The sequence below is a fragment of the Rhizobium sp. AN68 genome, from assembly GCF_030758035.1.
GTDB lineage: Bacteria > Pseudomonadota > Alphaproteobacteria > Rhizobiales > Rhizobiaceae > Agrobacterium > Agrobacterium tumefaciens.
The window spans coordinates 1,150,001-1,206,382 of sequence record NZ_JARWMI010000002.1; the positions used below are offsets into that span (position 1 = coordinate 1,150,001).

The 56,382-nt window shown below is 58.5% G+C and carries 52 protein-coding genes, 1 tRNA gene, 2 rRNA genes and 1 pseudogene (1 of these 56 running past the window's edge); 22 read left to right on the forward strand and 34 right to left on the reverse strand.

Annotated elements, in window-relative coordinates:
- The first annotated feature begins 150 nt into the window (after positions 1–150).
- From RBH71_RS08685 to RBH71_RS08730, 10 genes are all read left to right on the forward strand, one after another.
- Positions 151–2,957: ribosomal RNA gene (locus RBH71_RS08685) — 23S ribosomal RNA — on the forward strand.
- A gap of 220 nt (positions 2,958–3,177) precedes the next feature.
- A 5S ribosomal RNA gene (gene rrf, locus RBH71_RS08690) occupies positions 3,178–3,292 on the forward strand.
- Positions 3,293–3,518: 226 nt separating this feature from the next.
- A tRNA-Met gene (locus RBH71_RS08695) sits at positions 3,519–3,595 on the forward strand.
- A 310-nt stretch (positions 3,596–3,905) separates the two neighbouring features.
- Positions 3,906–4,340 (forward strand): acetyl-CoA carboxylase biotin carboxyl carrier protein, encoded by a 435-nt coding sequence (locus RBH71_RS08700; RefSeq protein ID WP_003518009.1) that lies wholly within the window; start codon positions 3,906–3,908, stop codon positions 4,338–4,340.
- Positions 4,340–5,728, forward strand: a complete 1,389-nt coding sequence (gene accC / locus RBH71_RS08705) for an acetyl-CoA carboxylase biotin carboxylase subunit (protein ID WP_003518010.1) — start codon at positions 4,340–4,342, stop codon at positions 5,726–5,728. The genes RBH71_RS08700 and accC overlap by 1 nt, the downstream gene beginning before the upstream one ends.
- Entirely contained in the window at positions 5,725–6,153 is a 429-nt protein-coding gene (locus tag RBH71_RS08710; RefSeq protein WP_003518011.1) for a hypothetical protein, read from the forward strand. The genes accC and RBH71_RS08710 overlap by 4 nt, the downstream gene beginning before the upstream one ends.
- Positions 6,150–6,857 (forward strand): 5-oxoprolinase subunit PxpB, encoded by a 708-nt coding sequence (gene pxpB, locus RBH71_RS08715; protein WP_003518012.1) that lies wholly within the window; start codon positions 6,150–6,152, stop codon positions 6,855–6,857. Before RBH71_RS08710 ends, pxpB begins: the two co-directional genes overlap by 4 nt.
- Positions 6,854–7,849 carry a biotin-dependent carboxyltransferase family protein gene (locus RBH71_RS08720; RefSeq protein WP_003518013.1) on the forward strand — a complete coding sequence of 332 codons (996 nt, stop codon included), beginning with the start codon at positions 6,854–6,856 and terminating at the stop codon, positions 7,847–7,849. Before pxpB ends, RBH71_RS08720 begins: the two co-directional genes overlap by 4 nt.
- Before the next feature lie 30 nt (positions 7,850–7,879).
- Complete coding sequence (locus RBH71_RS08725) at positions 7,880–8,647, forward strand: 5-oxoprolinase subunit PxpA (protein ID WP_003518014.1); 768 nt, start codon at positions 7,880–7,882, stop codon at positions 8,645–8,647.
- 49 nt (positions 8,648–8,696) lie between these two features.
- Entirely contained in the window at positions 8,697–9,902 is a 1,206-nt protein-coding gene (locus RBH71_RS08730; protein WP_003518015.1) for a pyridoxal phosphate-dependent aminotransferase, read from the forward strand.
- Between the two features lie 45 nt (positions 9,903–9,947).
- On the opposite strand, the gene nac is transcribed toward RBH71_RS08730, so the two are convergent.
- Positions 9,948–10,853, reverse strand: coding sequence for a nitrogen assimilation transcriptional regulator NAC (nac, locus tag RBH71_RS08735; RefSeq protein ID WP_003518016.1), 906 nt, complete (start codon positions 10,851–10,853; stop codon positions 9,948–9,950).
- Positions 10,854–11,063: 210 nt separating this feature from the next.
- On the opposite strand from nac, the gene RBH71_RS08740 reads away from it, so the two are divergent.
- From RBH71_RS08740 to RBH71_RS08765, 6 genes are all read left to right on the forward strand, one after another.
- Positions 11,064–11,843, forward strand: a complete 780-nt coding sequence (locus tag RBH71_RS08740) for an SDR family oxidoreductase (protein ID WP_003518017.1) — start codon at positions 11,064–11,066, stop codon at positions 11,841–11,843.
- Positions 11,840–12,547 (forward strand): amino acid ABC transporter permease, encoded by a 708-nt coding sequence (locus tag RBH71_RS08745; protein ID WP_003518018.1) that lies wholly within the window; start codon positions 11,840–11,842, stop codon positions 12,545–12,547. The genes RBH71_RS08740 and RBH71_RS08745 overlap by 4 nt, the downstream gene beginning before the upstream one ends.
- Positions 12,544–13,302, forward strand: coding sequence for an amino acid ABC transporter permease (locus tag RBH71_RS08750; RefSeq protein ID WP_003518019.1), 759 nt, complete (start codon positions 12,544–12,546; stop codon positions 13,300–13,302). The genes RBH71_RS08745 and RBH71_RS08750 overlap by 4 nt, the downstream gene beginning before the upstream one ends.
- On the forward strand, positions 13,299–14,060 hold the full coding sequence (locus tag RBH71_RS08755) for an amino acid ABC transporter ATP-binding protein (RefSeq protein WP_003518020.1): 762 nt from the start codon (positions 13,299–13,301) through the stop codon (positions 14,058–14,060). The genes RBH71_RS08750 and RBH71_RS08755 overlap by 4 nt, the downstream gene beginning before the upstream one ends.
- A gap of 30 nt (positions 14,061–14,090) precedes the next feature.
- Positions 14,091–14,927 carry an ABC transporter substrate-binding protein gene (locus RBH71_RS08760; RefSeq protein ID WP_323687252.1) on the forward strand — a complete coding sequence of 279 codons (837 nt, stop codon included), beginning with the start codon at positions 14,091–14,093 and terminating at the stop codon, positions 14,925–14,927.
- 101 nt (positions 14,928–15,028) lie between these two features.
- Complete coding sequence (locus RBH71_RS08765; protein ID WP_003518022.1) at positions 15,029–15,703, forward strand: 4-carboxy-4-hydroxy-2-oxoadipate aldolase/oxaloacetate decarboxylase; 675 nt, start codon at positions 15,029–15,031, stop codon at positions 15,701–15,703.
- A gap of 210 nt (positions 15,704–15,913) precedes the next feature.
- On the opposite strand, the gene speB is transcribed toward RBH71_RS08765, so the two are convergent.
- From speB to RBH71_RS08790, 5 genes are read right to left on the reverse strand one after another with little or no spacing between them, the layout of a single operon-like run.
- Positions 15,914–16,867, reverse strand: coding sequence for an agmatinase (gene speB, locus RBH71_RS08770; protein WP_003518025.1), 954 nt, complete (start codon positions 16,865–16,867; stop codon positions 15,914–15,916).
- A 19-nt stretch (positions 16,868–16,886) separates the two neighbouring features.
- Positions 16,887–17,669 (reverse strand): amino acid ABC transporter ATP-binding protein, encoded by a 783-nt coding sequence (locus RBH71_RS08775; RefSeq protein ID WP_003518027.1) that lies wholly within the window; start codon positions 17,667–17,669, stop codon positions 16,887–16,889.
- Between the two features lies 1 nt (position 17,670).
- Positions 17,671–18,321: an amino acid ABC transporter permease gene (locus RBH71_RS08780; protein WP_003518030.1), complete on the reverse strand. Its 651-nt coding sequence runs from the start codon at positions 18,319–18,321 to the stop codon at positions 17,671–17,673.
- Positions 18,318–18,968 carry an amino acid ABC transporter permease gene (locus RBH71_RS08785; RefSeq protein ID WP_003518032.1) on the reverse strand — a complete coding sequence of 217 codons (651 nt, stop codon included), beginning with the start codon at positions 18,966–18,968 and terminating at the stop codon, positions 18,318–18,320. Before RBH71_RS08785 ends, RBH71_RS08780 begins: the two co-directional genes overlap by 4 nt.
- A gap of 19 nt (positions 18,969–18,987) precedes the next feature.
- Entirely contained in the window at positions 18,988–19,830 is an 843-nt protein-coding gene (locus tag RBH71_RS08790) for a transporter substrate-binding domain-containing protein (protein WP_003518033.1), read from the reverse strand.
- Between the two features lie 112 nt (positions 19,831–19,942).
- Between RBH71_RS08790 and RBH71_RS08795 the strand changes: the two genes are divergently transcribed.
- The 3 genes from RBH71_RS08795 to arsK all read left to right on the forward strand — a co-directional run bounded on the left by RBH71_RS08795 (position 19,943) and on the right by arsK (position 22,575).
- Positions 19,943–20,866 (forward strand): LysR family transcriptional regulator, encoded by a 924-nt coding sequence (locus tag RBH71_RS08795; protein ID WP_003518035.1) that lies wholly within the window; start codon positions 19,943–19,945, stop codon positions 20,864–20,866.
- Between the two features lie 139 nt (positions 20,867–21,005).
- Positions 21,006–21,377 carry an ArsR/SmtB family transcription factor gene (locus RBH71_RS08800; protein WP_003518036.1) on the forward strand — a complete coding sequence of 124 codons (372 nt, stop codon included), beginning with the start codon at positions 21,006–21,008 and terminating at the stop codon, positions 21,375–21,377.
- Positions 21,355–22,575 carry an arsenite efflux MFS transporter ArsK gene (gene arsK, locus RBH71_RS08805; RefSeq protein ID WP_085945686.1) on the forward strand — a complete coding sequence of 407 codons (1,221 nt, stop codon included), beginning with the start codon at positions 21,355–21,357 and terminating at the stop codon, positions 22,573–22,575. Before RBH71_RS08800 ends, arsK begins: the two co-directional genes overlap by 23 nt.
- 4 nt (positions 22,576–22,579) lie before the next feature.
- On the opposite strand, the gene arsH is transcribed toward arsK, so the two are convergent.
- The 14 genes from arsH to RBH71_RS08875 form a co-directional block, all read right to left on the reverse strand.
- Positions 22,580–23,308, reverse strand: coding sequence for an arsenical resistance protein ArsH (gene arsH, locus RBH71_RS08810; RefSeq protein ID WP_003518038.1), 729 nt, complete (start codon positions 23,306–23,308; stop codon positions 22,580–22,582).
- On the reverse strand, positions 23,283–23,708 hold the full coding sequence (arsC, locus tag RBH71_RS08815; RefSeq protein WP_003518039.1) for an arsenate reductase (glutaredoxin): 426 nt from the start codon (positions 23,706–23,708) through the stop codon (positions 23,283–23,285). Before arsC ends, arsH begins: the two co-directional genes overlap by 26 nt.
- Positions 23,709–23,710: 2 nt before the next feature.
- Positions 23,711–24,769 carry an ACR3 family arsenite efflux transporter gene (gene arsB, locus RBH71_RS08820; protein ID WP_003518040.1) on the reverse strand — a complete coding sequence of 353 codons (1,059 nt, stop codon included), beginning with the start codon at positions 24,767–24,769 and terminating at the stop codon, positions 23,711–23,713.
- Positions 24,769–25,125 (reverse strand): ArsR/SmtB family transcription factor, encoded by a 357-nt coding sequence (locus RBH71_RS08825; RefSeq protein ID WP_003518041.1) that lies wholly within the window; start codon positions 25,123–25,125, stop codon positions 24,769–24,771. The genes arsB and RBH71_RS08825 overlap by 1 nt, the downstream gene beginning before the upstream one ends.
- A gap of 261 nt (positions 25,126–25,386) precedes the next feature.
- Positions 25,387–26,106 carry a ribonuclease activity regulator RraA gene (locus RBH71_RS08830; protein ID WP_003518042.1) on the reverse strand — a complete coding sequence of 240 codons (720 nt, stop codon included), beginning with the start codon at positions 26,104–26,106 and terminating at the stop codon, positions 25,387–25,389.
- Between the two features lie 34 nt (positions 26,107–26,140).
- Positions 26,141–26,938 (reverse strand): NAD-dependent epimerase/dehydratase family protein, encoded by a 798-nt coding sequence (locus RBH71_RS08835; RefSeq protein WP_003518043.1) that lies wholly within the window; start codon positions 26,936–26,938, stop codon positions 26,141–26,143.
- A gap of 16 nt (positions 26,939–26,954) precedes the next feature.
- Complete coding sequence (gene araD, locus RBH71_RS08840) at positions 26,955–28,679, reverse strand: L-arabinonate dehydratase (protein WP_003518044.1); 1,725 nt, start codon at positions 28,677–28,679, stop codon at positions 26,955–26,957.
- Positions 28,680–28,718: 39 nt separating this feature from the next.
- Positions 28,719–29,798 (reverse strand): ABC transporter ATP-binding protein, encoded by a 1,080-nt coding sequence (locus tag RBH71_RS08845; protein WP_003518045.1) that lies wholly within the window; start codon positions 29,796–29,798, stop codon positions 28,719–28,721.
- Positions 29,799–29,821: 23 nt separating this feature from the next.
- Positions 29,822–30,865, reverse strand: a complete 1,044-nt coding sequence (locus tag RBH71_RS08850; RefSeq protein ID WP_003518047.1) for a carbohydrate ABC transporter permease — start codon at positions 30,863–30,865, stop codon at positions 29,822–29,824.
- Positions 30,858–31,826, reverse strand: a complete 969-nt coding sequence (locus RBH71_RS08855) for a carbohydrate ABC transporter permease (protein WP_003518048.1) — start codon at positions 31,824–31,826, stop codon at positions 30,858–30,860. The genes RBH71_RS08850 and RBH71_RS08855 overlap by 8 nt, the downstream gene beginning before the upstream one ends.
- Before the next feature lie 57 nt (positions 31,827–31,883).
- Positions 31,884–33,152 (reverse strand): ABC transporter substrate-binding protein, encoded by a 1,269-nt coding sequence (locus tag RBH71_RS08860; RefSeq protein ID WP_003518050.1) that lies wholly within the window; start codon positions 33,150–33,152, stop codon positions 31,884–31,886.
- Between the two features lie 22 nt (positions 33,153–33,174).
- On the reverse strand, positions 33,175–34,248 hold the full coding sequence (locus tag RBH71_RS08865; RefSeq protein WP_003518051.1) for a Gfo/Idh/MocA family protein: 1,074 nt from the start codon (positions 34,246–34,248) through the stop codon (positions 33,175–33,177).
- Positions 34,245–35,261, reverse strand: coding sequence for a Gfo/Idh/MocA family protein (locus RBH71_RS08870; protein WP_003518052.1), 1,017 nt, complete (start codon positions 35,259–35,261; stop codon positions 34,245–34,247). Before RBH71_RS08870 ends, RBH71_RS08865 begins: the two co-directional genes overlap by 4 nt.
- Positions 35,254–36,306 (reverse strand): Gfo/Idh/MocA family protein, encoded by a 1,053-nt coding sequence (locus RBH71_RS08875; protein ID WP_003518054.1) that lies wholly within the window; start codon positions 36,304–36,306, stop codon positions 35,254–35,256. Before RBH71_RS08875 ends, RBH71_RS08870 begins: the two co-directional genes overlap by 8 nt.
- A 106-nt stretch (positions 36,307–36,412) precedes the next feature.
- On the opposite strand from RBH71_RS08875, the gene RBH71_RS08880 reads away from it, so the two are divergent.
- Entirely contained in the window at positions 36,413–37,126 is a 714-nt protein-coding gene (locus RBH71_RS08880; RefSeq protein ID WP_003518055.1) for a GntR family transcriptional regulator, read from the forward strand.
- Positions 37,127–37,161: 35 nt separating this feature from the next.
- Positions 37,162–38,085, forward strand: a complete 924-nt coding sequence (locus tag RBH71_RS08885) for an SMP-30/gluconolactonase/LRE family protein (RefSeq protein ID WP_003518056.1) — start codon at positions 37,162–37,164, stop codon at positions 38,083–38,085.
- Between the two features lie 144 nt (positions 38,086–38,229).
- Here the strand turns inward: RBH71_RS08885 and RBH71_RS08890 are convergent, their stop codons facing one another.
- The 5 genes and pseudogenes from RBH71_RS08890 to RBH71_RS08910 all read right to left on the reverse strand — a co-directional run bounded on the left by RBH71_RS08890 (position 38,230) and on the right by RBH71_RS08910 (position 42,011).
- Positions 38,230–38,826, reverse strand: a complete 597-nt coding sequence (locus tag RBH71_RS08890) for an NUDIX domain-containing protein (RefSeq protein ID WP_035252620.1) — start codon at positions 38,824–38,826, stop codon at positions 38,230–38,232.
- Positions 38,827–38,853: 27 nt separating this feature from the next.
- Positions 38,854–39,699: a PhzF family phenazine biosynthesis protein gene (locus RBH71_RS08895; RefSeq protein WP_003518059.1), complete on the reverse strand. Its 846-nt coding sequence runs from the start codon at positions 39,697–39,699 to the stop codon at positions 38,854–38,856.
- A 43-nt stretch (positions 39,700–39,742) separates the two neighbouring features.
- Positions 39,743–40,525: a pyrroline-5-carboxylate reductase gene (locus tag RBH71_RS08900; protein ID WP_003518060.1), complete on the reverse strand. Its 783-nt coding sequence runs from the start codon at positions 40,523–40,525 to the stop codon at positions 39,743–39,745.
- Positions 40,526–40,669: 144 nt separating this feature from the next.
- Positions 40,670–41,152, reverse strand: a pseudogene (locus RBH71_RS08905) (FAD-dependent oxidoreductase); the annotation flags it as partial.
- 1 nt (position 41,153) lies between these two features.
- Positions 41,154–42,011 (reverse strand): LysR family transcriptional regulator, encoded by an 858-nt coding sequence (locus RBH71_RS08910; RefSeq protein ID WP_003518061.1) that lies wholly within the window; start codon positions 42,009–42,011, stop codon positions 41,154–41,156.
- Between the two features lie 142 nt (positions 42,012–42,153).
- On the opposite strand from RBH71_RS08910, the gene RBH71_RS08915 reads away from it, so the two are divergent.
- On the forward strand, positions 42,154–43,674 hold the full coding sequence (locus tag RBH71_RS08915; RefSeq protein WP_003518062.1) for an MFS transporter: 1,521 nt from the start codon (positions 42,154–42,156) through the stop codon (positions 43,672–43,674).
- Positions 43,675–43,699: 25 nt separating this feature from the next.
- Here RBH71_RS08915 and RBH71_RS08920 read toward each other — a convergent pair whose 3' ends face one another.
- From RBH71_RS08920 to RBH71_RS08960, 9 genes are all read right to left on the reverse strand, one after another.
- Positions 43,700–44,881, reverse strand: coding sequence for an acyl-CoA dehydrogenase family protein (locus tag RBH71_RS08920; RefSeq protein ID WP_003518063.1), 1,182 nt, complete (start codon positions 44,879–44,881; stop codon positions 43,700–43,702).
- 112 nt (positions 44,882–44,993) lie between these two features.
- Positions 44,994–46,097 carry an LLM class flavin-dependent oxidoreductase gene (locus RBH71_RS08925; protein ID WP_003518064.1) on the reverse strand — a complete coding sequence of 368 codons (1,104 nt, stop codon included), beginning with the start codon at positions 46,095–46,097 and terminating at the stop codon, positions 44,994–44,996.
- 192 nt (positions 46,098–46,289) lie between these two features.
- Positions 46,290–47,369 carry an LLM class flavin-dependent oxidoreductase gene (locus RBH71_RS08930; RefSeq protein ID WP_003518065.1) on the reverse strand — a complete coding sequence of 360 codons (1,080 nt, stop codon included), beginning with the start codon at positions 47,367–47,369 and terminating at the stop codon, positions 46,290–46,292.
- On the reverse strand, positions 47,366–49,105 hold the full coding sequence (locus tag RBH71_RS08935) for a dipeptide ABC transporter ATP-binding protein (RefSeq protein WP_003518066.1): 1,740 nt from the start codon (positions 49,103–49,105) through the stop codon (positions 47,366–47,368). Before RBH71_RS08935 ends, RBH71_RS08930 begins: the two co-directional genes overlap by 4 nt.
- Positions 49,084–49,932, reverse strand: a complete 849-nt coding sequence (locus tag RBH71_RS08940; protein WP_003518068.1) for an ABC transporter permease — start codon at positions 49,930–49,932, stop codon at positions 49,084–49,086. The genes RBH71_RS08935 and RBH71_RS08940 overlap by 22 nt, the downstream gene beginning before the upstream one ends.
- Entirely contained in the window at positions 49,929–50,936 is a 1,008-nt protein-coding gene (locus RBH71_RS08945; protein WP_003518071.1) for an ABC transporter permease, read from the reverse strand. Before RBH71_RS08945 ends, RBH71_RS08940 begins: the two co-directional genes overlap by 4 nt.
- A 37-nt stretch (positions 50,937–50,973) precedes the next feature.
- A complete protein-coding gene (locus RBH71_RS08950) occupies positions 50,974–52,623 on the reverse strand; it encodes an ABC transporter substrate-binding protein (RefSeq protein ID WP_323687253.1) in 1,650 nt (549 codons plus the stop codon).
- A 461-nt stretch (positions 52,624–53,084) separates the two neighbouring features.
- Positions 53,085–55,379, reverse strand: a complete 2,295-nt coding sequence (locus tag RBH71_RS08955; protein ID WP_003518075.1) for a molybdopterin guanine dinucleotide-containing S/N-oxide reductase — start codon at positions 55,377–55,379, stop codon at positions 53,085–53,087.
- Positions 55,380–55,397: 18 nt separating this feature from the next.
- Positions 55,398–56,382, reverse strand: partial view of an FAD-binding oxidoreductase gene (locus tag RBH71_RS08960; RefSeq protein WP_004431566.1) — the 3' portion only. The gene runs 422 nt beyond the window's last position; the window shows 985 of its 1,407 coding nt (coding positions 423–1,407); its start codon lies beyond the right edge, outside the window; it ends in the stop codon at positions 55,398–55,400.

Below are 56,382 nucleotides of genomic sequence, written 5' to 3' on the forward strand. Positions count from 1 at the left end.
CTTAATGATACGACCTCGAAGTGCACCGGCGTGCCTTCAAAGAGGATTGTATCGAACACGTCGATGTCATCAGGAGATGATCTGGTTGTAAAAGGTAACCGGATTGCCGTTCCTTTGGAACGGCTATGGATGAGCATAGACAATGAGAACGAAGAAGTGAATTAAGGGCATTTGGTGGATGCCTTGGCATGCACAGGCGAAGAAGGACGTGATACGCTGCGAAAAGCCGTGGGGAGCTGCGAATAAGCTTTGATCCATGGATCTCCGAATGGGGCAACCCACCTTAAATGCTTGGAAAATCCAGTCTGTTTTATGAACGGCCTGGGTTTCCAAGCATTGTGATAAGGTATCTTACTTTCGAATACATAGGGGTAAGAAGCGAACGCAGGGAACTGAAACATCTAAGTACCTGCAGGAAAGGACATCAACCGAGACTCCGTAAGTAGTGGCGAGCGAACGCGGACCAGGCCAGTGGCAATGATGAATAAAGCGGAACGATTTGGAAAAGTCGGCCATAGAGGGTGATAGCCCCTTACGCGTAGAACAGTCATTGTCCTTGAGTAGGGCGGGGCACGTGAAATCCTGTCTGAACATGGGGAGACCACTCTCCAAGCCTAAGTACTCGTGCATGACCGATAGCGAACAAGTACCGTGAGGGAAAGGTGAAAAGCACCCCGACGAGGGGAGTGAAATAGAACCTGAAACCGGATGCCTACAAACAGTCGGAGCCCGCAAGGGTGACGGCGTACCTTTTGTATAATGGGTCAACGACTTAGTGTAACTAGCAAGCTTAAGCCGGTAGGTGTAGGCGCAGCGAAAGCGAGTCTGAATAGGGCGATTGAGTTAGTTGCATTAGACCCGAAACCGAGTGATCTAGCCATGAGCAGGCTGAAGGTTGGGTAACACCAACTGGAGGGCCGAACCCGTATCTGTTGCAATAGATTGGGATGACTTGTGGCTAGGGGTGAAAGGTCAATCAAACTCGGAAATAGCTGGTTCTCCGCGAAATCTATTTAGGTAGAGCGTCGACCGAATACCCTCGGGGGTAGAGCACTGGATGGGCTATGGGGACTCACCGTCTTACTGATCCTAACCAAACTCCGAATACCGAGGAGTACTAGTCGGCAGACACACGGCGGGTGCTAACGTCCGTCGTGAAAAGGGCAACAACCCTGACCTCCAGCTAAGGTCCCCAAGTCATGGCTAAGTGGGAAAGGATGTGAGGATCCCAAAACAACCAGGATGTTGGCTTAGAAGCAGCCATCATTTAAAGAAAGCGTAACAGCTCACTGGTCTAAATAAGGGTCTTTGCGCCGAAAATGTAACGGGGCTAAAGCCATGCACCGAAGCTGAGGATGTGACAGTTGTAGTGACTGTTGCGTGGTAGCGGAGCGTTCCGTAAGTCTGTGAAGGCGGACCCGTGAGGGCTGCTGGAGATATCGGAAGTGCGAATGTTGACATGAGTAACGATAAAGGGAGTGAGAGACTCCCTCGCCGAAAGACCAAGGGTTCCTGCTTAAAGTTAATCTGAGCAGGGTTAGCCGGCCCCTAAGACGAGGCGGACACGCGTAGTCGATGGGAACCACGTTAATATTCGTGGGCCTGGTGGTAGTGACGGATCTCGTGTGTTGTACATTCTTACTGGATTGAATGTGCGGCGAAGAGGTTCCAGGAAATAGCTCCACCGTATAGACCGTACCCGAAACCGACACAGGTGGTCAGGTAGAGTATACCAAGGCGCTTGAGAGAACTATGTTGAAGGAACTCGGCAAATTGCACGCGTAACTTCGGAAGAAGCGTGACCCCATTTTACGCAAGTATGATGGGGTGGCACAGACCAGGGGGTAGCGACTGTTTATCAAAAACACAGGGCTCTGCGAAGTAGCAATACGACGTATAGGGTCTGACGCCTGCCCGGTGCTGGAAGGTTAAAGGGAGGGGTGCAAGCTCTGAACTGAAGCCCCAGTAAACGGCGGCCGTAACTATAACGGTCCTAAGGTAGCGAAATTCCTTGTCGGGTAAGTTCCGACCTGCACGAATGGCGTAACGACTTCCCCGCTGTCTCCAACATAGACTCAGTGAAATTGAATTCCCCGTGAAGATGCGGGGTTCCTGCGGTCAGACGGAAAGACCCCGTGCACCTTTACTATAGCTTTACACTGGCATTCGCCAAGGCATGTGTAGGATAGGTGGTAGGCTTTGAAGCAGGGACGCCAGTTCTTGTGGAGCCATCCTTGAAATACCACCCTTATCTTCGTGGATGTCTAACCGCGGTCCGTTATCCGGATCCGGGACAGTGTATGGTGGGTAGTTTGACTGGGGCGGTCGCCTCCGAAAGAGTAACGGAGGCGCGCGATGGTGGGCTCAGACCGGTCGGAAATCGGTCGTCGAGTGCAATGGCATAAGCCCGCCTGACTGCGAGACTGACAAGTCGAGCAGAGACGAAAGTCGGTCATAGTGATCCGGTGGTCCCGTGTGGAAGGGCCATCGCTCAACGGATAAAAGGTACGCCGGGGATAACAGGCTGATGACCCCCAAGAGTCCATATCGACGGGGTTGTTTGGCACCTCGATGTCGACTCATCGCATCCTGGGGCTGGAGCAGGTCCCAAGGGTATGGCTGTTCGCCATTTAAAGCGGTACGTGAGTTGGGTTCAGAACGTCGTGAGACAGTTCGGTCCCTATCTGCCGTGGGTGTAGGAATATTGACAGGATCTGTCCCTAGTACGAGAGGACCGGGATGGACGTATCTCTGGTGGATCTGTTGTCCTGCCAAGGGCATAGCAGAGTAGCTATATACGGAATGGATAACCGCTGAAGGCATCTAAGCGGGAAACCAACCTGAAAACGAGTGTTCCCTATCAGAGCCGTGGAAGACGACCACGTTGATAGGACGGGTGTGGAAGCATGGCAACATGTGAAGCTTACCGTTACTAATAGCTCGATCGACTTCTTCGTTCCCATTGTTCATGCTCATCAAAGATGAGCATCATCTGTTCTGTCCTGACGCGCATAGCGCTCCGGACGGGCCGCGCCACAGGGCGCGACGACCTCTGGTCTGTATGGCAAACATACGGGAAGGTCGCAGAAAGACGTGTTAAATTAAATGAAGCGCAAGCTTCCCAGCTTCTCGAAACAACACTCATGTGAAAACATGAACTGTGTTGCGTTTTGCCGACCTGGTGGTTATCGCGGGGCGGCTGCACCCGTTCCCATTCCGAACACGGCCGTGAAACGCCCCAGCGCCAATGGTACTCCGTCTCAAGACGCGGGAGAGTAGGTCGCTGCCAGGTCTGCAAAACGCAACAAATATCTTCTCAAGCAAACTCTTCGGCCCAGCCGATACAAAGGGCCGCTCAAAGCGGCCTTTTTGCATTGCGTAACATGAAAACATAAGGAAAACGCCTCGTGCGTCCCTTAAAGGAGACAAATCGCCTTCGGCAATTTGCTCCGGCAATATACATCACAGCCTCCCTGTGATGCAGTCGCGATAAATCCCATAGGGATTTACGCTGGTAACGCGGGGTGGAGCAGCCCGGTAGCTCGTCAGGCTCATAACCTGAAGGCCGCAGGTTCAAATCCTGCCCCCGCAACCAATATCTTCAAGACTATCAACAACAAAGCCCTCCCATCCCGGAGGGCACCTTGCGTTTAGGGCCTTGGATACCGCAAATCACTTGCTGGCGGTATAGCCACGTGGGGCTCTGATAGCGTGCAGCGGTCGATCCATTACGCACACTCGAGCTTCGCGAACTCAACGGGCTCATGGCCCCTGTTCATTGAACACCTCCATCAAAAGTTCTTCTGACCCCATCAAACAGCCTATCGTGCTAGGTCTAAGGCAGCCGAAAGTGACCCCGATCGTGCGGGATTACAGGGTGGCTTTTGACAATGCCGAGTACGCTTATGGACCTGCCGAAGATAAAGACGCTGATTGATTTTGTCGGACGAACGAACGTCACCGAACTCATGGTGACAGAGAAAAGCGTAACTGTGCGGATATTCAAAACCGCACCTCGAACAGAGACTGGCAGCAATGTCTCGGTCAAAGCCGAGGATGACGCCCTGATCGATCAGTCGGAGTCGATCCTTCCTGCCGCCACATCGGCCACTTCCGTTCATGCCCCGATTTTTGGGGTTTTGCATCGCGCTTCCGCGCCGGGACAACCTTCATTTGTCGAGGCTGGAGATGTGGTCGAGGAGGGGCAGGCCCTCTTCATCATCGAAGCCATGAAAGTCTTCAATAAAATTGTTGCGCCACGCGCTGGCCGGATCACCTATCTGACGGAGGTTGATGGTGGCGAGGTTGAGGCCAATGATTTGCTGGCGGAGATCGCGTAGTGGCGGAAGGTCTCAACACCACATCGGATATACCGGGTTTCGACACGGTCCTGATTGCCAACCGGGGTGAAATTGCTGCACGCATTCAGCGCGCCTGCCGCGAATTGGGCTTGAAGACCGTAGCCATCTGCTCTGAGGCGGACAGGCAGGCTCCATATGGCCAAACGGCTGACACCTTCCTTTGTGTTGGCCCGGCGAATGCTGCCAAGAGCTATCTCAATCAGAATGCTATCTTAATCGCTGCCCGTCTGACGGGTGCGGGTGCGATCCATCCCGGTTATGGATTTCTGTCCGAAAATGCCGCCTTTTCTCAGGCTGTCGAAGATGCCGGTCTCGTATTCATCGGTCCGGACGCAAGGTCGATCTCCACTATGGGCGACAAGATCGCTGCCAAACGGGCAATGATTGCGGCCGGTGTGCCATGTGTACCGGGACCGGATACAGCGCTTCCCGAGGATGCTGCAACGGTTGAGCGTATCGCGAATGAGATCGGCTATCCAATCATCATCAAGGCTGCGGGCGGTGGTGGCGGGCGTGGCATGCGAGTAGTGCAGGAAGCTGCCTTGCTTCATGAAGCCATTACCTTGACGAGGGAGGAGGCGAGGCAGGCTTTTGGCTCTGCTGTCCTCTACATGGAGAAGTTTCTCCAGCATCCCCGTCATATCGAGATACAGGTCTTGTGCGACACGCACGGCAATGCCGTCTGGCTTGGTCACCGCGACTGTTCGATGCAACGTCGTCATCAAAAAGTGGTCGAAGAAGCGCCAGCGCCTGGAATTTCGGTCGATGTGATCCAGCCGGTTGGTATGGCTTGCGTCGAGGCTTGCCGACAGATTGGCTATCGCGGGGTGGGAACTTTCGAATTCCTGTTTGAAGACGGCAAGTTCTATTTCATCGAGATGAATACGCGCTTGCAGGTCGAACATCCCGTCACGGAAATGACGAGCGGCATCGACATCGTTCAGGCCCAGATCAAGGCGGCGCAGGGTAAGCCTCTGGACTTGCGGCAGGCAGATGTTATCTGCGACGGGCATTCTTTCGAATGCCGGATCAATGCCGAAGATCCTGATAAGTTTCTCCCCTCGGCGGGCGTCGTGACCGATCTTGTGCTGCCGGAAGGAGAGGGGATTCGCGTCGATACCCATATCCATGTCGGCTACCGGGTGTCACCCTATTATGATTCCTTGATCGCCAAGTTGATCGTACATGCGCCGACCCGTGCTGAAGCCATGGTTAGGATGCGCCAAGCGCTTGCGGGTACACGGGTGGAGGGTATTTCGACCAATCTTCCGCTCCTGCGCGCCCTCTTTAAGGACGAGGCTTTTGCGCAGGGCGAAACAGACATTCACTATCTTGAACAATGGCTAAAAGAACGGAGCGCGGCATGAGCAGGCCCGACTTTAGCGACCCCGTCTTACTCACAGCTTTGACCGATATGCTGACGGATGCAGGCGTGGACGGCGTGGAAATCACGACGCCTGAGGGCCAGGTACGCATTATTGTTTCTGCCTCGGCAAGATCTGCAATTTCCGTCGCTGGCACTGTTTGCTCACCAAAGGCCGCTGTTTCGAAAGTGGTGGTAAAAGCGCCGATTGCCGGTCTCTTCTGCGCTTCTAAGCCTGCTCTGCCTGCAAAAACGCAAAATCTTCCGCGTTTGGTTGCTGCAGATGACGTGATTGGATTTATCCGGATCGACCACATTCTCATCCCTGTTGTCGCGGGTCGTAACGGTTCGCTCGTCAATCAGCTTGCCGTGCAGGATGCTCTGGTTGGTTTTGGTGATCCGCTGTTCGAAATCGAGCTTCAATCATGATTGCGACATCGAACACTCTAGCACCTCGTCACGAAATCCAGCCCGTCATCAAAGGCCAGGCGCGCGTTTCGTTCATAGGCTCCCGGTCATTCTTGCTCGAAGCATCCGGCGAATTTGATCTGCCAGCACAACGCTGGATCTGGGCGCTTTCGCAAACGGTAAAAGTCTGGGCAGGTGTTGCGGAAGTCATTCCCGGCATGACGAACCTTTTGGCGATTTTTAAGGAAACGCCTGAAGATCCAGAGTTCATCGTGTCTCAGTTGCTCGATGCCTGGGATAAAGCAGCCAGTCTGGATATTGTCGGGAAGACAGTTGAAATACCGGTACATTATGGGGGCGAATACGCTGCCGACCTTCCAGCCCTCTGTGATTTTTCAGGGCTGAGCGACCGCGAAGTCGTGCGGATTCACCATGAGGCGACCTACCGCGTCTTCGCGCTTGGGAGCGCGCCGGGCTTTGGCTATCTGCATGGTCTTGATGCTCGCATCTATATGCCCCGAAAAACCGTGCCATCGATCAAGATGGAAAAGGGTTGCGTGACGATCGGTGGAATGCAGACGGGTGTGGCGATGTTGACCGGACCGAATGGGTGGAATTCCATCGGTTACGCCGATTTACAGATGTTCGATCCGGCCTCTTCTTCGCCAGCTCTTTTGGCACCCGGAGATACGGTTCGCTTCATACCTACAGGGATCGAGCTATGATCGAGATTATCGAAACCGGCCCCTTCAACACCGTGCAAGACCTCGGTCGCCCCGGTTACCGTGACATCGGGGTTTCTGCTGGCGGTGCCATGGATCCTCTGTCGCTTAAGATCGGCAATATTCTGACCGGTAATGCCGCAGATGCTGCCGTTATCGAGGTCCAGACTTTTCCATTCAAATTGCGTTTTACGAAAACAGCAACATTTGCCGTTACCGGGACGGATGGGCGCCCGTTGCTTGACGGGAAAGAGCTGCTTTCCTGGTGCGCTCATATCGGCAAGGAAGGTCAGATACTGGAACTGAGGCAGCCGCCGAAACTCGCCCGCGCCTATGTCGCGGTTACGGGCGGGGTGGACGTTCCGGTTTTGATGGGATCTCGAAGCACGGCACTGCGCGGCAGTTTCGGCGGTCACGATGGGCGACCGCTTGCAAAAGGTGACAGGCTGGAAATAGGGGCTTCCGCCGATCTTTTACCACTGCCATCAAACGGGCTTGGTGTAGTTGAGCCTTCCGTGGCTTTAAGCGATATTTTCCCGCCTGTGGTGGACGGCGTTTTGCCGATACGAGCTATTCCGGCCGGTGAACAAAAGCTGTTTGCCAATGATGGCGAGGAATTCTGGAGCCAGATCTGGCGCATATCCTCCCGCAGCGACCGGACCGGTTACCGGCTGTCGGGTGATCCTATCAAACCGACCGAAACCATCGAAATGCGTTCCCACGGTGTGATGCCGGGCGTTGTACAGGTGCCGCCAGGTGGCGAGCCGATCATCCAGATGAGCGATGCAAATACGGCGGGCGGTTATCCAAAGATTGCCGGCGTGATCGAAGCCGACCTGTGGCGGTTAGGACAGGCACGCGCGGGTGGGAAGATCAAATTCGTGAGGTCCAATCACGAGGAAGCGCGTGTGGCCGAGCGGGCAGTTGCGAAATATGTCGATGATGTTCGCCAGACCTCACAAATGGTCAAGCGAGCGCTGAATGCGATGGGTTGACGGACAACCAGGGAGCAAAGCGAGGAAACGATGAAGATCGATCTGAACTCCGACATGGGCGAAGGCTTCGGTCCTTACCGGCTCTGTGACGACGAAGCGATGATGAAGATCGTATCGTCGGCTAATATTGCCTGTGGTTTTCATGGCGGCGAGCCAGATACCATGGCGCGAATGGTTCGCCTTGCCAAAGAAAATGGCGTTGGCATTGGCGCGCATCCGGGATTGCCTGATAGGGTGGGCTTCGGCCGACGCGAAATGCCCTTTCAGCCGGATGAGTTGAGACAGCAGATGCTCTATCAGCTCGGGGCCTTGATCGCGATTGCCAAAAGCGAAGGCGTCGAAGTCGGGCACTTCAGTTTTCATGCGGCCATGGGCAATATGGTCAATCGCGACCCGGCGCTTGCCGATATGATGATGAATGCCATTTCCGCCGTTGATCCGAAGCTTGTGGTGTTCGTAACGCCGGACAGCGAAATCGAGAGAGCGGCAAAACGCGCTGGATTGAAGACCCTGGCATTGTTTTTGGCCGATCGCGCCTATGACGCCAAGGGAAGCCTTGTCGCGCGGGGTCTTCCCGGCGCGCTGGTCAAGGATGAACCATCGGTGCGCGCCCGTGTCCGCCGGTTCCTGACCGATGGCACGGTCAAAGCCATCGATGGCACGATCATCACAATGCCGGCTCGCTCCATCCTCGTCCACAGCGATACGCCCGGTTCACTGGAGCTGGCGCGTATCGTGCGTAGTGAAATCAGCGCCTCCGGCGCAACGCTCGCGCCTGCCGCAGAACTCGCGTCTTAATGGGCCACTGGTTGGCCCGTTCTCTAAATCTTACTGAAAGATCATGCAGATGCCCTCTACATCAGACCGCCTGAAAAACGTTTCCATCTCCGCTTCCGCCGCCATGACCCAACGCGCCAGAGAGCTGGCCGCGCAGGGTGTCAAGGTGGTAAGCCTCTCCTCAGGTGAACCGGACTTCCCGACGCCTGCTCACGCAATTGAGGCCGCGCACGAAGCAGCCCTTGGCGGGCAGACGAAATATCCACCGATGGATGGCATGCCTGCGCTGAAAGCCGCGATTGCCAGAAAGTTCAAGCGGGACAATAATCTGACATACGATGCCAGCCAGATCATCGTTTCCGCAGGCGGCAAACAGGTAATCTTCAACGCCATGCTTGCAACCTGCAATCCGGGCGACGAGGTCGTTATTCCCACCCCGTCATGGGTCAGCTATGCGGATATCGTCAAATTCGCAGGGGGTGTTCCCGTCGCTGTGCCGTGCGTCGAACAAACCGGTTTCAAACTGCGTGCCGAAGATTTGGAAGCTGCGATTACGCCACGTACGAAGTGGCTCATTCTCAATTTTCCCAACAACCCCACCGGCGCCGCCTGCTCCCGTGCGGAGATGAAAGCAATCGCAGAGGTTATGCTGCGTCATCCCCATGTCTGGATCCTGACGGACGATATTTACGAGCATCTTGTCTATGATGGCTTCGAATTCGGCACAATTGCCGATGTTGAGCCGCGGCTTTATGACCGCGTTCTGACAATGAATGGCGTGTCGAAAGCTTACGCCATGACGGGATGGCGTCTGGGCTATTGCGCCAGCGGCTCGAAGGAACTTATCGCCGCAATAAGCAATGTAAACGGTCAGAACGGCGGCGGCATTGCCACTGTTTCGCAGGCGGCAGCGATTGCAGCGCTGGACGGTCCCCAGGATCTTCTTAAAGAACGCGCCGCTATCTATCGCGACCGTCGCGATTTTGTTCTGAGCAAACTCGGCGAGATTGACGGTTTGCGCTGCCATAAGCCGGAAGGCGCCTTTTACCTCTATCCCAATATGTCTGGGCTTATCGGCAAGACCACCAAGGGCGGACGCAAAATCGAAGGCGATGTGGATTTTGTGATGGCGCTGGTGGATGAGCATCACGTGGCAACGGTACAGGGCGCCGCCTATGGTATGAGCCCATACTTCCGGATCTCTTATGCAACGAGCATGGAGATGTTGAGCGAAGGCTGCGCCCGCATTGCGCAGTTCTGCCAGGATATGCGTTGATCCTGAAAACGATCCTTTGGCTCGGCTGCCGGGCCAAAGGATACTCTAAAGTTTCAATTTTTCCGTCAGTTCCACCAGGATATCCTTGACGGCAAAAGCCGGCTCAGACAGCGAATTCTGGTCGGACATGCAGAGCGACAGTGTTTCTTCGATCCGTGGCGACAGCAGCCGGCAAATAAGTGGTTCGCTCGTTTCCGAGACGATCCGGTTGGCAATGGCTTTTGGCATGATGGTTGCGCCGAGACCACTTGCAACGGCGCGGGCAAGCGTCCTGACGATTTCCACTTCCGCGACGACCTTCAGATTGATCCGGCTGCGGGTAAATGCCGTGTCTACAGCGCGCCGGACAAAATTATACGCGGGTGGCATCAGCATGGGCATGCCATCAAGCGCGGCGATCGGCACCGGTTTTGAATCCGCTTCGATTGCGAAATCGCGATGTGCGACAAGATAAAATTCTTCGCTGAGCATGGGCTCGAATTTTACGCCCTTGATTGGTCCGACGCCGTGGATCAAAGCCAGTTCCAGACGTCCATTCATGATCATCTGGCTATAGGTTTGTCCCACACTTTCCGTCAGGTGGATCAATATCCCCGGATGTCGCTTGCGCGTTTCCGCCAACAGCTCCACGGAAAGCGTTGCAGCGCTGCTGAATGGGACGAGACCGACAGAGACGCGTCCCGCAATTGAGTTACCCGCCGCCGATACGTCAACCTGCGCCTGTTCCATCTGGCGCAATATGATCTGTGCATGGCGGTAAACGGCATGTCCCGCATCCGTCATCGTCACGCCCTGCTGGCTGCGGATGAGCAATTTCTGGCCGAAATGATCTTCAAGCGCGGCTAGTTGCTGGCTGAGTGCCGGTTGCGCCAGATGCAGAATATCTGCGGCGCGCGTGATGCTGCCACTGTCTACGATGACGATGAATGATTTGAGACGTCTTATATCCATGCTTGGCGCAGCTTACAGGCTCGCACGCGTTTTGCAATCTGGGCGCCAGAGCGGAAAGCTCCTGCCTGGAACAAGAACATCCCGGAATCCCGTCTCTAATTGCCTGTTTGCGGGTCTCCATAAAACTTACTTATTACTCCAAAAATAATCGGTCTTAGGCAAGCAGGGAAAGCTTCGCTAGTGTTGATGGTAACAAAAAAGGGGATCAGAATGCCATTCTCCGATTACAAGACCGCTTTGGTCACCGGTGCTTCATCCGGTATCGGTGCCGCTGTCGTCGAGCGGTTTTGCCGCGAAAACATTGAAGTCCACGCGGTTGCCCGCAGCGCCGGCGCCCTGAATGAACTCGCCGAACGCACCGGCTGCATACCGCACGCGATCGACGTTACCGATCGCGCTGCAATTGCCGATCTTGCAAACAAGGTGCAGTTCGACATTCTCGTGAACAATGCCGGTGTCGACAGGCCGAAGAAGTTCCTTCAGGCGGATGCGGAGGATATCGACCTTTTGATCGATGTGAATCTCCGTGCCGTTCTCCACATCTGCCGGCTGATTGTTCCGGGCATGGTGGAGCGTGATCGCGGGCATGTCGTCAATATCTCGTCCATCGCCGGAAACTATAATTTCGGCGGCAACTCGACCTATCATGCCGTTAAAGCTGGTGTCGCCATGCTTTCGAACCAGTTGAGGCTGGATGCATTCGGCAGACGCGTCCGCGTAACGGAGATTTGCCCCGGCCGCGTGGCGACGGATATCTTCACTCACGTTCACGGCAACGATCCGAGCGTGCGCGAGCGCTTCATCGATGGTTTCGAGCTGCCGAAAGCGGAAGATATTGCCGACGCGATTGCCTTTGCCGTTGCCGCGCCAGTTTCAATGAATATCGGCCATATGGAAATTACCCCGACATTGCAGGTTATGGGCGGACTTCAGACGGCCAAACCGCAGACTGTGGCGCAAGCTGACGCAGCGAAGGAACAAAAGCCGTGAGCGGTTTCGACCTGTCGGCAATCCTGAGCGACCCGCAATATATTGCAATGCTCTGGCACGGATTGCAGATGACCTTCGTCATCTTTATCGGGTCCTGGTCTCTCGCCATGACGCTTGCGCTGGTCCTGTTATGCGTGCGGTTTTCATCGTCGCGTTTTGCTGATCGCGCCGTGGCGGCCTATGTTTCCTACCACCGCAATGTGCCCACACTCGTGCAATTGATGCTGTGGTACTTCGGGATATTCACGCTCCTGCCTTCAGGTTTGACGGACTGGCTGATCGGTCACAATGCCGAAGCGATCTTTGCCGTGGTGGGTCTTGGTCTCTGTCAGGCAGCCTATTTCAGTGAGGATCTGCGTTCAGGCCTGCGCTCCGTCAGCCCGGGACAGATGGAAGCGGCCAAGGCATTGGGCCACGGTTATCTCTCCGCGATGCGCTTCATCATCATGCCGCAAGGCGTGCGCAATGCCCTGCCGCCGCTCATCAATCACAGTGTCTCCCTGTTCAAGAACAGCAGCCTCGCCCTCATTATCGGCGCTTCCGAATTGACCCATGCCATCAAGGAAATTGAAAATCTCAGCTTCCAGACCTTCGAGATCTATCTTGTCGGAACTGTTCTGTACCTCTTCTTCTCGCTGTTGATCATGGGTGCCGGTGCGTATCTTTCGATGCGCCTTGATCCGGCGTGGAGGGCACGCGGATGATCGGCGATATGATTACCATCGTTCATGACAACTGGTTGCTGCTGCTGATCGGGCAATATCCGAACGGCCCGCTTGGAGGGCTTGCGAACACGATCATCCTGTCTGCCCTTGCCATCGCACTGGCCTTTCCTGTCAGCATCCTTATGGCGATGGCGCGCCTGTCCAAGTGGCGGCTCCTGCGGTGGCCGGTAACGGGGCTGGTCTATGTCACGCGCGGCGTGCCTTTGCTCATGCTCATCCTTTGGAGTTATTTCCTCGTTCCGCTCTGGACCGGCGCAGACGTGCCGAGCTTCGTCATCATGTTGACGACGCTTGTCATCTATCAGGGCGCATTTCTCAGCGAAGTCGTAAGAGCGGGTATTGTCGCTCTTGGTGCGGGGCAGATGGATGCGGCGAGAGCGCTTGGCCACAGCTATCTCGGTGCAATGCGCTTCATCATCTTGCCGCAGGCGCTTTACAACATGATCCCCAGCATGATCTCGACATTCGTCGCCACGATCAAGGATACGACGCTCGGTTACGTCATCAACGTACCCGACCTCACCTTTGCGGCAAGTCAGGTCAATAATCAGCTTCTGACCCAACCATTCCAGGTCTTCCTCATCCTCGCGGTTGTCTACTACGCCATTTGCTGGAGCTTGACGTATCTCGCAAATGCCGTCGAGCGGCGTATCGCCAAACGCCGTGCCGGTGTGGTCGGTCGCCGGCAACAGGCATTGCAGGCGCAGGCGAAAATCATAACGGAGCAGCCATGACAAACACGGCATCATCAACACAGCAGACCATCCGCATTTCCAATGTCTGCAAGAGTTATGGCGACTACGAGGTTTTGAAGAATGTCGACGCCGAAGTTGCGCGGGGCGAGGTTATCGTCATCTGCGGCCCTTCCGGCTCCGGCAAATCCACATTGATCCGTACCGTCAATCGTCTCGAAGAGATCAACAGCGGATCCATCACGCTCGATGGGCAGGATATTCACGCGGCAACCAAGACAAAGGAACTCAATCTTCTGCGCAGCAGAGTTGGTTTTGTGTTCCAGAATTTCAATCTCTTTCCGCACCTGTCTGTTGTCGAAAATGTCACGATTTCCCCGATCCGGGTGAAAGGCGTCGCACCTGATGTTGCCCGCCAGAAAGCTTTGAAGCTTCTGGATCGGGTAGGCCTCTCCGACAAGGCCGGGGCCTATCCGGGGCAATTGTCCGGCGGTCAGCAGCAGCGCGTGGCAATTGCGCGTGCGCTGGCCATGGAGCCGCCCGTCATGTTGTTCGATGAACCGACAAGCGCTCTTGACCCGGAAATGGTTGGAGAGGTGCTGGCCGTCATGAAGGGGCTCGCGGCAGAGGGCATGACCATGCTTTGCGTGACCCACGAAATGGGCTTTGCCCGTGAAGTTGCCGACCGCATCTGGTTCATCGACGCCGGCGAAATTCTCGAAAAAGCGACGCCGGAAGAGTTTTTCACAGCACCACGCCATCCGCGCGCGCAGCGGTTCCTTTCCGATCTGCGCCACTGATACCAATCAATCATAAGAGGAGAACTGACCATGAACTGGAAATGCCTGACACTTACCGTTGCATTGGCTGGAACCGCTCTCGCGTCACCAGCGGCGGCTGATCAACTCGATACGATCATGGCGAACAAGGTGCTTCGTTGCGCAACCTTTGCTGATGTCATGCCATTCGCGGCACCCGATCCGAAGACCCGTGAAATGGCCGGTTTTGACGTTGATCTTTGCAACGCGATCGCCAAGGAACTGGGCGTTAAGGCCGAAGTCAAACCGGTGTCGGTGGAAGCCCGTGTGCCGGAAGTCAAGCTTGGCCGCGTCGATATCACTGTCGCCAATCTCGCCTACACACAAAGCCGCGCCGAGCAGATTCAGTTCAGCGATCCCTATTATCTCGCCAAGGAAATGCTCATCGTGCCGGTTGATGATGCCGGCAAGAAGAAGTCGGATTACGAGGGCCAGCGTGTCGCCTCCACCAAGGGCTCGACCTCTGAAATGTCTATCAAGCTCAACAAGTCCGAGCCGCTGACCTTCCAGGATACTGCCTCTGCCTATCTTGCCGTTCAGCAGGGCAAGGCGCGGGGTATGGTGGCCAACACCATGACCACCACCAAGTTCGTCAATGAATCGACGACCAAGGGCAAACCGATGCGCATGATCGAGGAGCCTATGCTCTATCAGCCGATCGGTGTCGGCATGGCAAAGGACAATCCTGCCCTGACAGCGAAAATCAATGAAGTGCTGCGCACACTCGACGCCTCCGGCGAGATAAACAAAATCTGGGACAAGTGGCTTGGCCCGAATACCGAATACAAAATGACCCGTACGGACAAGGTCGTCCCGCTCTCCGAGCTGAAATTCGACCCGATCCCCTGATCCCGCCTGGCTTCAAGCCACGGCAACGATTGACACATGACAATTAAACTCAATGCGAGTGGCGGGACGTTCTCGCCGCCAGCCTTACCGTGGGAGGTTTTATGATCCACATTAAAGATATAGCAGAACGGCCAAGCAAGGCAGACATCGAAGCCCTTTCGAAGTTTTCGCCGGCAACCATCCACGAGGCACAGGGTCGCAGGGGCGCACTTTCCTCCCGCATTAAGCCTGTCGACTACCGCATGAAACTGTGTGGTCCCGCCTTTACCGTCAAATGCGCGCCGCGTGACAACATCATGTTGCAGCTGGCCATTAATTACGCCAAGCCCGGCGACATCATCGTGGTTTCAGCTGGTGAGTACGAAGAGGCTGGTTCCTTTGGCGACGTGCTGGCAAATGCCTGCCTTGCAAAGGGGATCGGTGGTCTGGTGACGGATACCGGTGTGCGTGACACCTTGCAGCTTCGAGACCTTGGCTTCCCTGTATTCTCGTTCAGCGTCTGCATCAAGGGTACCGTCAAGGAAACGATTGCCGCAGTAAACGATACGATCATCATTGGCGATGAGATCGTCAATCCCGGCGACATCATTGTTGGCGATGCGGACGGTTTGGTGGTTGTGCGTCGTGCGGACGCTCAGGAATCGGCACGTCTTTCGCAAATTCGCGAAGATGCTGAAGCGGGCTTCATTGAAGCTTACAAGCAGGGCAAATCCGTTATCGAGGTTAGCAATCTGGAGCCCGTCCTGAAGGCAAAGGGGCTTGTCGTCGATATCTGATTTTTGTGTGGTGCAGCGAGGCGCGTTTGGCGTTTTTGGACTTTTAAAACCGTCGCAACCATAGCTACATCAATGCAAACAAAAGCCCTCCCCCCGCGGAGGGCTTTTGGCTTCACGGCTGACGAGACCATCGAACTCCAGGAAGCCCCAAGGGCGGCCCTTCTTGCGCGCTGCGTGGCCAAGGATCCAGTATGGGCGGATCGCGGTTTTTTATGCGTTCCGAGCTATGAAGATACGTCCGATCGTGTTGAGCAGAATCTGCGCAGCCAGAATGGCGGTTGAGCCGGTGTGATCGTAATCAGGCGCGACCTCGACCAGATCGATGCCGACGATCTCGCCACGCTTTGCAAGACCTGTAATCAGTTCCAGTACCTCGTAATAGATGAAGCCGCCATGGCTCGGGGTCCCGGTTCCTGGCGCGATGGACGGGTCGAAGCCATCGATATCGATCGAAAGATAATAGCGCTTGCCCGCGGGGATGCGCTCCACTACGGCGTCCACGCCGAGTTTGCGGATCTGGCGCACGGAGAGAATATCCGAGCCCTGGGAGCGGGCATAGTCGTATCCTTCCTTTGCGGTGGAGGAGACGTTGCGGATACCGAGCTGGGTCATTCCGGTGACCCACGGTTTTTCCGAGGCGCGGCGCATGGGGCTGCCATGTCCGAAGCGGACGCCGTGACGCTCATCGACGAAATCCAGATGCGCGTCGATCTGCACCAGATGGATCGGCTCCTGATCGCTGAAGGCATTGATGCAGGGGATGTTGATTGAGTGGTCTCCGCCAAGCACCACAGGCAGTGCGCCGGCTTTAAGGATCTTGCGGACGCCGAACTCGATATTCGCGTGGCTGTTCACCGTATCGGTATGAACAATGTCGGCGTCGCCTATATCGACGATCTTCACGCCTTCCAGATATGTGACGTCGTCCTCGTGATCGTAGGCGCCCGCGTGGCCGAAGGAAAACAGGGTGGAGGCCTCACGGATGCTGCGCGGCCCGAAGCGGGCGCCGGGGCGCCATTGCGTCCCAAAATCGAACGGGGCACCGAGAACCGCAACATCCGCGTCGATCGCGTCCCAGTTTTCGACGTAGGGACTTTTGGCAAAGGTGGAAATACCGACGAATGGCAGGTTCAATCGTCCGCCGTCATAGCCGTGGGCAGTCATAGAGATGTCCTTTCAGATATCAAAGTGCGCGCTCGCGCCAGGTTTGCAGAAATTGGGAAAGGCGTTCGCTCTTCGGATTACTGAAAAGCGTCTGCGGCGCGCCTTCCTCAACGATCTTGCCGTCATCCATGAAGACGACACGGTTGGCCGCATGCGCGGCAAAACCCATTTCGTGCGTGACGATGACCATGGTCATTCCTTCCGCCGCGAGCGTTTTCATGACGGAAAGCACTTCACCGACAAGTTCGGGATCGAGTGCGGAGGTCGGTTCGTCGAACAGCATGGCGCGGGGGTTCACCGCCAGTGCGCGGGCGATGGCGACGCGTTGCTTCTGCCCACCGGACAGGCCGTCGGGTCGGCGGTCAGCGAAAGCGGCAAGCCCGACTTTATCCAGCATGGCGCGGCCGCGCTTTATCGCTTCGGCCTGGGGAAGACCATGGACGAGCCTGAGCGCCAATGTCACGTTTTTGATGACGCTCATATGCGGCCACAGATGAAAGTGCTGAAAGACCATTCCAAGCGGGCGGCGCGTCTCTGCCAGTTCTTTCGGACCGGCGCGTTCGCGGCCAAGCGGGGTTTCACGCCAGCCGATCAGGCGGCCGAAGACATCGACATCACCCGCGTCATAGGGATCGAGAAATGCAAGCGAGCGCAGAAGCGTGCTCTTGCCCGATCCCGAAGGTCCGATGATGCACAGGACATCACCCATATGAATGTCGAGATCGATGCCTTTCAGAACGGTCTTGTCACCGAACCTTTTCTCCAAGCCGCGCGCGGAAATAACAACTGTTCGTTCGCTCATGTCAGGAGCCTTCGGTGGAAAGGCGGCGTTCGAGATAGAGGCCGAGCCGCGACAGGATTTCGACGATTGCCCAGTAGAGCAGGGCAATGGTGAGATAAGGGGTTACGACCGCGAAGGTGATCGAGCTGATCGTACCGGCGACCTTGGTCAGCTCGCTGAGCGTGATGACGGACAGAACGGCGGATTCCTTGACGAGATTAATGGCCTGGCCGACCGAAGCCGGCAGCGTCAGTGCCAGCGCCTGCGGCATCTGGATGTGGAGAAAGGTGTCGCCGGAGGTAATGCCCAGCATTCCCGCCGCTTCGATCTCGCCTCTTGGAACGGCATTGAAACCGGCGCGGAAAATCTCCGCAAAGGGGCCAGCGCCATAGAGGCCGAGACCGACGATGCCGGCGGCATAGGGGCTGAGGATCAGCCCCAATTGCGGGCCGCCATAATAGAAAAGAAACAGGATCAGCGCGAGCGGCGCGCCGCGGGCAAACTCCACATAAAGCCTTACCGGTAGGGAGATGGCCATGTACCGCGACCGTAGCGCCGCAGCCAGCACGATACCGATGATGACGGCCAGTGCGATACCCGCAATGGAAACTGTCAGTGTTGTGAACAACCCGGCCGCATAGAGAGGAATATCGTTCAGGAAGCCGGAAATCATCGCGTCGCTCCCTTTGTCAGGTGCCGTTCGACAAGGAGGCCTATTCCCGCAAGTAGCGCTCCAACCGCGACATAAAGCAGGAGAGCCGAGAGATAGGCGTCGAGTGGCCGGAAGGTGGTGGCCGCATATTGCTGGGCACGGCGCGTCAAGTCGGTGACGGCGATGACCGAAACGAGTGAGGAGTTCTTCACGAGAGCCTGTATCTCGCCGACAAGTGCCGGCAACATGGTTCTGAAGGCCTGAGGCACTTCAATGTGCAGGAATGTACGACCTGCGGAAAGGCCGAGCATGGCGGCGGCTTCCCGCTCTCCCTTTGGAATGGATTGCAGGCCTGCCCTGTATATCTCCGACTGGAAGGCGGCTGTGTTTAGCGCCAGCGCCAAAGTTGCGGCAGCAACCGGCGTCAGATCCAGCCCCAGAAGTGGCAGGACGTAGAAGACGATCAGCAGCTGGACTAGAATGGGCGTGCCTCGCCAGAAGGAGATGTAGAGACCGGATGCCAGGCGGGGCAGGCGGCCGCTGCGACCGCAGGCCGCGAGGAGAAGGGCCAGCGGCGCTCCCAGGAGAAGCGCCGAAAGGCTGACGGTCAGCGTGGTGAAGAGGCCGTCCAGAAGAACCGGCCAGATGGCAAAAGATATCTTGTCCATGACCGGTTCGACCTGCCGGTCACTCAGTCGCCGGCAGAGTGGCGGGCAGTTCCATCTGCGCGCCGAACCATTTCTTCTGGAATTCGGCCAGTTTGCCGGATGCATTGAGCTTTGCCAATTCACTGTCCATGAAGGCATTTAGTGTCGCACTGTCAGTATCGTTGCGGCCCGCCCATGAGAAATAGGTCTTCGGTCCGAAGGTCGGCAGAACGACTTCAAAAGCATCCGGCCGCTGGCGTGCAGCTTCCAGAAGGTTTGGAAGCGAGTTGACGACGGCGCGCAGGCGCCCGGCACCGAGGTCGGCATAAGCTTCCGAGAAATCCGTGTAGCTGGAGACCGTCGTGGCATCCTTGCCGGCGGCCTTCAGTTCGGCGGAAAACGTCTCAAGCGCCTTGAGCTGCGCGGAGCCCGCCTGCGAGCCGACGGGCTTACCCGCGATATCTTCCGGCTTGGAGATCTCGGCATCGCCCTTGCGTTTCAGGATTGCCATCGTCGCATCGGCAACGGGTGCTGAGAGCTTGTAGGCCTTCATGCGTTCCGGCGTCACGGTGACCGAGGTCACGACATAATCGAAGCGGCTGGCGGCAAGGCCTGGCAGGATGCCCTGCCAGGGCAGATCGAGACGCTTCAGCTCAACGCCCGGCAAGGCTTTCATGACTTCTTGCATGATGTCAGCGGAATAACCGACGATCTTGCCGTCCTCGACAAATTCGAACGGCGCAAACCGGGCCTCGGTTGCGACAGTGAAAACCTTATCGGCCTTGATCTTTTCCAGAAGATCGGCGGCATGGGCGGATGCGCCGAGGCTGACGGCGAAGGCTGCGCAGAGTGCGAGAGATTTCAGAGTGGGCAGGTTTTGCATGGTTTCGTTCCCTTATTGGTTTGTGATTGGGGAGGAGGAAACCATGGACATTATTCCAGAAAAATAGGAAACTGATGGAGTTTATATTTGTAAAATTGATGTAACGGTCCCCATGCAGCTCGCGCAATCCGACCTTCGTTCTCTCGCCGTCTTCCGCGCCGTCGTGGAGCACAAGAGTTTTCTCGGCGCGCAAATCACGCTCGGGCTGAGCCAGTCCGCTGTCAGTTTCCATATCAAGGCGCTGGAAGACAGGCTCGGTTTCAAGCTGTGTCGGCGAGGGCGATCCGGTTTTGAATTGACGGATCGCGGCGCGCTCGTACATGAGCGTTCGAAAGTGCTGTTCCTGGCGCTGAACGCCTTCGAAAGCGATATCGGTACGCTCAAGAACCGTATTACCGGTACGTTGCGACTGGGACTTGTGGACAACACGATTACCGATCACGACCTGCCCATTCACCGGATCATCGCCCGCATCAGCGAAAAGGCGCCGGAAGCACGTATCGAGCTGGTGATCGACACGCCGGACGCCCTGTTGTCGGAAATTGCCAATGGCGGCCTGGACATCGCACTTTTACCGGAAACGCTGCCGTATCAGGGCCTGAAGCTTTCGCGCTTCAGGGAAGAGGCGCATTCACTGTATTGCGCGAAGGGACACCAGCTCTTTCATCTTCCCGATGCCGAACTTTCCGTCGAGCGCATCGAATCCTTCGATTTTGTCGTGCGGCCCTATGCCAATATGCGTGAGCTGCAATATTTTCCGCAGGCACGGGCGCGCGCTTCGGCCTCCAACATGGAGGCGCAGGCGATGTTCGTGATGTCCGGCCACTATGTTGGGTATCTGCCTGATCATTATGCAGATGATTGGGTCCAGAAAGGAATTTTCCGGCCGTTGATGGCAGCAAAGACCCGTATCCAGTCCACCTTCGTTATTGCCACTCGGTCCGCTGAAAAGCCTTCGACGGTGCTCGATTTCTTCATTCGCGAACTCGCCGGTTTCGCATCAGAGGCGTTTCACAAGAACGCGCGCAAGGCGTAGAGCATACGCCGCTCATAGCCCCGTCGCCGCGAACGCCTACGTGTGTTCCAGGGGGCAAGCGTGATCTTGGAAGAAATTGCCTTGCCGATGGCATCGCCGTTCGCTATCCATACTTCAATAATTCAAGGATTGTTGAAATATGGATCAGCATCAGGCTCTTTCGGCATTTGCTGCCCTCTCTCAGGAGACGCGCCTCGCGATCGTTCGAGCACTTGTCGTTGCCGGTCCTGACGGACTGGCCGCCGGTGCAATCGCCGAGCGCATGGGCGTCTCGGCGACGAACGTGTCGTTTCATCTCAAGGAACTGGAGCGGTCTGGCCTGGTCTCGCAACGACGAATATCGAGGTCTATCCTTTACAGCGCCAGCTACGACACTTTGGCCGAGCTTGTGAAATTCCTGGTAGAAGACTGTTGTGCCGAACATCCGGCGATTCTGGAGAATGTCGAGCGAAGCGATGGATGCGCCAGTCCGGCTGGCACTTCGTCCGATGGGGGCAATATCATTGCATAATTCGAAAGTACCTGCTGGCATCGTCTCAGCGCTTGGCCTCACGCAGATCATCGGTTACGGCACTCTCTATTACAGTTTCAGTATTCTTGCCCCCGGCATGGCGGAAGACCTCGGCCTGACATTGGCGGAGGTATTTGGCGTCTTCTCGGTGTCGCTGTTCATCGGAGGTCTGTCGGCAACCTATATCGGCAGGCAGATGGATAGGAGCGGAGCCGCCACGGTGATGACGGTCGGCTCAGGCCTTGCGGCCTTTATGCTGTCGCTCTGTGCCTGGTCACCGTCAGTCGCAATCTTTGCCGTTGCCATCATCCTGCTCGAGGTATCGTCCGGAATGGTGCAGTATCAGGCCGCGTTCGCGACGCTGGTCGAAAGCGATCCCAGAACCGCATCCCGGAGCATCACCTACCTCACGCTGATCGGCGGGTTCGCATCGACGATCTTCTGGCCGATCTCGGCCGCGCTTTCCGAATGGATGTCATGGCGTGAGATCTATCTGGTCTTTGCAGCGCTGAATCTGTTCCTTTGCATGCCTCTACACGTCTGGATCATGCGCGTCGGCAAGACCGGACCGAATGCGGATGCGGCCGTCCCTCGCGAAGCCATAATCGGAGCAATCCCCCACGATGCGCGCCGCCGAAGCATGATCATGGTGTCGTTCGCCTTCGCGCTTCTCGGATTTTCGCTTGCCGCGATCCTCGCGCACATGGTGCCGATGCTCGGTTCCATCGGGCTAGGTGGCGCGGCAGTAGTTATAGGATCTCTGTTCGGTCCGGCACAGGTCGCAAGCCGCCTGATCAACATGGTCTTCGGAAAGAACCTGTCGCCGCCAGCGCTTGCCGTCCTGTCTGCGGTGCTGATCGTGTTCGGCATCCTGATCTTGCTGGCAACGCGAGACTGGCTACCGGGGGCAGTCGCGTTCGCAATCTGCCTCGGGCTTGGGTCAGGCATCAACAGCATCGCGCAGGGCAGCCTGCCACTCTATCTGTTCGGATCGGAAGGGTATGGCGCGATCACGGGCAAGATGGCGGCAGCTCGACTGGCGCTCGGAGCCGGGGCACCCTTCGCGTTCGCGGCGTCCATGGAAAACTTTGGCCTGAGCCTGTCACTCATTGGAAACGCATGTCTCGGCGCGGTCAGCATCACGGCATTCGTTGCGGTGGCAGCGTCCTGTCGGCGGCCAGCCACCGCAACAGCCTAGGTCGTCAGATCGACTTCAGGGAGACCCGCTTCTCCAACTCGACTGCTTCTTCCTTCCGCTCGCTGTAGCGGTCGGTCAAATAGGCCGAGGCATCGCGGGTCATGATGGTGAACTTCACCAGCTCCTCGCAGACATCCACCACCCGGTCGTAATAGGGAGACGGCTTCATCCGTCCGTTAGCATCGAACTCCTGATACGCCCTTGCGACCGACGACTGGTTGGGGATGGTGATCATCCGCATCCATCGCCCGAGGATACGCATCTGGTTCACAGCATTGAAGGACTGGCTGCCGCCGGAAACCTCCATGACAGCGAGCGTCTTGCCCTGTGTCGGGCGAACAGATCCGAGCGAGAGAGGAATCCAGTCGATCTGCGACTTCATGATGCCGGTCATCGCGCCGTGGCGCTCGGGGCTTACCCAAACCTGCCCTTCCGACCATTGCGAGAGCTCACGCAATTCCTGCACCTTCGGGTGGCTCACCGGTGCTTCGTCGGGCAAAGGCAGGCCCTTCGGATCGAATATCCGAACTTCGCATCCAAGCCGTTCGAGCAGCCGCCCTGCTTCGAAGGCAAGCAAACGACTGTAGGATACCTCGCGTAGCGAACCGTAAAGGATCAGAATGCGGGGCTTATGTGTCGAAAAGGCCGGACGCAGAGCATCGAGATCAATCGCGTGCAGGTTCTGGCCCTCAAGTGCGGGGAATGTGTCAGGCAATGCGCTTTCCTTCATCATCGAGGACCTGTTCGCCGTCTTCTTTGGTAAACGGCCCCTTGAATGCGTCTGCCGGAAGTATATCCAGAACCACTTCCGAGGGGCGCGACAACCGCGTACCCATCGGGGTGATGACGAATGGCCGGTTGATCAGGATTGGCGTCTCGAGCATGGCATCGATCAACTGGTCATCGGTCAGTTCAGGATATCCAAGCCCAAGCACCGTATAGGGCGTGCCCTTCTCGCGGATCGCCTCGCGGACGGTCAGCCCGGCGTCTGCGATCATCTTGACGAGTTGCTCGCGGCTCGGCGGGGTTTTCAGATACTCGATCACAGTGGGTTGAATACCGGCGTGCTCAATGAGTGCGAGGGTGTTGCGCGAAGTGCCGCAATCCGGGTTGTGATAGATGGTGACGTCCATGCTCATTGCCTTTCGGTAATTGTGTTTCGGGAAACGGCTGGGGCCGCCTCGTACCAATCCTTCGAGCGGTTCACGATCCAGACGACCGAGAGCATGACCGGAACCTCGATGAGGACACCAACAACGGTTGCCAGTGCTGCGCCTGATTGAAAACCGAACAGGCTGATAGCGGCCGCAACCGCGAGTTCGAAGAAATTGCTTGCACCGATCAGTGCCGACGGACCGGCAATGCAGTGCCGTTCGCCGCTCATCCGGTTCAGAAGATAGGCGAGCCCGGAGTTCAGATAGACCTGGATAAGGATGGGGATTGCAAGCAAGCCGATAACGGCCGGTTGGGCGATAATCTGCTCGCCCTGGAAGGCGAAGAGAAGAACCAGTGTTGCAAGCAGCGCTACCAGCGAAATCGGCTGCAGCCTTGCGAGAATGCGATCGAGCATCCGTGACGTTCCGTCCGCCATGAGCCGGTGCCGGATGAACTGCGCGAGGAAGACGGGCACGACGATATAGAGGGTAACGGAGAGGACGAGCGTGTCCCACGGAACGGTGATTGCGGACAGGCCAAGCAAAAGGCCGACAATGGGAGCAAAGGCGATGACCATGATCGCATCGTTGAGTGCGACCTGCGAGAGCGTGAACAGTGGTTCGCCGCGTGTCAGGTTAGACCACACAAAGACCATTGCAGTGCAGGGCGCTGCGGCAAGAATGATCAGTCCCGCGATATAGGAGTCGATCTGGTCAGCGGGAAGATAGGGGCGGAACAGCCAGCCGATGAAGAGCCAGCCCAACAGCGCCATCGAGAACGGCTTGACGGCCCAGTTGATGAACAGCGTGACGCCGATACCCCGCCAGTAGGTGCCGACCTGCGTGAGAGAGCGGAAATCGATCTTCAGCAGCATCGGAATGATCATCATCCAGATCAGGATTGCGACCGGGATATTCACCTTGGCAATCTCGGCCGCGCCAATGAGCTGGAAGACGCCGGGCAGCAAATGGCCGAGGGCGACACCGACGATGATGCACAGAAACACCCAGACGGTTAGGTAACGTTCAAATGTGGACATCAGGCGGACTTTCCCGCGTGTGGAGTGCAGCAGGGCGTCAACTCGGCGATCAGCGGAGCGCAAAGCTCTGCCGATCCACCACAACAATCTTTCAGGAGAAACAGCGTCATGTCGCGAAGCTGTTCTATCTGCGCGCGATACATGATGATTCTGCTCTGGCGTTGCGATGATACGAGGCCCGCGCGTGACAGAACATTCAGATGCGCGGACATGGTGTTTTGCGGCACCACCAGCGCGCGCGCGATGTCACCCGCCGGCAAGCCTTCCGGTGCGTGCCGCACCAGAAGCCGAAAAGTTTCGAGACGGGTTGGCTGGGCAAGCGCCGCCAAAGCGAGAATAGCCTGTTCTTGTTCCATATATCCAGATTAATGGAAATATAGGCATAGTCAATGTGTTTTTGCGGGTGTTACCAAACACCACAAACTCCAGGGGATCATTTTACGAATATCGACAGAAACCAATTTCGGGCCGGTTTTTAGTGCGGGAAAATCGTCGGCCCAGCCGCTTCGGCGACTTGGTATTATTGTACATGCGAGTCCGCCTGCATGAGTGGGACGCCACCCATGCAGGCTTGCTTCAATGCATTGCGGACGAAACCGGCAAGCGTTCTGTTCGGCTCACGCGCCCGAACGGTCTCTCTGTTCGCGCCATACGGCGAAAGCTTTCTGGTGTTCGTCCTTCGTGCAGGGATAAAGACCGATGATGGTTGCGCCGCCCTTCACCTGTTCGACCACGAAATCCTCGTAAGCGGTCATTTCCACCGCTTCTGTCGCGATTTCGTCGGCAATTCCGGCGGGGATGACGATGACGCAATCCGCATCACCGACAATGATATCCCCGGGGAAAATCGGGGCATCGCCGCAGCCGATCGGGCCGTTGATTTCAATTGCTTCGTGTTTGGTGAGGTTGGTAGGGCTGGATGGTCGGGTGTGGTAGGCTGGAATATCCAGCTCCGCAATCGTCGCAGCATCGCGGAAACCGCCATCCGTAACGACGCCGGCAGCACCGCGCACCATCAGGCGGGTGATAAGAATATCACCAGCGGATGCGGCGCTCGGGTCTTTGCGGCTGTCCATGACCAGTACGTGGCCGGGCGGGCAGGTCTCAATGGCGACGCGCTGGGGATGTGCTGGGTTGCGGAATTCCACCAGCTGGTTGCGGTCTTCGCGGGCGGGCATGTAACGCAGCGTGAATGCAGGCCCGACCATGTTCGCGCCCTTGTGGCCAAGCGGGTGGACGCCCTGAATGACCTGGTTGCGCAGGCCGCGCTTGTAGAGTGCGGTTGCGAGGGTGGCGACGGAAACCGTCATCAATTTTTCCCTGGTTTCTGTATTCATCTTATTCTCCTCGAATAGCGTGAGTGTCTGCACATCAGTTTTTGTGGATCGGTTCGTCTATGAAAACGCCGCCCTGGTATTTCGCGATTGCGGCATCCGGATCAGGGCGAGGGACATCCCGTTCGATATCGGCCCGGAAGCGTGCGGCATTATCCCGCCGCTGCCAGCCGAGAAAATCGACGTGGGAATTATCCCACCAGCTGTCGTCATTGGCAGAGACGCCCCAGATGACCGGGCAACCGAGTTTTGGCGCGTGAAATACGGCCTCTACTAGGGAGACCAGATCGTCATGGCTGAGCCAGGTGGATAACATGCGCCAGTTGGTGGGCTTCTCTTCGCAGGAGCCAATGCGGACGATGGCCGTTTCCTGTCCGAATTTGGAATGGTAGAGGCTCGCCATTGCCTCGCCGAAAATCTTCGAGACGCCGTAAAGGCCATCCGGCAAAAACGGTGTCTGCGGCGATAGCTGCTCACCCTGCGGATAATATCCGATGGTGTGGTTGCTGGAGGCAAACAGGATGCGTGGCATGCCAGCAAGCCTTGCTGCCTCGTAAAGATTATAGACACCGCGCAGATTGGCGGCCTCGATGGGATCGTAAGCCTTTTCGACGGAGATGCCGCCGAGATGGACGATGCCGTCGCAATCCTTGACCAGCGCATGGACGGCGCCACCGTCCTCCAGAGAGCAGCGGATGATCTCTTCATTCGCTGCCGCCGCACCCATATCAACCACATCCGAAAGGCGGATGATCTCCGCGAGATGGCCGAGCCTGCCGCGCAACATGCTGCCCAGCTTGCCGCCGGCGCCCGTAATCAGCAAACGTTTCATCATTTTGCGCGCTCCCGTCTCAGAATATGTCGGGTTCGCCAGCTGTGCGGCCGAAATCCGTCTGCAGGAAATCGAAATCGCATCCGGCATCCGCCTGGGTAACGTGTTTCGAGAAGATGTAGCCATAACCACGCTCGTAACGCGGCGGCGGCGCCTGCCATGCGGCCCGACGCTGGGCGATCTCCTCTTCGCTGACCAGCATGTCGAGACGGCGCTGGGGCAGATCGAGCCGCACGATATCGCCGGTCTTCAGCAGGGCAAGTGGACCGCCGACGAAGCTTTCCGGCGCGACATGAAGAACGCAGGCGCCATAGGAGGTGCCGGACATGCGGGCATCGGAAATGCGCACCATATCGCGGTGACCCTTCTTGATCAGCGCCTTGGGGATGGGCAACATGCCCCATTCGGGAAAGCCTGGGCCGCCAAGCGGGCCCGCATTACGCAGAACCAGAACGTGATCGGGCGTCACATCCAGATTTTCATCGTCGATCGCCGCCTTCATCTCAGGGTAGCTATCGAAGACCAGCGCCGGACCTTCATGGAAATGGAGTTTCGGATCGCAGGCGGCGGGCTTGATCACAGCACCATCCGGGCAGAGATTGCCGCGTAGAACGGCAAGCGATCCTTCAGCGTAAACAGGGTTATCCAGCGAGCGGATGACGTCGTCATTATAGACCCGCGCGCCTTCGAGGTTTTCGCCCATGCTGCGGCCGGTGACGGTGAGCACGGAACAGTCCAGACGGCTTTCGATCTGCTTCATCAGGGCTCGCAGACCGCCCGCATAATAAAAATCCTCCATCAGGTAATCTTTGCCGGAGGGGCGAACATTGGCGATAAGCGGCGTCACGCGGCCGAGTTCGTCCAGCTCGTCCAGCGTCATCGGCACACCGGCGCGGCGCGCCATGGCAATCAGATGCACGACGGCATTGGTGGAACAACCGGTCGCCATGGCAACGATGGCCGCATTCCGAAACGCGGGCGCAGTCAGAATACGATCCGGGGTCAGCTCCTCGGCCACCATTTCCACAATGCGACGGCCACAGCCTGCCGACATGCGCTGGTGTTCGGCGTCCACCGCCGGGATGGAGGAAGCGCCGGGCAAAGTGAGACCGAGCGCATCGGTGATTGCCGTCATGGTCGATGCCGTACCCATGGTCATGCAGACGCCGGCGGAGCGGGCAATGCCGCCCTGCACGCCGCGCCATTCTTCATCGGTCACGTTACCGGCCCGGCGCTCGTCCCAGTATTTCCAGGCATCGGAGCCGGAGCCCAGCACCTTGCCGGCATAGTTGCCGCGCAGCATCGGCCCGGCCGGAAGATAGATCATCGGCACGCCGGCCGAGATCGCTCCCATGACGAGGCCGGGGGTGGTCTTGTCGCAACCACCCATCAGCACCACGCCATCCAGCGGATGCGAACGGATCATTTCCTCCGTCTCCATGGCGAGCATGTTGCGATAGAGCATGGAGGTCGGCTTGGTGAAACTCTCATCGACCGAAAGCGAGGGCATCTCGACCGGGAAGCCACCTGCCTGTAGAACGCCGCGCTTCACATCCTTCACACGTTCGGGAAAATGCGAGTGACAGGTATTCAGCTCCGACCAAGTGTTGAGAATGCCGATGACGGGCTTGCCGGCAAAATCCTCCTCCGAATAGCCAAGCTGCATCATGCGTGAGCGGTGGCCGAAACTGCGCAGATCGTCGGGCGCGAACCAGCGGGAGGAACGGAGTTTTTTGTCGGTCATGTCAAAGGTCCTGCTTTACGGGGGCGTGGCGACGGAGGCTTAGTCCTGCTTCAGCGTAAGCCCGCTTTTCGTATCGAAGAGGTGGATATGTTGGAGCGGCGCCGACATGCGGATGACTTCGCCAGCTGATGTCGATGTCTGCCCCGCAAGATGCAGGGTGACGTGGCTGCCGTCACCGAGGTTGCCATAGAGATAGGATTCCCCGCCGAGCTGCTCTGCCGTGCGCACGGACATGGTCACCGCACCATCCGGTGTGGGCTGCACATGGTTGGGGCGAATGCCGAGCGTGACCCTCTGGCCGGGTGCGTAGGAAAAGCCGCTCTGCGGCAACGGGATCAATTCGCCGGTCGCGATTTTAAGGGACGGCTGACCTTCTGCTACTACTTCGCCGGCGAAGAAGTTCATCTTCGGCGAACCGATGAAGCCTGCTACGAAAAGGTTTGCGGGGCGATTATAAAGATCGAGGGGAACGCCGAACTGCTCGAGCTTTCCGGCGCGCAGCACGGCAATCTTGTCGGCCATCGTCATGGCCTCCACCTGATCGTGGGTCACATAGATCATGGTATTGCCAAGACGCCGATGCAGGCTGGAAATCTCGCCGCGCATATCCACGCGCAGTTCCGCATCGAGGTTCGACAGCGGCTCGTCAAACAGGAAAACCCGCGGTTCGCGCACGACAGCGCGACCGATCGCGACGCGCTGTCGCTGGCCGCCCGACAGATCCTTCGGCCGCCGCTCAAGCAGCTGGTCGATCTGCAGCATCTTGGACACCTGTGAGACCTTCTCGACGATGTCTTTTTTCGGAGTGCCGATGTTTTCCAGGCCGAAGGACAGGTTTTCCCGGACCGTCATATGCGGGTAGAGCGCGTAGGACTGGAACACCATGGCAAGCCCGCGATCGGCAGCCGGAACCGCGTTCACCACATCGCCGCCGATGACGATATCGCCGCCGCTCAGCTCTTCAAGACCGGAGATCATGCGCAGCAGCGTCGATTTTCCGCAACCGGACGGGCCGACGAAAACACAGAACTCGCCGTGCTTGATATCGAGATCGATACCCTTGATGACGTCGAGGGCGCCATATGTTTTTTTGACCTGACGAAGCTCTATACTTGCCATTGTGTCATTCCCTCCCTTGAGGATCATTTTCCGCCGGTCGATGCGATGCCGGTGGCGATATATTTTTGCAGGAACATGAAGACCAGCGCGATTGGCGCCAATGTCAGCACCGTCATGGCCAGCAGGTTGCTCCACTCTGTCGTCATTTCTCCCTGGAAGGAGTTGAGCGCCAGTTGCAGGGTGAAATTGTCGTTGCGCGTCAGCACGATAAGCGGCCACAGGAAGTCGTTCCAACGCCACATGATGGCGAGGATGGCCAGCACCGCGAGCGCCGGTGCAGACAGCGGTAGGATGATGCGCCAGTAGATTTTCCATTCGCTGGCCTTGTCCATGCGTGCCGCATCGAGGATTTCATCCGGGATGGTCAACATGTATTGGCGCAGCAGAAATACCCCGGTCGGTGTGGCCGCTCCTGGAATGATCACACCCCACAGGCTGTTGATCATGCCGAGCTGGCTGGTGATGAGAAAAAGCGGAACGAGCACGACGGTCTGCGGGATCATCAACGTTCCGACGACGAGTGCCAGAACCACGCCTCTGCCCTTGAAGCTGTATTTCGACAGTGCAAAGGCCGCCATGGAGTTCACGATCAGCATGATGACGGTCGACGTCACGGTGATGAAGGTCGAGTTCCAGAAATAAAGCGGAAAGTTGAAGCGCTGGAAAAGCTCGGTGTAGTTCTCCGTCGCCAGTGCAACCTTCTCGGCCGGGCGCAGCTCGTTGAACGGCATCTTCATGACTTCGCCGGGCTTTGCCGGATCCACCACCTGGGCGACGAGCCCGACGCGCCTGATCATGCCGAGCTTGCGGCCTTCCTTGTCGACAAAGGCCGGCAAAGGTGCGGCCTGACCGTCAATGACCACGGTTTCCTGCGCATAGGGAAGCAGGCGTGGCGGAAACCGCTGGAGGTCGGCTTCCGTCTTGAAGGAGGAGAGAACGAGCCAGAGAACGGGTCCGAACATCATCAGAACGGCAACGCCGAGATAGGCGTAGGACAGCCAGTCGGTCCAGTGCAATTTGCCGTTTCTGCCGCGTGTGCGGGTTAGAAATGCGCCAATCCTAGCCATCGACTTTGCTCCTGTTGGCCCGGAATTGCAGGGCAGTCAGCACCACGAGAACCACGGCAAGCAGCAGCGAAGCGGCCGCGGCCAGTCCGAAGTTGCGGGGTGTTCCGGCAAAACCAGTCTGATAGATGAATTGAATGATGAAGGTCGTTGCCGAACCCGGCCCGCCGCCGGTAAATGCGAAGACTTCATCGAAGGTCTGTACGCCCTTGATGAGGGACAATACGAGAACCACGAGCATGGTCGGGGCGAGAAGCGGCATTGTGATCCGGCGGAAAATCCGCCACGGGCTTGCCTTGTCCAGCTGTGCCGCCTCATAGACGTCACGCGGAATGGCCTGAAGGCCGGCAAGCAGAATGAGCGTGTAAAAGCCCATATGCGCCCAGACGGACAGGAATACCGACCATCCAAAGGCAAGGTTGGCCTCCAGCAGCCAGTCCACCGAACCGATACCGAGGGAATCGAGCGCAGCGTTCAGGACGCCGAAACGCTGCAATATCCACTTCCATATCAGCGCCACGACCACCGGTGAAAGCAGCACGGGAAAGAAGAAGACGGCGCGGAAGAAACCGCGTGCCCTGATGTCACGGTTGAGCACGACCGCCGTAATCAGCGAGAAGCCCACCATGAACCCGACCTGCAACACCACGAAGAAAAGCGTGTTCCAGACGGAGCGCCAGAAAAGATCGCGCTGACAGGAATTGGGATCGAAATAGTTCTGGCACGAGAGAAGGACCGAGAAGTTTTCGCCGCCCACGGAGGGGCGTTCCGACAGCAGGATATGCTCGCTGCCGGTCACTGAATAAGCCATGTTGAGAACGATCGGCAAAAACGCGAAGACCGCAAACAACAGGAGATTGGGTGTCAGAAACACCCATGCGATGCGCCGATGCCCGAGCATTTTCTGCAAGAGGGCGAAAGGCAGCTCTATGATGCCCATGACGGGCGCAAGAAGTCTGTACATTGATGGTCCTCCTTCGATCCGGCGCGGCGCGGCAAGGCCGCGCCGGAAGGCGATGGATCACTTCGCCTGTTTCAACGCTTCCTCAAGATCGGCCTTCGCACGTGTCATGGCGTCGTCAACCGAGCTTTCGCCAACAATCGCCTGCGTGACGCGCTGGACGGAAATGTTGAACATCGCGCGGTTGTTCTTGTAGCCCTGATAGGCGTAGGCGACGGGGCTGATACCGGGGACCTGATCCAGCCACGCGTTCATGGCCTTCTGGGTCGCCGGGGTTGCGCCGGTGTAGTCGATAGGCTTTGCGCCGACGGCCTTGTGAGCCGGGACGTTGCGGGTACGGACGGTGAAATCGAGGTAATTTTCGTCCTGCGCGAGGAAGTTCAGAATATCCGCGACGATCTTGGGGTTCTTGGTCTGTTTGAAGCCCACGATACCCGTTCCGCCCGGCATGCCGGTGCATGCGGCCGGTCCGCATGGCTGCGACACGACTTCCCAGTCGAAAGCATCGCCGACCTGACTGTCGAAGCGCGCTGTCTGCCAGCTGCCGGAATAATAATAGACGAGCTGACCGTTGATGAATTCCTGCGCCGCATCGCGGTAGGTGTTGCCACCCTGACCGGCCCAGACGTCGCGCGCCATGGTACCGTCCTTGTTCCACTCGACGAATTTCTTCACGAAAGTGGTGAAGCCCTCGTCGACCAGGATCGGCTTGCCGTCGGCGTCGAAAAGTTTCGCACCGTAGGAAATAGCCGGACCGGCGATACGGTGACCGGAGCGGTCGATCGCCATGGGGTATGGCGAGCCGGTGGCCTTGGCCACTTCATTTGCTGCCTTCGCCCAGTCGTCAAAAGTCGCATCCTTGCCGGGAACGGCGACTTTCGCCTGATCGAACAAGGTGCGGTTGATGAAGGCGCCGGTAATGGTAAGCTGCGTCTGCATACCATAGATGCCCTTGTCGTCGGGGCCGCTACGATACCATTTCAGCACATCGCCGAAATTGTCCTGCCAGTACTTCGCATCCACGTAGGGCGTCAGGTCGAGATAATAGCGATTGAGGCCGCCAAGATCGGTGACGGTTGCGAAATCCGGGCCGCTGCCGCCGGCGAGCTGCACCGGCAGGCCTTCGAGAAGCGCCTTGTAGGGCACGATATCCGTAACGATCTTGACGTCAGGATGCTGTTTTTCGTAACGCGACAGGATGTCCTTCAGGACTTCGCAGCCGTTGCCGTCATAGGCGCAGGTGAAGCGAACTTCCTGTGCCTCAGCGGCACCGGCAAAAAATGCCGTCCCGAGGGCCAAGGCAAACGCCAGGCTGTATTTTCTGCTCATCTGGTTTCCTCCCTTTAGATGATTATGCCGTGGCGGACGCGCGTGGAGCCCAACCCTTGAGCCGCTCATTGTCAGCGGTCAGCGGCAGGCGAACGGCCGTGCCTTCCTGTACCGATGTGTAGATTGCGGTTACGAGTTCGATGGACTGCAAGCCGTCCGTAATCGTCACTTCCTTGCCCGCGCGACCCTCCATCGCATTGGCAATCGCCTCGACAAAACCGGTAAAGCCGTTTTCGCCATCTTTAACCGTTGCGAGAACGGCGTCGATCTGGTCCTGCGTGGTCGGCGCCCGCGCCGTAAAGTGCCATTTATCTTCCGCCGGACGATAGGGCAGCGTTCCGCTTTCGGCCGTGAAGCCTTCGAAGCAGAACCGCAGACGGGACGTGTCGTCGGCTGCACCAAGCGTGACCGAGCTGGTGGCGAGCGCGCCGCTCTTCATGCGGAAGCTGATGGCGGCGCAGTCTTCCGTCTCGATCCTGTTCACCCGGGTGTCGGCCATGGCGAAGACCTGTTCCACCGGACCTAGGACATGGCACAGAAGGTCGTGGGCATGGATGGCGTGACCGAGGATCGCGCCGCCGCATTCACCCTTCCAGGTGCCGCGCCAGGGAATGTCGTAGTAGCTCGCGCCACGGTTCCAGTGAACTTCCGAGCTTGCCACATAGGCTTTGCCAGCAAGTCCGGCGTCGATGAGGGCGCGCAGCTGCCGTAGGGCGGGACCAAAACGATACTGGAAAACCGGAAAGACGCGCCGTCCGGTCTTCTTGACAGAGTCCATCAGCGCATTTGCTTCCTCCAGCGAACGCACCAGCGGCTTTTCGCAGACCACGTCCTTGCCGGCCGCGTGGGCCTTCAGCATTACGGGGAAATGCAGATGCGGCGGCAGGCAGACGTCTATGAGCGAAATGCTTTCATCGGCGAGGACTTCTTCGAGATCCGCCGTGATGCGGATGGAAGAATTTTCGCCAGCCACCGCCCGTGCCCGCTCCACATCAAGATCGCAGATCGCCTTGACGGTGAAACGTTCCGGCAGCGCCAGATAACCGCTCAGATGCTGTGCGCCGATACCGGCGCCGATAATGGCGACGCCGATCATGCTGCGGTTCCTTCAGCCTTGGCCTGCGCCTGAAGCGAGAGGTCACAAACCTTGAAGACGTGTTCCTGCGTCATGGCAGTTTCCGTGCGGTTGCGGATATCGTCGCATACACGGGCGAAGTAGGGCAGGCCGGCACCGGATGCGTCGATATATTCGCAACGGTCGCCATTGACGAGGATCAGACGGTCTGTGCCCTCGGTGTTGCCGACATCGACGTATTTGCGCAGTTCGATGTAACCTTCTGTACCGAGGATCGTCAGGCGGCCATCACCCCATGTCGGCAGTGCATCGGGTGTGTACCAGTCGACGCGGATATACCCATGGCCCTTGTCGCCGCGCAGCACGACTTCGCCGAAATCCTGCAGGCCCGGATCGCCCGGATTGGCGTAATTGGCAACGGTGGCAGATACGATCTCAACTTCGGTGGAGCCGGTAAAGAACATGAACTGGTCGATCTGGTGGCTGGCAATATCGGTGAGAATGCCGCCATAGGCCGCGCGTTCGAAGAACCATGTCGGGCGGATTTGTCGGTTCAGGCGGTGCGGACCAAGGCCAACCGTCTGGATGACGCGGCCGATGGCACCCTGTGCAACCAACTCGGCGGCTTTCGTGACGCTCGGGACTTCGAAGCGTTCGGAAAAATCGACGGTCCAGATTCTTTTGGTCTTGGCAACGGTCTGGCGCAGGCGCTCAAGCTGGTCGAACGTGGTGCAGCCCGGCTTGTCGGACATGACGTCCTTGCCCGCTTCCATGGCAGCGATGGCAAGATCGGCACGCTTGGACGGAATGTCGGCAATGATGACGAGATCGATGGTTTGGTCAGCCAGCAAATCCTCCTTGGAGGCAGCACGCGGCACGTCCGGGAAGCGCTTTACGAAACCTTCGACCACGTCCGGCTCGCCTTGCGTCCACCAGCCCGCGAATTGCGCACCGGCATCCAGCATGTTCTGCGCCATGCCGAAAATGTGCCTGTGCTCTATGCCGAGAGCCACGAACTTGATTGGTTTACTCATCCTGCAGTTCCACTTCCTTGCCGGTTTCGGCTGAGTTGATGATCGCGTCGATCAGTCTGTGAGACAAAAGAGCTGCTTCACCGGTGACGACCGGCGGGCGCCCTGAAGAAATGGCGTCGACGAAATCGTCGAAAACGCCCTGATGCCATTCATGCGTGAAAGCCATGGGATCGGCGCCGCCACCGGTGCCGGAAGCGGCACCACCGAAGGTTTCCTGGCGGCCGTCGCGCCAGTCGACATGCAGCAGGCCGGATGCGAGCCGCAGGCTTGCCTTGTCGAAATGGAGGAGAATGGATTCAGGCGCACCGGGAAAGCTTGCGGTGCTCGCGACGAGCGAGCCGACGGCGCCGTTTTTGAAACGAAGGCCGGCCGATACGTAATCCTCGGTTTCCATCTTGTGAAAACGCGTCGTTGCCGCCATGGCCTGCACGCTGGCCACAGGGCCTGCAAGGCTCAGGGCCAGATCGATCGTGTGGATTGCCTGCGATATCAGAACGCCGCCGCCGTCACGCGCAAGCGTGCCGCGTCCCGGCTCATCATAATAGGCCTGGGTACGCCACCACGGCACCGAAATCTCGCAAAGGCCTAGTTCGCCAAGCGTGCCGGATGCGACCAGTTCGCGTGCCTTTTGCGATGCGGCGCGCATGCGGTGCTGGAAAATGATACCGAGCGTTACACCCGCATCGCGGCAGAGCGCTACCAGATCGGCCGCTTCCCGCGTGTTGCGGGCGACAGGCTTTTCGAGAAGAATGTGTTTGCCGGCTCTTGCAAGCGGACCGACGATATCGGCGCGGGCATTGGGCGGCGTTGCGATGATGGCGAAATCGACATCGCCGTCACGCGCGGCTTCCTCGATTGACGCGTATACGGCAACGTGGTGACCGGTGTGTTTTGCCGCTTCGGCAGCCAGCGCTTTCGCGCGGCCGGAGCCACCGTCGACAATCGCTTTCAGGCGGATTTTTTCAGGGCTTGCCGCACAAGCAAGCACGTGCGTCTTCGCTACCATTCCGGCACCAACGATGACGCAGGTCTTGATATTTTGCATTCGGGAGCCTCCTTCCCATGGCCATTCAATTGCATACCGGTATGCCGGTTGTCAACACACCAGTGTTCCGGTATACCGGTTATAGAGAAAGACATTTGGAGAGCGTATGCCAAAGATCCCGATGACAGGCGGCACGGTGCCGATGATGGAACGACTGGATTTCAACCGACCGGTTGTGGACCAGATCTATTCGGCGCTGAAATCTGCCATCCTTTCGCGGGAGCTGTTTCCGGGCCAGGCCGTGTCGGAAAACGAGATTGGCCAGTCCTTCAACTCCAGCCGCACCCCGGTGCGCGAGGCGTTGAGCCGGCTGCGAGATGACGGTTTGATCGTCACCCTGCCGAGCCGCGGGACCTATGTCTCCAGACTGTCGGACAAAAATATCCGCAGCGCGCAGTTCATTCGTGAGGCGCTGGAGGTTGCCGCTGCCCGCAGGCTCTGCCAGACCGGCATTCCGGCCGAAGCGGACCAGGAAATCCTGCATGCGCTGGAAGGCCAGCGTGTGGCGATGGAGCTTGGCGACAAAAAGGCCTTCCGTATCCATGACGACCAGTTCCACAGCGCCCTTGCCGCCGCAACCGGCCTCGAAAGGCTGGAGACCCTGTTGATCCGGGAAAAGGCTGGGCTAGACCGCCTGCGAGCGCTGGCGATTACCGACGAAGCACACATGGCCAGACTGCTGACGGAGCATGAGGCCGTCTACAATGCAATAAAGGCGCGTGAGGAGGAGAGCGCGGTGGATTATCTGCGCCAGCATCTCCGCCGCGTCCTCGGCATTCTGTCGCAGATCTTCGAAGCACATCAGGAATATTTCGAATAACGCCACGCTGCGCAATTCAACGGTTCAGACAGAAAATGACAACAGCAAATTTCGACAACGCGCCTGCGATCGATCAGGCAGGACTCCTGTGCGACGAAATCAGCATTCTTGCGGAAAGCCCGGTGTGGGACGAAAGACGTCAGGTCCTGTTCTGGTGCGACATTCTTGGCAAGAAGCTACGTTCAGCTGGGCTGGGTGGCGTCCAGTATCGTGAATGGACGTTCCCGGAAACCGTCTCCAGTCTTGGGCTCTGTCAGAGCGGTGATCTGATTACCGCTTGCGGGATGGATATACTCATCCTCAATCCGGAAAGCGGCGCGCGGCGCACCCTTCATTCCATTCCCGCACCTGAAGGCATCGCCTGCCGGCTGAATGACGGACGTGTCGGTCCGGATGGAGCTTTCTGGGTTGGTACCATGCACAATGTCCCGCTCTCGCAGATGCAGCCCCATGGAGAGCTCTGGCGTATTACGAATAATGGGGCCGAACGTATCCAGACCGGACTGACATGTCCCAACGGCCTCGCTTTTTCGCAGGACGGTTCCGTCATGTGGCAAAGCGACTCCGTGCAGAAATGGATACGCAGGCGGAATTTCGACAAAACCAACGGTGTATTTGATGAAGGTGTGCTCGTCGCACAAATGCAGGAAGAGACCGGAAGGCCCGATGGTGGATGTCTTGACATAAGCGGCCGATATTGGAGCGCGGGTGTCTCTGCCGGCGTTTTGAACATTTTCTCGGAAGACGGCAGTCAACGGATCGGGACAATAAGGATGCCTGTTCCGCATCCAACGATGCCCTGCTTTGGCGGGCCGGATTTCGGCTCGCTTTTCGTGACATCGCACCGCCATAACATGACGCAAGACAGGCTGAGCGAGGTACCTCTTTCTGGTGGCGTTTGGGTCATTCCGTCCGGCATCAAGGGCTTTCCCGCATTCCGTTTTGAGGATGGCAGGTGAAGCCCAAATCGTAAGTCTTTGTTCTTTGTTGCCCAACGCAAGTATGGGTTTCGGCCAGACTACGTCAGGCAAATTCGTCCTGTTGATCCTGTAGTCTGGCCGTAATCAGCATCGCTTCCGCATTGGTAGATATTGCGGTCGAGATCAGCGTGTTCCGTGCTTTTCCTGCAAAAGCCGGATGGTGAGGTGCTGCAGCAGAACGATGGTCTTGGCGTCGCGAATATCGCCTCGGCTGATCATCTGCATAGCGTCTGGCAGAGCGATTTCCAGCACGTCTATGTCTTCTCCCTCGTCCGCGGAGCCGCCGCCTGTGCCCACTTTATGGTTCTCGGCATATTCGCCGTAGAAAAAGGCGAGGTATTCGGTGACCGATCCGGGGCTCATATAGATATCGAACAGATGGGTGAGTTCGGAAACCTCATAACCGGTCTCCTCCATCAGTTCCGCACGCATGCGCGCTGCCGGTTCAGCGCCTTCAAGCAGCCCCGCCGGTGTCTCGATCAGCGACTCGAGGCCGCCGTTCAAGAGAACCGGCAAACGGAACTGGCGGGTGAGCAAAACATGGTCGTTTGCGGGGTTGTACAACAGGCATGTCGCTCCGTTGCCGCGATCATAAGCCTCCCGGGTCTGCCGTTGCCAGCTTCCGTCCCTTAGCTGAAGTTCATACTCATATTTGGTCAGCCGTCCCCAATCATCCGCCAATACGCGTTGCGAAATCGGGCGGTAAACACTGCTATTCATCAAGTCACCTCGTCATTATCTGTCTTTTCAAAGGCCGTGCAGCCGGCCTTCGACTTGCGTGCGTGTCTCGCCGCCGACCCATATCTGGCCGGTATCATCGCGGGTCAGGTAAATGCGGCCTTGACGGCCAAGACGTGTGCCCTGGGCGGCGACATAGTCTTCCGCGACCACGCCTGTCGCAAACAGCCATTGCGCCAGCGAGGCGTTGAGGCTTCCGGTGACAGGATCCTCGGCGATGGCGCCCAGATGATCGCTGAAGAAGGCGCGAACCTCGAAGGCGGCTTCGCCGCCATTTGCGTGCGGACCAACGACGCCAACGTCAATGCGGCCGGGCCAGCTGCGGACCGGCTCAAGGGCAAGCACCTTCTCAGCCGATGCCAGCCTGATCCCCAACCAGCCGGGGCCATTGTCGATCCATGCGGCATCAACGATGTCGCGTGTCTCTATTCCCAGCAGCTGCCGGGCCTCTTCCAGCTCTGCGGGTGTCGGCGCGCCTGAACGGATAAGGGGCGGTGCGGCAAAGGAAAGTCGACCATGCGCGTGCCGGATCGTGACCAGACCGGCACCGCACTCCTGAACGATGCCCGTTTCGCTTTTGGGCAGGCCGTTTTCGGAAAGCCAGGCATGGCAAGTGCCGAGCGTAGGGTGTCCGGCAAAAGGCATCTCCCGGTCCAGTGAGAATATCCGGACACGGTAATCAGCCTGGGGGTGGGTGGGCGGCAGCAGAAACGTGGTTTCGGACAGATTGAACCACCGCGTCAATCGCTGCATGTCATCCGTGGTCAAGGTGTCTGCACCCGTGACGACCGCCAGCGGATTGCCAGAAAGCGGGCCGGAGCCGAATACATCGATCATATGGATAGTAAAGGTCATGGCATCGTTCTTTCAGTTCGGATCGATTGTCGGCGCGGACTGTCTATTGCGTAATCCGTTCCAGCACGCGGCTCAATGCCCGCTTCAATGCGCTCGAACCGCCATTGCCGTCAAAGTCCTGAAGAACCTGCTCATTCAGGCCACCCTTGGTGGCGAATTCGCGGCTGAGATCGGTAAAGTCCGTGTCCTTGCCGGCAAGCAGCGCCACTTCGGAGAGGCCGGCGAAGAGGGATGCAAGATAGGCGCGGCCCTTTTCTTCCGGCAGGCCGTTTTCGGCCAACCACTCCGTCGTCTGTTGCAGAATGCCGAAATAGGTTGCCATCAGGGCGCTTGCGGCGGCGAGAAGGTCGTATTCCGCCTTTGTTTCACATTCCACCGCATTGCCGAGCACGTTGAAGATCGCGGCGGTATCCGCATCGGAGGGGTAAACGGCCGTGACGCCTTTGCGGCGGGCGACAAAAGGCAGCGGGATCGCCTGGGTCAGGCGCACATCCGCGCCGATCCAGTCAAGCAGTGCCTGTCGACCTGTTGCGGCAACGACGCTTATGACTTTCTGCCCCTCGCGAAACCGCAGCGGCCGGATGACGTCCTCGGCGATCTGCGGGCGGATGGCCAGAACGACGGTATCGCAGCCGTCGACAATCGCCTGATTGTCGCTGGAGACGATCACCTGCGGAAAATCGGCGGCAAGCCTGTCCGAGATATCCGCGCTGCGTTGGGACACCATGATATGCGGCACGGCGGCAGGCGTGCTGAGCAGCCCCCGCACCATCGCATCTGTGATAGCGCCGGTTCCGATAAAGCCGATTTTCTGGGGAAGGGACATGATGACTCCATTGCATTGATAGGAAGGACGATACATCGCTACGGCTGACGCAGGAAGGCAATGAAACAATCTCTAGATTGCCGGGGGCTGGCATATCTGCCGAAGAAATGGCTTGGCAACCGGATCGGCCACTTCACATAACCTTCAAATCTCTCCGAACCAACGGGCTGCTGCCCTTGCGAATTTCTCCTTGTCCGGAGCAGACTCCGTGGCACAGGCGACGATACCATCGGGCGCACCAGGATTGTGCTCAAGCCCAATTGGTCGACGGCATTGCCAGCGACATAGGAGATCCGGCCGTTCCAGCGGCCTGCCAGCGCTTCAAGCGGTGCGTCCGCGCTAAAATTCAAAAGCAGACCTTTGCCCTCTCTCAGAAGTTCGCCGGTGCTCCTCCCGTCCACCAGTGCGAAGTCCGGAACGCTGCAGCCCACCAGCGGATGGTTGCCGCCTAGCTCGTAGCGGAGGGAAATGCCCCATACGCGCTCGGCGAAATATGTAGCCATCGCGGGTCTCGATGAGATCGCGGATGATGGCTTCCAGCGCCCGTGTGCTCCGGCTTGGGCGCATCAGTGCGACCTGGGCGCGCGACCAGTCAAGGACCTGTGCACCCACTGGGTGTCGCTCACAGTCACGGTCGATGTTCCCGGAAAGCGGCGGCCAGTGTGCGCAGCGCCTCACGGGATCTGCTGTCGGTAAGGGTCGAGAACATCACGATCTCGGTGGAAGGCAGCGGCGGGAGGCTGAAACGCTGGCTGACCTCGATTGTACCGGGTGGCGCCAGGCGGCAGGAGAATGCCGAAATGGCGAGACCTGCCGAAACGGCCGCGGTCACCATCGATGAGGTGCCGCCAAGAAAGACTTCCGTCCACGCGATGGCGGCGGAATCAAGAGCACGGGCGGCGATGTCACGTACACCGCAGGCGGGCGAAAGCGCGGCCAGTCGCAGCGGCTCGCCCTGACGATGTTCGAATTGCGGGGCTGCGAACCAGCCGAAATGCTCTGGCCCGAGCACTTCGCCATCACGCCTGTCATCCTCGCGCCGGATGATTGCAGCATCGATCTCGCCGCGGTCGAAGGCATCCAGCAACGTGCGGGAATTGTCCATCCGCACTTCTATCGTCAGTCCCGGATCGTGCGCGTTGAGCCGCGCCAGCAGCGTTGGCACTTCCGGCCCTGCAACATGGGCGGCTATGCCAAGGCCAAAGCGTCGGCGCGTGGAAAAAAGCCCTGCCATGGCGCGATCATGCGCGGCAAGGAATTCGCGGGCTGGTGTTAGAAACACTGCGCCTTGCGCGGAAAGGCGCACCGAGCGCGGCGTCCGTTCAAGAAGCCGCTGGCCGAGCCGGTCTTCCAGCCGCTTGAGCTTGACGCTGATGGCTCCCTGCGTGGTTCCGAGCGTTTCGGCAGCGCGGGTGAAGCTCTGCAGATCGGCGATGGTGACGAAAGCCTGAACGGCATCCACATCCAGAGTGGTCACTTTAATCATCCAAATTTGTTGTCTCTGAAATATCCAAGCATCCAATTCAGTTATGGTCAAGCTTTCACTAATTTGCCTTGGACTCTGCAAAACACGGATCGAAGCGTGCATGTCTTCTGATGCTTCAGTCCAAACCACGAAAGGCTGAAGAATGACCCTTGCCGTTACCGCCCCAACCCGGAGTAGAAGTGCCATTGCGCTCGCCGCCGTCTGTCTCTCCGCTCTGATGTTCGGGCTGGAAATCTCCAGCGTGCCGGCGATCCTGCCGACGCTCGAGCAGGTGCTGCACGCGGATTTCCGGCAGCTGCAGTGGATCATGAACGCCTATACGATCGGCGTGACGATGGTGCTGATGGCAACCGGCGCGTTGGCCGACCGCTTCGGTCGCAAACGCGTCTTCATCGCGACCATCGTCGCTTTCGCCATTTCCTCCCTCGCCTGCGGCATGACTGAAAGCGTGGCGGTGCTGATCGGCGCACGCTTCCTTCAGGGACTAAGCGGTGGAGCGATGCTGGTATGCCAGATCGCCATTCTGTCACATCAGTTCCGCACGGCCCGCGAGCGTGGAATGGCTTTCGGCTGGTGGGGTATTGTCTCCGGCGTCGGGCTGGGTTTCGGGCCGATCATCGGCGGAGCCATCGTTGCGCTGTGGAGCTGGGAGTGGGTATTCCTCGTTCACGTGGCCCTCGGCATCCTGACACTGTTCCTTGCCGCAAGCGGTGTGGAAGAATCGCGTGATCCGGATGCGACCCGTCTTGATCTTGCCGGTATCGCCACACTCTCGGTTGCCGTGTTCTGCCTTGCGTTTTTCATCACCCAAGGACCGGAACTCGGCTTTGCCAGTTCAAAGGCGCTTCTGATCCTTGGTCTATCAGTCGCGAGTTTCATCGCCTTCGTGATCGTCGAAAAGCTCACGCCAAGGCCGATGTTCGATTTCTCCGTATTTCGCATCCGGCCATTTTCCGGCGCGATTATCGGCTCGGCGGCGATGAACATCAGCTTCTGGCCGTTCATGATCTATCTGCCGATCTGGTTTCAGGCGGGCCTTGGTTATGACAGCGTCACCGCCGGTCTCGGTCTGCTTGCCTATACGCTGCCAGCGCTGGTCGTACCGCCGTTGGCCGAGCGTCTGTCGCTGCGTTATCAACCCCGTCTTGTCGTCCCGGCCGGTCTGTTCACCATCGGTCTCGGTTTCATGCTGATGAAACTTGGCAGCAGTGTCGCAGATGCGAGCTGGCTCACCATGCTGCCCGGCTGCATCCTGTCCGGTGTCGGGCTTGGCCTCACCAACACGCCGGTCACCAATACGACAACCGGTGCCGTTCCCGCTGCCCGTTCCGGCATGGCCTCCGGCATCGACATGAGCGCGCGAATGATCTCGCTTGCCATCAACATCCCGATCATGGGCTTCATTCTGGTTGAGGGCGTCTGGTCGTCGCTTAGGGCCAACCTGCCGTCCGGCGCGGATTTGCCCGCCCTGCGTTCGCTCGCGGAGAAGATCGCGGCGGGAACCGCGGGATCGTCGGTGGAGCGTGTTTCGGATGCACTCGTCCATCAGGCACTCGCAGACGGTTTCGGTCTGGTCATGCTTTATGCCGGCATCAGTGTCTGGTTGCTCGCCGCTCTGAGCTTTGTGATCTTCGGCCCGGCGCGAAAGCTTGCCCACGGTTAGTGGTGCCCTGGCGCTGGGACGATAGTCAGGCGGATTTCAGGATTTGCAGTCCTGCCGAAGGTTGGGCGGCCGCAGTCTCCTCGCGGCTCCAGCGGCCAAAGGCGGAGCGGCCCAAAATCGCAATCGACGTATCCTCCTGCGGCGCATGGACGAGCACCGTCTGGATGTCGCGGAAATGTCGTTCGAGGCCCAGTTCGCTACCAAGACCTGGATTGCCGATGCCGCGCACTGCGATCTCGACGGCATCACGCAGCTGCCGGCCGGCAAGCAGCCTTGCCCTGATGAATCCTTCCGCATCGCCATTGTTGTTTTCGAGCGTGCCGAAAATGATCTGGCGGGCGCCTGAGACCAGAAGATCGATTTCGCCTGAAAGCGTTATGAAACGTTCCGTGCGGGCGATGGGATGGCCGAGATTGGCCGGCACACGCTCATGCGCGAAGCGGATGAACTTGGCCTGAGCGGCTTCTGCCACGCCGAGGTAAAGCGCTGTCAAAGCCAGCGTGAGTGCCGCATGCGCCCGGTTGTCCTGCTGGGCGACCGATGGATCGACGAGGTCGATGACGTTTTCCGCCGGGATTTCGACATTGGCATATTCGACATCGTGCGATCCCGTAGCGCGCATGCCGAGGCTCTGCCAGTTCTCGATGACCTTGATGCCCGGCAACCCGTTCGGCACCACGAATGTTCCCACCCGCGCCGGCGTTTCGTCAGTATGCGCCCAGACAAGGAAATGCGTGAGACCATATGCGCCCGTCACGAAGCGTTTTCGGCCCGTGATAGACCAGCCATTGTTTGTCCGGCGGGCGAGCGTCGCGGGCAGGCCACCGCGCGCCGGCGACCCCAGCTCCGGCTCGACACGCGCGGCATTGAGCAGCAACGGCCGTTGTTTGGCGTCCGTCAGAAGCCGCCGGTAGAGATCTTCGGGCCAGTGGTTTTTCGCGGCCTGGGCGAGATGGGTAAAGATCGTCATGGCGCTGATCAGCGCCACAGAAGGATCGCCCCGGCCAAGTGCCGCGAGAATGTGGGCGGTATCGGCAAGCGTCGCTCCCTGGCCGCCATAACGTGTCGCAACCGTGCTTTCGAGGAGGCCGCTTTCGTGAACGGCACGGATACCCGTCCAGGGAAACTGGCCAGTCTGGTCCGCATCCGGTGCGGCCTGTTCAAGGATGCGAGCGGTTGCGTCTAGGACAGTTGGGTCATGAGACATGCGTGGTCGAGGCTCTCTGGCTGTGGGGAATACCATTTCCCCATCAGGGGCGATTGGCTCCGTCTGCACTTCAAAAAAATGCCCGGTCAGGCGACCGGGCCGGATCGCGGCATCATGCAGCGGTCTTTTTCTTCGCATCTTCCCGTTCGCGAATGCCTTCGCGGACAAGCGGCAGGATGTAGCGGCCATAATCCACCGCGTCGTTGTAATTGTCGTAGCCGCGGATCGAGATCAGGTCAGCGCCAAGATCGATGTAGTCGAGGATGGAATCCGCAATGGTGCGTGGCGAACCGACCAGCGCAGTGGTGGCGCCGCTGGCATTGGTGGCGGTGACCGTCGGATACCAGAGGGCGCGATCATGCACATCGCCGCGTGCGGCGATTTCCAGAAGCCGTTGCGAACCGACATTGGCCGGGCGCGGCGCGTTGAGCGGTGCGCGTGTTACACCTTTCTGGCGGTTCTCGTTCAACCGATCCAGAGTTCTGTGAGCCTTTTCCCAGGCAAGCTCATCCGTCTCGGCGACGATTGGCCGGAATGTGACCCAGATCCGGGGGCGATCCGTGCGGCCCGCCTTTGCGGCTTCCGCATAGACCCGCTCGATCTGCTGCTTGGTTTCGGCAAGCGGCTCTCCCCACAGGCCGAAGATATCGCAGAGCGAACCACCGATGCGATAGGCGGCGTCCGAGGAGCCACCGAGCGAAATCGGAATAAGCCCGTTTGTGGGCCGCACCGCGCTGCGGAATTGCTTGAACTGGTAATATTTTCCGTCGAAGTCGAAGGGCTCTTTCGAGGTCCAGGCCAGGCGCAGGATGCGGATATATTCCTCCTGGCGCTCATAGCGTTCTTCCTTGTTGAGGAAGTCGCCTTCACGCGCCTGTTCTTCATCGCTGCCGCCGGCAATGAAGTGCACCACGACACGTCCACCACTCAACTGATCGAGCGTCGCGAGCGACTTGGCCGCAACTGTGGGATAAACCGTGTTCGGCCGCAGGGCGACGATGATCTTGATGTTTTTCGTGTGCGCGAGCACCGTGGCGCCCAGCGTGAAAGGATCGAAAGACGATGAGGAGTAAGGGATCAGCGTATAGTTGAAACCGTAATCATCAAGGGCGCGGGCATAGCGCTCCAGAAAAACAGGATCCACAGGTGCGTCTGGAACGGGGTTTAGATCGTTCGATGCATTGGGAAAGCTTACGCTGATAAATTCCGCGGACATGGGCGCTCCTTCAGGTTCAATGCAAGCATGTTAGGGCGCGGCGCATGAGCGAGGAAGACAGGTCTTTCTTTTTCTATCGAATATGTAGAAAATATTCCCTGCGACGGCCTTCGATATAGGACCAGCAACCGCCGCCGCGTTTCCGTCTTCAAGTCGCTGCCACGAAGTGGCAATCGCTCGGTGCCCTAACGGTTACAAGGTGGGCGACCAGCCCAGGCTCGGAGCCACCGTGTCCGCCAGATCGGTCAGCAGTTGTATGTTTTCGGCGAGACCGAAGGCAGGCGGCAAAAACAGCACGACCTCATCGGCTGCTGCAAGGCCCGGATCGTTGAATACCGATTCCAGCACCTGATCGGGCGTGCCCTGAAAAACGGGCGAAATTTGAAACCCCGCTGGCTGGGCTGCCTGTTCGAGAGCGCCTTTGGGGCGAGACGCGGCAATACCCTTGGTACGCCGCTCCAGATCATAGGCGGCGTATTTTTCGCGAAGCTCGGCCGTGGTGCCAACCAGGATGGAGGCGGCGACGGCGACCGGCGGCGGTTCCGTTGTCCATGTCTTGCGCCATGTGGAACGGAAGGCCTCGATGATGCGGGCCTGATATTCCCCGAAGCTCTCGCCTTCTGCCTGATCGTGCTGGACGGTTCCCGAGATAAGGCCGATGCCGAGTTCCGCCGCCTGCACAGCCGAAGCAATGCTTGCTGCACCCTGCCGGATGCGCGAACGCAGTGTCGGGCTATGCGGCGTGACACGCAGTGCCGTGCCCTCCGGGTTGGATTGGCCGCCTTCGACACGGTGCAGGACATCGCCAGCGATTGCCGAGAGGAAGCGGGCCTGACGACGCCTGGCCTCTGTGCGGGCATCGGTGTCGACCGTGCCGAATACCGCGTCAAAGGCGGCGTTTGCGCCGGTCGAAATGGCAAGTTCCAGTCGCCCATCAATCAAAAGATCGGTCGTGCCGGCCGCCTCGGCAAGCAGGATCGGATCCTGATAGCGCATGGGGATGACCGCAGAACCGAGCGTAATATGCCGGGTATGCTGGCCGGCAGCGGCGAAGAACGGAAGTGGCGAGGACAGATAGTGATCGAAATGCCGCTGATAGGCCCAGCCGGACTGGTAGCCCAGTTTTTCGGCAGCCTTGAACAGCTCGATACCCTCACGCAGCCCCTGCGCCGGCCCGGCATCGTCGCTGAAAGATACGCGGGTATTGAAGCCGAGCCGCTGTTTGGGGTGGAAAGACGTGGACGCAGTATCGATGGGTGCAGCGATGGTCATGCGATCTTTTCCTTATCGTGAACCCGCCGGGGCAGCGGCTGTGGCGCACGGGCGATGGTTGCGGCACCGGATGGGATCGATTCCAGCAGCGACGCGGTATAGGGGTGCTGCGGATTGTCGAAGATATCGACGACCGTTCCATGTTCGACGATACGCCCGCGCTGCATCACCGAAACGGTGTGGGCGAGCTGGCGTACCAGTGCCAGATCATGGGAGACGAAAACATAGGTCAGGCCGAGCTTCGCCTGCAGCGAGAGCAGCACATCGACGATGTCTGCCTGGACGCTGACATCAAGTGCGGAGGTCGGCTCGTCGAGCACGATCACATCCGGTCGGAGAACCAGCGCCCTTGCAATGGCAACGCGCTGGCGCTGGCCACCCGAAAGGGCCGTCGGCTTGCGGTTGAGAAGGTGTTCGCTCAAGCCCACATTGGCCAAAGCCTCACGAACAGTTTCGAGCCGTTCCGCACGGGTTCCGATCTTGAAACGATCAAGCGGCTCGCGCACCAGCTGTTCGACACTCCAGGTGGGATCAAGCGAGGTAAACGGGTTCTGGTAGACGAACTGAAGATGGCGCCAGGTTGCACGCAGCGACGTGCGGGAGCGGCCGGTCAATTCTTCGCCGGCTACCGATATTGTGCCGGTGTCGGGTTCCTCGAGGCCAAGCAGCAGCCGAATGGTTGTCGTCTTGCCAGAGCCGGACTCGCCAACCAGCGCATGGGTGGTACCTGCAGGCACGTTGAAGGAGACGTTGTTGACCGCCGTCAGCACCCTGTCGCCGACCCTGAAATTCTTGGTGACGGCATTGACCGCGATCTTTGGCGTCGTGGTGGACTCTGCCTTCAGCAGACGGAAACCCGGATCGCGCAGCCGGGCGTAGCGATCCGGATTGAGTGCCGGCACGTCCGCATGCAGCTTCCTTGCATAGGCAGAGGCCGGTGCGGAAAACACCGATGCGGTGCTTCCGGCTTCCTGAACCTTGCCACCCTTCAGGACTACCAGCGAATCCGCCCGTTCGGCGGCGATCGCCAGATCGTGTGTGATGAGGAGCAGGCTGATATCCAGCTCGTGCTGCAACCGCGAGAGCAGATCGAGGATCCGCTTCTGGATCGTCACATCGAGCGCAGACGTTGGCTCGTCTGCGACCAGAAGTGACGGGCGCGGCAGAACCGCAAGGCCTATGAGCACCCGCTGCAACATGCCGCCGGATAATTGGTGCGGGTAGGACTCGTAGACAACACCCGGGTTTTCCAATCCCACCTGCGCGAAGGTCTCGAGAATGAGGGCCTTGCGGATCGCCTTGTCAGGCTCGTCGAGAAGTGCGGCCGCCTCCATGGCCTGCGCGCCGATTGTCCGCACCGGATTGAGCGAATTGCCTGGATCCTGCGGGACAAAGCCGATGGCGCGTCCCCGCAGCGGTCGGAAGTTGCGCTCTGGCAGTCCCAATATCTCCTGATCACCAAAGGTGACGTGGCCGGTGGCATGTCCCCCGCTTGGCAAAAGCCGAAGGACCGCGCGGGCGATTGTCGATTTGCCGGAACCGGACTCGCCAATGAGGGCAAGGCTCTTGCCACGGCCGAGTTCGAAACCGACATTGCTGACGACCTCCTGGCCTCCATAGGCAACCGAAAGATCGTTGACCCGGAGAAGCGGGACAGGAGCCTGCTGCGGCTGCGGTCTGGCCGCAAAGGTAACGGGGCGGGCGATAGTGGTGGTCAGTCTGTCTTGCGTAGCCATCGGCTGATCCTGTTTACAGAGAGGACGGTCGCGATTGTGACGAAGGCGGGGGCGTATACGAGCCACGGCCATTTGAGGTAATCCTTGCCGATCGAGATCAGCAGGCCCCAGTCGGAGGCGGGCGGCGGGTCGCCGTATCCGAGAAAGGCAAGGCTTGCGATCACGAGGATCGACTCGCCGAACTGCAACACGGCAAGCGGCAGCACCGAGCGTGACGCGTTGGGCAGAACATGGCGCAGAAGGATGAACCAGCGCGAGCCGCCGAGCAGGTACGAAGCCTCCACGAATGTCGCCTGTCTGGTCTTGATGACCTCCGCACGCGTGACGCGGGCAAAGACCGCCACGGCGGAGACGCCGGTGGCGATGGCGGCATTGATGGTCTCGAAACCGATGGCGGTGACCACGATCACCGCCAGCAGAAACTTTGGAATTGCCAAGAGAACATCGACCAGCCGGGCAAGTGTGATATCGACCCAGCCGCCGAGAAAGCCCGCAAGAAGCCCGATGAGACCGCCAGCGAAGACGCCGATGACGACCGCGACGAGCGCGCTGGAGACGGAAGAGGACGTGCCATAAACGACGCGTGCGTAGACATCGCGGCCAAGGTGGTCGGTGCCGAACCAATGCGCAAGACTTGGGCCGAGCAATTTGTCCGTCGGCACCCCGACGACCGGGCTGTGACTGGTAAACAGGCCGGGCGCCAGTGACCAGGCGACGACGAGCGCGATAATGGCGAAGGACAAGGCGACGGTCAGCGGTATCCGCAGGCCTGTCAGCCTGTTTGCAGGGGTCGCACCCGGCAGGGAAGCGTTCGAGGCGAAAGTCATGGTGTCACCGCCTTGGTGGTGGTGGAGGAATCCTCTGTAATGGCCAAGCGAGGCTTTCGCGCGCCGAGAATTTGCACGCGTGGATCGAGCAGGGGATAAAGAAGATCGGCAATCAGGTTGACGAGCACGAACACCACGGCTCCCAGCGAAACGATCGCTTGCAGGACGGGCAGGTCCTGCGTGCTCACGGAGCGCTGCACCAGGCTGCCGAGACCGGTTCGCCCAAAGACAGACTCGGTGATCAGTGAATTGCCAAGCAGTTCACCGACGGTGATGGCGATCACGGTGACGACGGGCAACGAAGCAGGCTTGAGCAGATGCTGTGCAAACAGCCGCGCCTGTCCGATGCCGCGGCTGCGGGCGACGGCCGCGTATTCCTGTTCTGCCTCCCTGTCGAGGTTCGCTATAAGTACCTCGGCGATTTGCGCAGAGAAAGGAATTCCGATTGTGATTGCGGCAAACACCGTTGCCCAGAAGCTATCTGGTTCGATAACGCGGAAGAGGCGCAGCTGAAAGCCGAAGAGATGGATCAGTATCAGGCCAATCACAAAATTAGGTGTCGAGAGAAACAGCGATGGGAAAGCTCGTAGCAATCCCTGGCCGTAGCGCTTTGGTACCACCTGGGTTCCGTAAGCAACGGCCATTGCGAGAATCAAGGCGACGGCAAGTCCCGTGGATGCAAGGATCAGTGTCGATGGCAGCACTTCAGCGATGAGGGTCGCCACCGGCCGGTTGGAGCGCATCGACATGCCCAGATCACCAGTCAGAAACCCCGACAGGGACGACCACAGCTGCACGAGAACCGGTCTGTCGAGGCCCTGCGCGGCGATGATTTCCGCGATCTCCTGCTCGGTGAACCCGTTTTGCGGGTTCCTGAGCACGCTGGTGATCGGGTCGCCAGGCAGGATGCTGACGACCACGAAGGTGAAGACGTAGGCCAGCAGTATGACGACGACCGCCTGGCCAAGCCGCTTTGCGGCGTAGGTTAGGTAGGCATTGCTCATGCCGGTGACCTCCTTCAACGTTGCCCTGTTGTGCGCATCAGTCGCTGATGGAGGCGGTATAGTAGCTGGCATAAGCCACGCCGTTATACACTTCGCCCTTCAGCTTCGGGGACTGCACGTAGATCCTCTGCACGATCTGCGTTCGCGGAATGAAATAGCCCTGCTCAAGCACATATTTCTGCAGCTCATCGAGAAGCGGGCTGCGCTCGTCGACAGAGCCGGCGCCGGCGATCTTGTCGCGCAATCCGTTGAGCGTCGCGTCGCGGTCGTCAAGGGCGAACCAGTTCTCGCCATTGTTGGCGTTGGTGAGAATGCTGGCGACGGTGCCTGCATCGATGAAGCTGCGCGTCACCTCATAGGTCGGGATGGCCGCACCGCCGAATTTGACCTTTTCACCAAAGGTCACGACGTCGTAAGCGCGGATAGCGACTTTCCAACCGAGCTTGCCGAGTTGCTGGGCAATGAGTTCATCGACCGACTTGGATGTCGCGAGATAGGGATTGGAGTGGATCGTCAGCGACAGCGGTTTGCCGTCTTTGGTCCGGATACCATCGGCGCCCTTGACCCAGCCCGCCTCGTCGAGCAGCTTTTCGGCCTTGGCGGGATCGTAAGCGAGAAGTGCGCTGTGGTCGGTCGCGCCCGGCACGTTGCTCTGGATGAAGGACGTGGCGAGCTTCCAGTCCGGCGTATAGACGGTGTCGATGATTTCCTGACGATTTACACCGGCCTGAAGTGCCTGGCGAACCTTCACATCATCATAGGGCGGAAGCTTGGTGTTGACCGCCCAGCCGTTGACGAAGCCGAGATAACGCGGCGTTGCGACGGTAAAGCCCTCTTCGTGCAGCGACTTCAGTTCCTGCGGCGAAGCATTATAGGCGACATCGGCCTGGCCGGACTGGACCGAGGCGACACGCAACGACGGTTCCGACACCAGCTTATAGGTGATGGAATCGAGGAAGGCCGGGCCGGTGTGGCCAACGGCGGCAGGACCCCAATTGTAGTCCTTGCGCTTGACCAGCTTGACGTAATCTCCCTCCTTCCAGGATCCGACCACATAGGGGCCGCTGCCGGAAGTCTTGCTGAGATCGGCCTGCTGGGTGGCGGGCTGGGCGATGGTCTTCGGCGAGATCAGGATCGAGCCGTGGTAACCGAGCGTCGGAATAAAGCCGAGCGTCGGCTTCTTGAAGAAGACCTTCACCGTGGATGCGTCCACCGCTTCAGCATGGTCGTAGGTCTTGGGGAAAAGACCGATCGGGTTGATGCCTTCGCTCTTGCGTCCGGCATACCAGATGTCGAGATTGGCGACGACCGCCGCTGCATCCAGCGGTGTGCCATCGGAGAAGGTCACGCCGTTTTTGAGGTGAAGCGTGAATTCGGTGGCATTGTCGTTCTGCTCCCAGCGCTCGGCAAGCCAGGGGCTGACCTTACCGTCGGCATCGACATAAAGCAGCTTGTCGGCGACATGGCCCCAGATATGGCCCTGAAAGCTGGAAATGGCGCTGTTGTTCGGGATCCAGGTGTCGCCGAGAGAATCGATGAGGAAGGTAATGTCGCCGCCATTGCGTGGGGTATCGGCTGCCTCAACCGGAGCAGGCCCCATCGTCGTTAGAAGCGCGATTGCCCCTGCGAGAGTGGTGGTCAGCAGACCCCGACGGGAGAAGGAAAAAAGCGAAGAACGTATCGTCATTAAGAAATCCTGATTGGTTGCGTTGTTTCTTGTCTTTGTGATTTCAGGAACTATCGCCGCTCTGGCTGATCTTTTGCGGGCACACGAAAGGCTTCACACGACAGCCTTGCCGGTGGTTTCAATGTCCTGAAATCGGGAAAAATGTGCCTGCGTTACCTCTTGGAAGGTCCGACCGATGTTACGGCTTAGCCGTTACTTTCAGCCATTGACGGCTCGTTCGATCGCAGGCCGTGCTTGCTGATACATCGTGCGGTCATGACGCGGTCCCTTGTTTTGAAATTCGGTTCTTGATGTCTAACGTAGCAGGGTGGCCAGAAGGAGAAAGACCAGTTGTTCTTTTTCTATCGAATTAATGGATTATTTTGCCGCGGTTTCCGAAGGTGGTAGGATCAGCTTTTCCGACGCCCGAAATACGTTGGCGGTGCGATTTTTCAGGTAGTGCCGGAACACCCGTCCCTCACTTATTTTGCAAATGTCATCTTTTCGAAAATCCGCACCGGAGGCGCCTCACCGGCAAAACGTTCCACCTCCACTCTGGTAATCTGACCGGTCGATCCCTGCGCCAGTTTCGAGGTGCCGATGTCGCGCGTCAGGATGTTCGGATTGCCGTGAATGCACATCGCTTGCTCTGCATGCCGGTCATGCGGTTCGAACCACGCACCAGTTGCCAGCTGCATCACGCCGTTGCGCACATCCGTGCTCAGGACGGCTGCGGCGAGGCAGCTGCCACGACTGTTGAACAGCCTGATGATATCGCCATCGGCAATGCCCCGGCGGGCTGCATCTTCGGGGTTGATGCGCACGGGTTCCCGGCCCTTAATCTTGGTGGAGCGGCTGAAGGCGCCATAGTCGAGCTGGCTGTGCAGACGCTGATGCGGCTGATTGCAGACCAGATGCAGCGGATAGAGCGCTTCGTCTTCCGGTTTCGTCCTGCCGGGATACCATTGCGGATGGCCGCCGCAATCGTCATAGCCGAAACCCTCGATCGTCTCGGAGAAGATTTCGATTTTACCGGATGGTGTCTTCAGAGGGAAGGCTATGGGATCATCACGGAAGGCACGCGCAGGCCCTCCGTCATCCGGCTTGAGCGGCAGACCTATCTCTCCACGTTCCCAGAACGTTTCGAAATCGGGAGCCTCGTACCCACCGGCGGCAAGCGCCCCACGCGTTGTTTCATAGAGGAAGGCAAGCCATTCCCGGCTGCTGCGGCCTTCGGTGAAGGTTTCGAATTTGTCGAGCCGGCGCGCGATCTCGGAGAAGATTTCGTAGTCGTCGCGCGCCTCACCAACCGGTTCGATCAGCTTTTTCATCGCGATCATCAGAGGATCGCGGTCGGCGGCGCCAATGTCGTCGCGCTCCAGAGTTGTCGTCGCCGGCAGCACGACATCGGCATGCCGCGCAGATGATGTCCATGCGGTTTCGTGCACGATGATGGTCTCGGGCCGTCTGAACGCTGCCCGTAGTCGGTTGATATCCTGATGGTGGTGGAACGGGTTACCACCCGCCCAGTAAACCAAGCGGATATCGGGATAGTGCATCCTCTGGCCGTTATAGTGAAATTCCCCACCAGGATTGAGCAGCATGTCGGCGATGCGCGCGACCGGAATGAAATCCGCGACCGGGTTTTTGAACTGGTTAAGTGTCGGCAGGGGAACGGCCAGCAGGTTCTTGCCGACATTGCCCAAAGCGCCGAGGGAATAGGAATATCCGCCGCCGTCGAGGCCAATCTGACCGAGCATGGCGGCAAGAACGATCCCTAGCCAGACGGGTTGCTCACCATAATCGGCGCGCTGAAGCGAATGGCTGACAGTGATCAATGTTCTCGCGCGCGCCATGGTGCGGGCGAGTTCCCTAATAGTTTCCGTGCCGATGCCGCAGAGCCCGGAAGCCCATTCGGGGCTTTTCGCCACACCATCGGTCCGGCCGAGCAGGTAGTCTTCGAAACGCTGATAGCCGACGGCATAGCGGTCAAGAAACGCCCGATCGTGCAGGCCCTCGGTGACGAGAACATGCGCAAGTCCGAGCATCAGCGCGACATCGGTACCGGGTATGACCGGCAGCCACTCCGCATTGAGGTCTTTCGGAAAATCGTCTTTTAGCGGGCTGATCAGCACGAATCGCGCGCCGCGTGCGCGTGCGCCATTCAGCTTCTGTGGCACGATATGCACGCTGTTGCCGCCGCCATGCACGTCCGTATTCTTTATCGCCATGCCGCCGAAGGCGACGATCAATTCGCTGCTGCGCTCGATTGCATCCCAGGTAACGCTCTTGCGGTCGAAATGATCGTAGGGTCCGAGCACATGCGGAATGATGACCATCGCCGCGCCTGAACTATAGGTGTTGACGGAGCGCACATATCCGCCAAGCGTGTTCAGAAAACGGTGGACCTGGCTTTGCGCGTGATGGAAACGTCCGGCGCTCGACCAGCCGTAGGAGCCGCCGAACACGGCCTGTGGGCCGTAATCGCCGTAAACCCTTTGAAGCTCCTTCGCGACGAGGTCCGCCGCCTGCGGCCAATCGACCTCCACATAGTCGTCCGCCCCGCGTATCTGCGCGTTGCCCGGTTTTCCCTCCAGCCAGCCGCGCCTGACCGCCGGACGCCGGATGCGCGCGGCGCTATCGGCGATTGCCGGCAGATTGGCGAGCAAGGGCGAGGGGTGTGGATCGTCCGGATGTGGACGGATATCGAGCTTGCCATTCCGGTAGCTGCCGGAAAAGGCGCCCCAGTGGGAGCTGTGGGTCTTGTAATTATCCATCTGCGAAATCCCGCACGGTCAAAGCGTTTCTCGGCGGCTGGGCAAGTCTTGGCTCGGCAGGATCTTGCCCGGGTTCATGATGTCAGCCGGATCTATGGCTTTTTTGATGATCGCCATGAGGTCCACCGCGTCGCCGTGTTCCTGCCGCAGATAAGCGATCTTGCCGGTGCCAACCCCATGCTCGCCGGTGGAAGTGCCGCCAACCGAGATGGCGTGCTGCACCATCTTCTTGTTGATTGCCGCCACCTCGTCGAGTTCGGTTTGATTTGCAGGATCTACGGCGAAGACCACATGATAGTTGCCATCGCCGACATGGCCGAGAATGGCGGCGGGCACGCTGCAGTCGCGTAGCAATTCCCGGGTCCTGACGATGCAGCCGCTCAACTCGGATACCGGCACGCAGACATCGGAAGACCAGCCCTTGGCGTTCAGGCGCTGCGAGACCACGGCGTAAAACGCGTTGTGGCGCGCCTTCCACAGGCGGTTGCGGTCCTCCGGCGCATTCGCCCATTCGAAATCCCTGCCGCCATTATCTTCCACTATGGCAGCGACCATCTCGACCTGCTCCTTCACGCCAGCAGGCGAGCCGTGGAACTCGAAGGCGAGCGTGTCCTCGACCTTGAGGGAAAGACTGGAATAGGCGTTGACGGCCTCGATCAGGCCACGGTCCATTAATTCCATTCTCGCAACTGGAATGCCGAGCTGCACGACCGTAATGGCTGCCGCAACAGCCTGTTCGACGCTTTCGAAGGAGCAAAGTGCAGCTGAGATGGTTTCGGGAATTCCGTAGAGTCGCAACGTCACTTCCGTGATGATGCCGAGCGTCCCCTCGGAGCCGACGAACAGCCGCGTTAGGTCATAACCTGCTGATGATTTACGCGCCCGCCCGCCGGTGCGGATGACCTGGCCGTTGGGCAAGACGACTGTCAGCGACAGCACGTTTTCTCGCATTGTGCCGTAACGCACGGCGTTTGTGCCGGAAGCGCGGGTTGCGGCCATGCCG

Bases quoted from the DNA above. Each gene is read 5' to 3' on its own strand.
- RBH71_RS08700 (WP_003518009.1), top strand. From the start codon at position 3,906: ATGGACCTGCCGAAGATAAAGACGCTGATTGATTTTGTCGGACGAACG.
- RBH71_RS08710 (WP_003518011.1), top strand. From the start codon at position 5,725: ATGAGCAGGCCCGACTTTAGCGACCCCGTCTTACTCACAGCTTTGACC.
- pxpB (WP_003518012.1), top strand. From the start codon at position 6,150: ATGATTGCGACATCGAACACTCTAGCACCTCGTCACGAAATCCAGCCC.
- RBH71_RS08720 (WP_003518013.1), top strand. From the start codon at position 6,854: ATGATCGAGATTATCGAAACCGGCCCCTTCAACACCGTGCAAGACCTC.
- RBH71_RS08725 (WP_003518014.1), top strand. From the start codon at position 7,880: ATGAAGATCGATCTGAACTCCGACATGGGCGAAGGCTTCGGTCCTTAC.
- RBH71_RS08730 (WP_003518015.1), top strand. From the start codon at position 8,697: ATGCCCTCTACATCAGACCGCCTGAAAAACGTTTCCATCTCCGCTTCC.
- nac (WP_003518016.1), bottom strand. From the start codon at position 10,853: ATGGATATAAGACGTCTCAAATCATTCATCGTCATCGTAGACAGTGGC.
- RBH71_RS08740 (WP_003518017.1), top strand. From the start codon at position 11,064: ATGCCATTCTCCGATTACAAGACCGCTTTGGTCACCGGTGCTTCATCC.
- RBH71_RS08750 (WP_003518019.1), top strand. From the start codon at position 12,544: ATGATCGGCGATATGATTACCATCGTTCATGACAACTGGTTGCTGCTG.
- RBH71_RS08755 (WP_003518020.1), top strand. From the start codon at position 13,299: ATGACAAACACGGCATCATCAACACAGCAGACCATCCGCATTTCCAAT.
- RBH71_RS08760 (WP_323687252.1), top strand. From the start codon at position 14,091: ATGAACTGGAAATGCCTGACACTTACCGTTGCATTGGCTGGAACCGCT.
- RBH71_RS08765 (WP_003518022.1), top strand. From the start codon at position 15,029: ATGATCCACATTAAAGATATAGCAGAACGGCCAAGCAAGGCAGACATC.
- speB (WP_003518025.1), bottom strand. From the start codon at position 16,867: ATGACTGCCCACGGCTATGACGGCGGACGATTGAACCTGCCATTCGTC.
- RBH71_RS08775 (WP_003518027.1), bottom strand. From the start codon at position 17,669: ATGAGCGAACGAACAGTTGTTATTTCCGCGCGCGGCTTGGAGAAAAGG.
- RBH71_RS08780 (WP_003518030.1), bottom strand. From the start codon at position 18,321: ATGATTTCCGGCTTCCTGAACGATATTCCTCTCTATGCGGCCGGGTTG.
- RBH71_RS08785 (WP_003518032.1), bottom strand. From the start codon at position 18,968: ATGGACAAGATATCTTTTGCCATCTGGCCGGTTCTTCTGGACGGCCTC.
- RBH71_RS08790 (WP_003518033.1), bottom strand. From the start codon at position 19,830: ATGCAAAACCTGCCCACTCTGAAATCTCTCGCACTCTGCGCAGCCTTC.
- RBH71_RS08795 (WP_003518035.1), top strand. From the start codon at position 19,943: ATGCAGCTCGCGCAATCCGACCTTCGTTCTCTCGCCGTCTTCCGCGCC.
- RBH71_RS08800 (WP_003518036.1), top strand. From the start codon at position 21,006: ATGGATCAGCATCAGGCTCTTTCGGCATTTGCTGCCCTCTCTCAGGAG.
- arsK (WP_085945686.1), top strand. From the start codon at position 21,355: ATGGGGGCAATATCATTGCATAATTCGAAAGTACCTGCTGGCATCGTC.
- arsH (WP_003518038.1), bottom strand. From the start codon at position 23,308: ATGATGAAGGAAAGCGCATTGCCTGACACATTCCCCGCACTTGAGGGC.
- arsC (WP_003518039.1), bottom strand. From the start codon at position 23,708: ATGGACGTCACCATCTATCACAACCCGGATTGCGGCACTTCGCGCAAC.
- arsB (WP_003518040.1), bottom strand. From the start codon at position 24,769: ATGTCCACATTTGAACGTTACCTAACCGTCTGGGTGTTTCTGTGCATC.
- RBH71_RS08825 (WP_003518041.1), bottom strand. From the start codon at position 25,125: ATGGAACAAGAACAGGCTATTCTCGCTTTGGCGGCGCTTGCCCAGCCA.
- RBH71_RS08830 (WP_003518042.1), bottom strand. From the start codon at position 26,106: ATGAATACAGAAACCAGGGAAAAATTGATGACGGTTTCCGTCGCCACC.
- RBH71_RS08835 (WP_003518043.1), bottom strand. From the start codon at position 26,938: ATGATGAAACGTTTGCTGATTACGGGCGCCGGCGGCAAGCTGGGCAGC.
- araD (WP_003518044.1), bottom strand. From the start codon at position 28,679: ATGACCGACAAAAAACTCCGTTCCTCCCGCTGGTTCGCGCCCGACGAT.
- RBH71_RS08845 (WP_003518045.1), bottom strand. From the start codon at position 29,798: ATGGCAAGTATAGAGCTTCGTCAGGTCAAAAAAACATATGGCGCCCTC.
- RBH71_RS08850 (WP_003518047.1), bottom strand. From the start codon at position 30,865: ATGGCTAGGATTGGCGCATTTCTAACCCGCACACGCGGCAGAAACGGC.
- RBH71_RS08855 (WP_003518048.1), bottom strand. From the start codon at position 31,826: ATGTACAGACTTCTTGCGCCCGTCATGGGCATCATAGAGCTGCCTTTC.
- RBH71_RS08860 (WP_003518050.1), bottom strand. From the start codon at position 33,152: ATGAGCAGAAAATACAGCCTGGCGTTTGCCTTGGCCCTCGGGACGGCA.
- RBH71_RS08865 (WP_003518051.1), bottom strand. From the start codon at position 34,248: ATGATCGGCGTCGCCATTATCGGCGCCGGTATCGGCGCACAGCATCTG.
- RBH71_RS08870 (WP_003518052.1), bottom strand. From the start codon at position 35,261: ATGAGTAAACCAATCAAGTTCGTGGCTCTCGGCATAGAGCACAGGCAC.
- RBH71_RS08875 (WP_003518054.1), bottom strand. From the start codon at position 36,306: ATGCAAAATATCAAGACCTGCGTCATCGTTGGTGCCGGAATGGTAGCG.
- RBH71_RS08880 (WP_003518055.1), top strand. From the start codon at position 36,413: ATGCCAAAGATCCCGATGACAGGCGGCACGGTGCCGATGATGGAACGA.
- RBH71_RS08885 (WP_003518056.1), top strand. From the start codon at position 37,162: ATGACAACAGCAAATTTCGACAACGCGCCTGCGATCGATCAGGCAGGA.
- RBH71_RS08890 (WP_035252620.1), bottom strand. From the start codon at position 38,826: ATGAATAGCAGTGTTTACCGCCCGATTTCGCAACGCGTATTGGCGGAT.
- RBH71_RS08895 (WP_003518059.1), bottom strand. From the start codon at position 39,699: ATGACCTTTACTATCCATATGATCGATGTATTCGGCTCCGGCCCGCTT.
- RBH71_RS08900 (WP_003518060.1), bottom strand. From the start codon at position 40,525: ATGTCCCTTCCCCAGAAAATCGGCTTTATCGGAACCGGCGCTATCACA.
- RBH71_RS08910 (WP_003518061.1), bottom strand. From the start codon at position 42,011: ATGATTAAAGTGACCACTCTGGATGTGGATGCCGTTCAGGCTTTCGTC.
- RBH71_RS08915 (WP_003518062.1), top strand. From the start codon at position 42,154: ATGACCCTTGCCGTTACCGCCCCAACCCGGAGTAGAAGTGCCATTGCG.
- RBH71_RS08920 (WP_003518063.1), bottom strand. From the start codon at position 44,881: ATGTCTCATGACCCAACTGTCCTAGACGCAACCGCTCGCATCCTTGAA.
- RBH71_RS08925 (WP_003518064.1), bottom strand. From the start codon at position 46,097: ATGTCCGCGGAATTTATCAGCGTAAGCTTTCCCAATGCATCGAACGAT.
- RBH71_RS08930 (WP_003518065.1), bottom strand. From the start codon at position 47,369: ATGACCATCGCTGCACCCATCGATACTGCGTCCACGTCTTTCCACCCC.
- RBH71_RS08935 (WP_003518066.1), bottom strand. From the start codon at position 49,105: ATGGCTACGCAAGACAGACTGACCACCACTATCGCCCGCCCCGTTACC.
- RBH71_RS08940 (WP_003518068.1), bottom strand. From the start codon at position 49,932: ATGACTTTCGCCTCGAACGCTTCCCTGCCGGGTGCGACCCCTGCAAAC.
- RBH71_RS08945 (WP_003518071.1), bottom strand. From the start codon at position 50,936: ATGAGCAATGCCTACCTAACCTACGCCGCAAAGCGGCTTGGCCAGGCG.
- RBH71_RS08950 (WP_323687253.1), bottom strand. From the start codon at position 52,623: ATGACGATACGTTCTTCGCTTTTTTCCTTCTCCCGTCGGGGTCTGCTG.
- RBH71_RS08955 (WP_003518075.1), bottom strand. From the start codon at position 55,379: ATGGATAATTACAAGACCCACAGCTCCCACTGGGGCGCCTTTTCCGGC.